This is a genomic window from Castellaniella sp., assembly GCF_047971665.1.
In the GTDB taxonomy this organism is placed as follows: domain Bacteria; phylum Pseudomonadota; class Gammaproteobacteria; order Burkholderiales; family Burkholderiaceae_B; genus Castellaniella.
Map to the genome: position 1 here is coordinate 1 of NZ_JBKEAA010000007.1, position 57,232 is coordinate 57,232.

52 protein-coding genes and 1 pseudogene (1 of these 53 cut by a window edge) are annotated in these 57,232 nt (G+C 65.2%); 18 read left to right on the top strand and 35 right to left on the bottom strand.

Features of this window, described 5'->3' with window-relative positions:
• Nucleotides 1-325 precede the first annotated feature (325 nt).
• Nucleotides 326-1,804 carry a ribonuclease G gene (gene rng / locus ACK5JE_RS01525; protein WP_416799954.1) on the top strand — a complete coding sequence of 493 codons (1,479 nt, stop codon included), beginning with the start codon at nt 326-328 and terminating at the stop codon, nt 1,802-1,804.
• Nucleotides 1,805-1,820: 16 nt separating this feature from the next.
• Nucleotides 1,821-3,140, top strand: a complete 1,320-nt coding sequence (locus tag ACK5JE_RS01530) for a D-serine ammonia-lyase (protein WP_416800011.1) — start codon at nt 1,821-1,823, stop codon at nt 3,138-3,140.
• A gap of 74 nt (nt 3,141-3,214) precedes the next feature.
• Here the strand turns inward: ACK5JE_RS01530 and ACK5JE_RS01535 are convergent, their stop codons facing one another.
• Together ACK5JE_RS01535 and msbA are read right to left on the bottom strand one after the other, a co-directional pair.
• Nucleotides 3,215-3,649 (bottom strand): hypothetical protein, encoded by a 435-nt coding sequence (locus tag ACK5JE_RS01535; protein ID WP_416799955.1) that lies wholly within the window; start codon nt 3,647-3,649, stop codon nt 3,215-3,217.
• Entirely contained in the window at nt 3,646-5,556 is a 1,911-nt protein-coding gene (msbA, locus tag ACK5JE_RS01540) for a lipid A export permease/ATP-binding protein MsbA (protein ID WP_416799956.1), read from the bottom strand. Before msbA ends, ACK5JE_RS01535 begins: the two co-directional genes overlap by 4 nt.
• A 140-nt stretch (nt 5,557-5,696) precedes the next feature.
• Between msbA and ACK5JE_RS01545 the strand changes: the two genes are divergently transcribed.
• Together ACK5JE_RS01545 and ACK5JE_RS01550 are read left to right on the top strand one after the other, a co-directional pair.
• The gene (locus ACK5JE_RS01545) at nt 5,697-6,608 is read left to right on the top strand and encodes a glycosyltransferase family 9 protein (protein WP_416800012.1); all 912 of its coding nucleotides are present in this window, start codon (nt 5,697-5,699) and stop codon (nt 6,606-6,608) included.
• Complete coding sequence (locus ACK5JE_RS01550) at nt 6,605-7,369, top strand: YdcF family protein (RefSeq protein WP_416799957.1); 765 nt, start codon at nt 6,605-6,607, stop codon at nt 7,367-7,369. Before ACK5JE_RS01545 ends, ACK5JE_RS01550 begins: the two co-directional genes overlap by 4 nt.
• Here ACK5JE_RS01550 and ACK5JE_RS01555 read toward each other — a convergent pair.
• The 8 genes and pseudogenes from ACK5JE_RS01555 to hrpA form a co-directional block, all read right to left on the bottom strand.
• The gene (locus ACK5JE_RS01555; RefSeq protein ID WP_416800013.1) at nt 7,345-8,532 is read right to left on the bottom strand and encodes a glycosyltransferase family 4 protein; all 1,188 of its coding nucleotides are present in this window, start codon (nt 8,530-8,532) and stop codon (nt 7,345-7,347) included. The two genes, ACK5JE_RS01550 and ACK5JE_RS01555, sit on opposite strands and share 25 nt — an antisense overlap.
• Nucleotides 8,533-8,729: 197 nt before the next feature.
• Nucleotides 8,730-9,446 (bottom strand): annotated as a pseudogene (locus tag ACK5JE_RS01560) (polysaccharide deacetylase family protein); the annotation flags it as partial.
• Between the two features lie 24 nt (nt 9,447-9,470).
• The gene (locus ACK5JE_RS01565) at nt 9,471-10,577 is read right to left on the bottom strand and encodes a glycosyltransferase (RefSeq protein WP_416799958.1); all 1,107 of its coding nucleotides are present in this window, start codon (nt 10,575-10,577) and stop codon (nt 9,471-9,473) included.
• 1 nt (nt 10,578) lies between these two features.
• Nucleotides 10,579-11,337, bottom strand: a complete 759-nt coding sequence (locus tag ACK5JE_RS01570) for a glycosyltransferase family 2 protein (protein ID WP_416799959.1) — start codon at nt 11,335-11,337, stop codon at nt 10,579-10,581.
• Complete coding sequence (locus tag ACK5JE_RS01575) at nt 11,334-12,179, bottom strand: polysaccharide deacetylase family protein (RefSeq protein WP_416799960.1); 846 nt, start codon at nt 12,177-12,179, stop codon at nt 11,334-11,336. Before ACK5JE_RS01575 ends, ACK5JE_RS01570 begins: the two co-directional genes overlap by 4 nt.
• On the bottom strand, nt 12,176-13,273 hold the full coding sequence (locus tag ACK5JE_RS01580; RefSeq protein WP_416799961.1) for a glycosyltransferase family 4 protein: 1,098 nt from the start codon (nt 13,271-13,273) through the stop codon (nt 12,176-12,178). Before ACK5JE_RS01580 ends, ACK5JE_RS01575 begins: the two co-directional genes overlap by 4 nt.
• Nucleotides 13,270-16,749, bottom strand: coding sequence for a DNA polymerase III subunit alpha (gene dnaE, locus ACK5JE_RS01585; protein WP_416799962.1), 3,480 nt, complete (start codon nt 16,747-16,749; stop codon nt 13,270-13,272). Before dnaE ends, ACK5JE_RS01580 begins: the two co-directional genes overlap by 4 nt.
• Before the next feature lie 12 nt (nt 16,750-16,761).
• The gene (gene hrpA / locus ACK5JE_RS01590) at nt 16,762-20,571 is read right to left on the bottom strand and encodes an ATP-dependent RNA helicase HrpA (RefSeq protein ID WP_416799963.1); all 3,810 of its coding nucleotides are present in this window, start codon (nt 20,569-20,571) and stop codon (nt 16,762-16,764) included.
• 183 nt (nt 20,572-20,754) lie between these two features.
• On the opposite strand from hrpA, the gene argA reads away from it, so the two are divergent.
• From argA to ACK5JE_RS01605, 3 genes are all read left to right on the top strand, one after another.
• The gene (argA, locus tag ACK5JE_RS01595) at nt 20,755-22,110 is read left to right on the top strand and encodes an amino-acid N-acetyltransferase (protein WP_416799964.1); all 1,356 of its coding nucleotides are present in this window, start codon (nt 20,755-20,757) and stop codon (nt 22,108-22,110) included.
• Nucleotides 22,107-22,265, top strand: coding sequence for an NAD-dependent epimerase/dehydratase family protein (locus ACK5JE_RS01600; RefSeq protein WP_416799965.1), 159 nt, complete (start codon nt 22,107-22,109; stop codon nt 22,263-22,265). Before argA ends, ACK5JE_RS01600 begins: the two co-directional genes overlap by 4 nt.
• 147 nt (nt 22,266-22,412) lie before the next feature.
• On the top strand, nt 22,413-22,685 hold the full coding sequence (locus tag ACK5JE_RS01605) for an oxidative damage protection protein (RefSeq protein WP_416799966.1): 273 nt from the start codon (nt 22,413-22,415) through the stop codon (nt 22,683-22,685).
• 6 nt (nt 22,686-22,691) lie between these two features.
• Here the strand turns inward: ACK5JE_RS01605 and phoU are convergent, their stop codons facing one another.
• Together phoU and rpiA are read right to left on the bottom strand one after the other, a co-directional pair.
• Nucleotides 22,692-23,432 carry a phosphate signaling complex protein PhoU gene (phoU, locus tag ACK5JE_RS01610; RefSeq protein WP_416799967.1) on the bottom strand — a complete coding sequence of 247 codons (741 nt, stop codon included), beginning with the start codon at nt 23,430-23,432 and terminating at the stop codon, nt 22,692-22,694.
• A 172-nt stretch (nt 23,433-23,604) separates the two neighbouring features.
• Entirely contained in the window at nt 23,605-24,285 is a 681-nt protein-coding gene (rpiA, locus tag ACK5JE_RS01615) for a ribose-5-phosphate isomerase RpiA (RefSeq protein WP_416799968.1), read from the bottom strand.
• 231 nt (nt 24,286-24,516) lie between these two features.
• Here rpiA and ACK5JE_RS01620 point away from each other — a divergent pair, with 231 nt between their 5' ends.
• Complete coding sequence (locus ACK5JE_RS01620) at nt 24,517-25,314, top strand: EcsC family protein (RefSeq protein WP_416799969.1); 798 nt, start codon at nt 24,517-24,519, stop codon at nt 25,312-25,314.
• Between the two features lie 125 nt (nt 25,315-25,439).
• Nucleotides 25,440-26,915, top strand: a complete 1,476-nt coding sequence (locus ACK5JE_RS01625) for an inorganic phosphate transporter (protein ID WP_416799970.1) — start codon at nt 25,440-25,442, stop codon at nt 26,913-26,915.
• 40 nt (nt 26,916-26,955) lie between these two features.
• Here the strand turns inward: ACK5JE_RS01625 and ACK5JE_RS01630 are convergent, their stop codons facing one another.
• From ACK5JE_RS01630 to alr, 9 genes are all read right to left on the bottom strand, one after another.
• On the bottom strand, nt 26,956-27,768 hold the full coding sequence (locus ACK5JE_RS01630; protein WP_416800014.1) for an ABC transporter permease subunit: 813 nt from the start codon (nt 27,766-27,768) through the stop codon (nt 26,956-26,958).
• Nucleotides 27,768-28,673 (bottom strand): ABC transporter permease subunit, encoded by a 906-nt coding sequence (locus tag ACK5JE_RS01635; protein ID WP_416799971.1) that lies wholly within the window; start codon nt 28,671-28,673, stop codon nt 27,768-27,770. Before ACK5JE_RS01635 ends, ACK5JE_RS01630 begins: the two co-directional genes overlap by 1 nt.
• Before the next feature lie 48 nt (nt 28,674-28,721).
• A complete protein-coding gene (locus ACK5JE_RS01640) occupies nt 28,722-29,828 on the bottom strand; it encodes an ABC transporter ATP-binding protein (protein WP_416799972.1) in 1,107 nt (368 codons plus the stop codon).
• 20 nt (nt 29,829-29,848) lie between these two features.
• Nucleotides 29,849-30,946 carry a polyamine ABC transporter substrate-binding protein gene (locus tag ACK5JE_RS01645; protein ID WP_416799973.1) on the bottom strand — a complete coding sequence of 366 codons (1,098 nt, stop codon included), beginning with the start codon at nt 30,944-30,946 and terminating at the stop codon, nt 29,849-29,851.
• A 14-nt stretch (nt 30,947-30,960) separates the two neighbouring features.
• The gene (locus ACK5JE_RS01650; RefSeq protein WP_416799974.1) at nt 30,961-31,656 is read right to left on the bottom strand and encodes a 3-deoxy-D-manno-octulosonic acid kinase; all 696 of its coding nucleotides are present in this window, start codon (nt 31,654-31,656) and stop codon (nt 30,961-30,963) included.
• Nucleotides 31,657-31,783: 127 nt separating this feature from the next.
• Nucleotides 31,784-32,560: a sulfite exporter TauE/SafE family protein gene (locus ACK5JE_RS01655; protein ID WP_416799975.1), complete on the bottom strand. Its 777-nt coding sequence runs from the start codon at nt 32,558-32,560 to the stop codon at nt 31,784-31,786.
• 10 nt (nt 32,561-32,570) lie between these two features.
• Nucleotides 32,571-33,929 (bottom strand): DNA repair protein RadA, encoded by a 1,359-nt coding sequence (radA, locus tag ACK5JE_RS01660; RefSeq protein ID WP_416799976.1) that lies wholly within the window; start codon nt 33,927-33,929, stop codon nt 32,571-32,573.
• Nucleotides 33,929-34,645, bottom strand: coding sequence for an SDR family oxidoreductase (locus ACK5JE_RS01665; protein WP_416799977.1), 717 nt, complete (start codon nt 34,643-34,645; stop codon nt 33,929-33,931). The genes radA and ACK5JE_RS01665 overlap by 1 nt, the downstream gene beginning before the upstream one ends.
• A gap of 20 nt (nt 34,646-34,665) precedes the next feature.
• Entirely contained in the window at nt 34,666-35,781 is a 1,116-nt protein-coding gene (gene alr / locus ACK5JE_RS01670) for an alanine racemase (protein WP_416799978.1), read from the bottom strand.
• Nucleotides 35,782-35,956: 175 nt separating this feature from the next.
• Here alr and hpnC point away from each other — a divergent pair, with 175 nt between their 5' ends.
• The 3 genes from hpnC to hpnE are packed head-to-tail and all read left to right on the top strand — an operon-like array spanning nt 35,957 to nt 39,078.
• Nucleotides 35,957-36,844 carry a squalene synthase HpnC gene (gene hpnC, locus ACK5JE_RS01675; RefSeq protein WP_416799979.1) on the top strand — a complete coding sequence of 296 codons (888 nt, stop codon included), beginning with the start codon at nt 35,957-35,959 and terminating at the stop codon, nt 36,842-36,844.
• The gene (gene hpnD, locus ACK5JE_RS01680; protein WP_416799980.1) at nt 36,834-37,697 is read left to right on the top strand and encodes a presqualene diphosphate synthase HpnD; all 864 of its coding nucleotides are present in this window, start codon (nt 36,834-36,836) and stop codon (nt 37,695-37,697) included. Before hpnC ends, hpnD begins: the two co-directional genes overlap by 11 nt.
• Complete coding sequence (gene hpnE / locus ACK5JE_RS01685; protein ID WP_416799981.1) at nt 37,639-39,078, top strand: hydroxysqualene dehydroxylase HpnE; 1,440 nt, start codon at nt 37,639-37,641, stop codon at nt 39,076-39,078. The genes hpnD and hpnE overlap by 59 nt, the downstream gene beginning before the upstream one ends.
• 28 nt (nt 39,079-39,106) lie before the next feature.
• Here hpnE and rocF read toward each other — a convergent pair whose 3' ends face one another.
• Nucleotides 39,107-40,030: an arginase gene (gene rocF, locus ACK5JE_RS01690; protein ID WP_416799982.1), complete on the bottom strand. Its 924-nt coding sequence runs from the start codon at nt 40,028-40,030 to the stop codon at nt 39,107-39,109.
• 91 nt (nt 40,031-40,121) lie between these two features.
• Entirely contained in the window at nt 40,122-41,207 is a 1,086-nt protein-coding gene (locus ACK5JE_RS01695; protein WP_416799983.1) for an ornithine cyclodeaminase, read from the bottom strand.
• A 219-nt stretch (nt 41,208-41,426) separates the two neighbouring features.
• On the opposite strand from ACK5JE_RS01695, the gene ACK5JE_RS01700 reads away from it, so the two are divergent.
• Nucleotides 41,427-41,852, top strand: a complete 426-nt coding sequence (locus ACK5JE_RS01700) for an Lrp/AsnC family transcriptional regulator (RefSeq protein ID WP_416799984.1) — start codon at nt 41,427-41,429, stop codon at nt 41,850-41,852.
• Between the two features lie 89 nt (nt 41,853-41,941).
• Here the strand turns inward: ACK5JE_RS01700 and thrC are convergent, their stop codons facing one another.
• From thrC to alaC, 3 genes are read right to left on the bottom strand one after another with little or no spacing between them, the layout of a single operon-like run.
• Entirely contained in the window at nt 41,942-43,345 is a 1,404-nt protein-coding gene (gene thrC, locus ACK5JE_RS01705; RefSeq protein WP_416799985.1) for a threonine synthase, read from the bottom strand.
• A complete protein-coding gene (locus ACK5JE_RS01710; protein WP_416799986.1) occupies nt 43,342-44,646 on the bottom strand; it encodes a homoserine dehydrogenase in 1,305 nt (434 codons plus the stop codon). The genes thrC and ACK5JE_RS01710 overlap by 4 nt, the downstream gene beginning before the upstream one ends.
• Complete coding sequence (gene alaC, locus ACK5JE_RS01715; protein WP_416799987.1) at nt 44,643-45,830, bottom strand: alanine transaminase; 1,188 nt, start codon at nt 45,828-45,830, stop codon at nt 44,643-44,645. The genes ACK5JE_RS01710 and alaC overlap by 4 nt, the downstream gene beginning before the upstream one ends.
• 201 nt (nt 45,831-46,031) lie before the next feature.
• Between alaC and ACK5JE_RS01720 the strand changes: the two genes are divergently transcribed.
• The 4 genes from ACK5JE_RS01720 to pdxA are packed head-to-tail and all read left to right on the top strand — an operon-like array spanning nt 46,032 to nt 49,769.
• A complete protein-coding gene (locus ACK5JE_RS01720; RefSeq protein ID WP_416799988.1) occupies nt 46,032-46,484 on the top strand; it encodes an Mth938-like domain-containing protein in 453 nt (150 codons plus the stop codon).
• A complete protein-coding gene (locus ACK5JE_RS01725; RefSeq protein WP_416799989.1) occupies nt 46,481-46,951 on the top strand; it encodes a peroxiredoxin in 471 nt (156 codons plus the stop codon). The genes ACK5JE_RS01720 and ACK5JE_RS01725 overlap by 4 nt, the downstream gene beginning before the upstream one ends.
• A 21-nt stretch (nt 46,952-46,972) precedes the next feature.
• On the top strand, nt 46,973-48,757 hold the full coding sequence (locus ACK5JE_RS01730; protein ID WP_416799990.1) for a PhoH family protein: 1,785 nt from the start codon (nt 46,973-46,975) through the stop codon (nt 48,755-48,757).
• Nucleotides 48,738-49,769 carry a 4-hydroxythreonine-4-phosphate dehydrogenase PdxA gene (gene pdxA, locus ACK5JE_RS01735; RefSeq protein ID WP_416799991.1) on the top strand — a complete coding sequence of 344 codons (1,032 nt, stop codon included), beginning with the start codon at nt 48,738-48,740 and terminating at the stop codon, nt 49,767-49,769. Before ACK5JE_RS01730 ends, pdxA begins: the two co-directional genes overlap by 20 nt.
• 1 nt (nt 49,770) lies before the next feature.
• Here the strand turns inward: pdxA and ACK5JE_RS01740 are convergent, their stop codons facing one another.
• The 9 genes from ACK5JE_RS01740 to xseB all read right to left on the bottom strand — a co-directional run bounded on the left by ACK5JE_RS01740 (nt 49,771) and on the right by xseB (nt 56,964).
• Nucleotides 49,771-51,144: a replicative DNA helicase gene (locus ACK5JE_RS01740; protein WP_416799992.1), complete on the bottom strand. Its 1,374-nt coding sequence runs from the start codon at nt 51,142-51,144 to the stop codon at nt 49,771-49,773.
• A gap of 189 nt (nt 51,145-51,333) precedes the next feature.
• A complete protein-coding gene (gene rplI / locus ACK5JE_RS01745) occupies nt 51,334-51,789 on the bottom strand; it encodes a 50S ribosomal protein L9 (RefSeq protein ID WP_416799993.1) in 456 nt (151 codons plus the stop codon).
• Between the two features lie 16 nt (nt 51,790-51,805).
• On the bottom strand, nt 51,806-52,078 hold the full coding sequence (rpsR, locus tag ACK5JE_RS01750) for a 30S ribosomal protein S18 (protein ID WP_066456389.1): 273 nt from the start codon (nt 52,076-52,078) through the stop codon (nt 51,806-51,808).
• Between the two features lie 71 nt (nt 52,079-52,149).
• Complete coding sequence (gene priB, locus ACK5JE_RS01755) at nt 52,150-52,443, bottom strand: primosomal replication protein N (RefSeq protein WP_416799994.1); 294 nt, start codon at nt 52,441-52,443, stop codon at nt 52,150-52,152.
• A 19-nt stretch (nt 52,444-52,462) separates the two neighbouring features.
• Complete coding sequence (gene rpsF, locus ACK5JE_RS01760; RefSeq protein WP_416799995.1) at nt 52,463-52,831, bottom strand: 30S ribosomal protein S6; 369 nt, start codon at nt 52,829-52,831, stop codon at nt 52,463-52,465.
• Between the two features lie 262 nt (nt 52,832-53,093).
• Complete coding sequence (folE2, locus tag ACK5JE_RS01765; protein ID WP_416799996.1) at nt 53,094-53,906, bottom strand: GTP cyclohydrolase FolE2; 813 nt, start codon at nt 53,904-53,906, stop codon at nt 53,094-53,096.
• Nucleotides 53,903-55,762 carry a 1-deoxy-D-xylulose-5-phosphate synthase gene (dxs, locus tag ACK5JE_RS01770; RefSeq protein WP_416799997.1) on the bottom strand — a complete coding sequence of 620 codons (1,860 nt, stop codon included), beginning with the start codon at nt 55,760-55,762 and terminating at the stop codon, nt 53,903-53,905. Before dxs ends, folE2 begins: the two co-directional genes overlap by 4 nt.
• Before the next feature lie 12 nt (nt 55,763-55,774).
• Complete coding sequence (locus tag ACK5JE_RS01775; RefSeq protein WP_416799998.1) at nt 55,775-56,689, bottom strand: polyprenyl synthetase family protein; 915 nt, start codon at nt 56,687-56,689, stop codon at nt 55,775-55,777.
• Nucleotides 56,686-56,964: an exodeoxyribonuclease VII small subunit gene (xseB, locus tag ACK5JE_RS01780; RefSeq protein ID WP_416799999.1), complete on the bottom strand. Its 279-nt coding sequence runs from the start codon at nt 56,962-56,964 to the stop codon at nt 56,686-56,688. Before xseB ends, ACK5JE_RS01775 begins: the two co-directional genes overlap by 4 nt.
• A gap of 176 nt (nt 56,965-57,140) precedes the next feature.
• On the opposite strand from xseB, the gene ACK5JE_RS01785 reads away from it, so the two are divergent.
• Nucleotides 57,141-57,232, top strand: partial view of an aromatic ring-hydroxylating oxygenase subunit alpha gene (locus tag ACK5JE_RS01785; protein ID WP_416800000.1) — the beginning only. The gene runs 1,075 nt beyond the window's last position; only the first 92 of its 1,167 coding nucleotides appear in the window; the start codon lies at nt 57,141-57,143; the stop codon falls past the right edge of the window.

Sequence of the window (57,232 nt, forward strand, 5' to 3'; positions counted from 1 at the left end):
AAAACACATTCACGTTTCAATGTCAAACCCCACAGGCCCCGGCTCATCACCGGGCTTCGCTGCCGACTGCGACTTTCGGATCGGGCGCAATGCCTGCAAATCCTGGGTCCCGGCCTGGCACCGTGTCCTCCCCGATCTGTCGGTAAAACCGTAAAGATCCAGGGTTAACCCGGGTGCCTGGCGGCGAAGAAGCGAGACTATAGCACGCCTTTTTGAAACCAGGCAAATAACCGCATCAAAACATCAAAAAAACAGGGGTTCCGGAGCCGGATGCGTGCAAGGTGATAAATTGATGGGCAATCGGTCTCCATAAGAAAAATATCCCATGCCCAGCAGCGAAGACATTCTCATCAACATCACTCCGTTCGAAACCCGTGTGGCATTGACCGCCCAGGGGGTCGTACAGGAACTGCACATCGAACGCAGCATTCAGCGCGGCCACGTCGGCAATCTGTGCCTGGGCCGCGTCGCCCGGGTGCTGCCGGGGATGCAGAGCGCTTTCGTCGATATCGGTCAGGAGCGGGCCGCCTTCATTCATGTGGCCGACCTGCGGCAGAATCGTCATGCGCGCATCGGCAACGGCGATCATGCCTCGCAGACGCCGATCGAGAAACTGCTGTTCGAAGGCCAGCACTTGCTGGTCCAGGTCATCAAGGATCCGCTCGGCACCAAGGGCGCGCGGCTTTCCACCCACATCAGCATTGCCGGACGGATGCTGGTCTATTTGCCACATGAGCCTCATATCGGCATTTCTCAACGCATCGGCAACGAAGCGGAACGCCATGCATTGCGCGAACGACTGGTGGCGCTGAAACCCGCGGATGAATCGGGCGGATTCATCGTGCGCACCCAGGCCGAAGACGCCAGCGACGAGGAACTGGCGGCCGACATCACCTATCTGCGCACACTCTGGGCCAACATTCAGACGCGCGTCCGCCAGGTCCCGGCACCCTCCCCCGTCTACGTCGAGCCGACCTTGGCACAACGCGTCCTGCGGGACATGGCGACGCCTTGCACGGCATCCATCATGGTCGATTCCCGCACAGTGACCCAGGAGCTGGTGGAGTGGGCGCAACGCTATACGCCGTCGGTAGCGGACCGCATCCATCATTACAGCGGCAACCGGCCGCTGTTCGACACCGCCAACGTCGATGAGGAAATCGCGCGCGCGCTGTCGCGCCGCGTGGACCTGAAGTCAGGCGGGTATCTGATCATCGACCAGACCGAGGCCTTGACGACCGTCGACGTCAATACCGGCGGTTTCGTGGGCGGGCGCAATTTCGACGACACGATCTTCAAGACCAACCTGGAGGCGGCCGTCGCCATCGCCCGCCAACTGCGGCTGCGCAATCTGGGCGGGATCATCGTGCTGGACCTCATCGACATGGACGATCCCGGGCATCAGGCATCCGTGCTGGCCGAGCTGAACAAAGCGCTGTCGCGCGACCGCACCCGCACGACGGTCAGCGGCTTCAGTCAGCTGGGATTGGTGGAGATGACCCGCAAGCGCACCCGGGATTCGCTGGCCCATCAGTTGTGCGAGCCCTGCCCCACGTGCGAATCGCGCGGCACTGTGCGCACACCGCGCACGCTGTGCTATGAGATCCTGAGAGAGATCCTGCGCGAGGCGCGCCAGTTCGACCCCAAGGAGTTCCGGATCGTCGCCGCGCAACCCGTGATCGATCTGTTCCTGGAAGAAGAAAGCCAGCACCTGGCCATGCTGGGCGATTTCATCGGCAAACCGATCTCGCTGGAGGTCGAGGCCGGCTACAGCCAGGAACACTACGATATCGTGCTGCTTTGACGACCGGAAAACCATGATGGGACTGCAAGAGAACCTCAACCTCGATACCCTGCAGGGCTTGCGCGGCAAGCAGCCGCTGCTCTGGCTGTCGCCCGGCCACGACCCGGCCGATGACGGACGGGATCTGCCCTACGATCCTGGCATCGCGCAAGACCGGTTCCGCCGCTGCGCGGATTTGCTCGCGCACCTGTTTCCCGAACTGAAGGCTTCGGGCGGCCTGCTGTCCTCGCCACTCACCCCCATCCCGCGGCTACAACACCAATCTCTGGCCAAGGACGAGCCCGATCGTCTGACGGCAGGCGCCTGGTTCCTGAAACGGGATGACATCCTGCCTGTCGCCGGTTCAGTCAAGGCGCGCGGAGGATTCCATGAAACGCTGGCGCTGGCCGAACGCCTCGCGCTGAAGGCCGGACGACTGCAAGCGCACGAAGACCGCGCGCGACTGGCCGAACCCTCGATGCGCCAGTTTCTGGGCGAGCATACGCTGTCTGTCGGCAGCACCGGGAACCTGGGTCTGGCCATCGGCCTGATCGGGGCGGGTCTTGGATTTCATGCGGTCGTCCATATGTCCTCGGATGCCAAGGCCTGGAAAAAGGATCGCTTGCGCAACCGCGGCATCACGGTCGCCGAGCACGCGGGCGACTATGCCGCCGCCGTCGCCTCGGGCCGTTCCGCGGCGCTCGATGATCCCCGGATCCATTTTGTCGACGACGAGCGTTCCGAGGCGCTGTTTCTGGGCTATGCCGCAGCCGCGCAGGAACTGCGCGATCAGCTCCACGACGCCCGCCGCCCGGTGGATGCCGCACATCCCCTGTTCGTCTACCTGCCATGCGGTGTAGGCGGCGCGCCCGGCGGTATCGCCTATGGCCTGAAGCGCCTGTTCGGCCCGCATGTGCATTGTTTTTTCGCCGAACCCACCGCCTCACCCTGCATGCTGGTGCAAGTGGCCGCGGGCACCGAAACGCCGGTGTCCGTCCACGATATCGGCCTGGACAATCGAACGGAGGCCGATGGCCTGGCCGTCGGCCTGGCCTCGCCGCTGGTCGCTCCTCTCATGGCGCGACTGCTGGCCGGCGTATTCACGGTGGATGACGACACCCTGTTTTGCGACGCGCTGGCCCTGGAACAAACCGAGGGCATCTTTATCGAACCCTCGGCCGCTGCCGGCCTGCGCGGCCCCCGCTGGCTGCTCGGCACGCCGCGTGGCCGCAGCTACCTGCAACGTCATGGCCTGGCCCCGGTGGTCGCTGACGCCACGCACGTGATCTGGAGCACCGGCGGCGCCCTGGTGCCGGAGAGCATCCGGGCTCAGTTCAGGACGCGGGGCGAACAATGACAGTCCGCCCGGTCGATTCAGGCCGGGCGGAGCATCTCTCGGCCGGGCGGCATCCCTCAGCCCGACGCCGCCTCTCAGTCACCGACGTCCAGCTTGTTTTCCCAGCTCGTGTTTGCCGTGCAGGCGTCGGGTTTCATCATGGCCGTCAGCATCTGATGCACCCGGTCCATCTGTCCGGCATAGTAGCTGTAGGCGCTGACATTGATGGTGCGGTTATGCAGCAGCGTCAGGCTGAGCACCACGCTGCGATCCCATCCGGCCTCGGGGGTCGGACGATAGACGACGCGCCCGAAGGCCGATTCCCCAGGCACCATCTCGAAGGTATAGGTCTCATGGCAGACCTTCTCGTGCTGAAACAGGTTGCGCTGCACCCCTGCAAGGTCGATCGGCAGACGGCGGCGCTCGGTCACCTGATAGCGATCGGTCTCCAATTGATTGAGGGTCAGGCCTTCCGGCGTGGCGCAGCCCGCCAGAACAGCCAGAGAAGCCAGTGCGAAGATGGTTTTCATGAGGGTCTCCCGGAAGAAGCCTCGCCGCCATGATCGGCGGTACGTTCGGTGCCGGACGCTTGAGGCGCCGGGGATGAAAGCGTCTGTGTCGTGGCGGCCGCCGCCGGCGCTTCGGACGCAGGCGCCAGATCGTCTCTGAATTGCAGACGGTACAGGCTGGCGTACAGGCCGCCGGACGCAAGCAATTCAGCATGACTGCCCTGCTCGACAATGCGGCCGTGATCCAGAACGACGATGCGGTCGGCTTTTTGCACAGTGCTGAGCCGATGCGCAATCACCAGCGTCGTGCGGCCCGCCATCAGGCGTTCCAATGAAATCTGAACCTGGCGTTCGGATTCATTGTCCAGGGCGGAAGTGGCCTCATCGAGAATCAGGATCGGCGCGTTCTTGATGAGCGCCCGGGCAATGGCCAGGCGCTGGCGCTGGCCACCGGACAACGCATTGGCGTTATTGCCGACCCGGGTCTGCAGTCCCTCGGGCAGGCTGTCGACGAATTCCAGCAGGCTGGCCGCATCCAGGGCGGCACGGATGCGTGCTTCGGGCACCTCGTCCTGAATGCCGTAGGCCACATTCTCAGCGATCGTGCCATCGAACAACACCACGTCCTGGCTGACCAGCGACAGTTGCGAACGCAAGGCGCCGAGCCGGAATTCACGCACATCGGTCCCATCGATCCGGATCTCTCCCCCCGTGGGACTGACGAAACGTGGCAACATGTTCACCAGCGTGGTCTTGCCACTGCCAGAGCGGCCCACGAGCGCCACAGTCTGGCCGGCCTGGACGGTCAGTGCCACCTGTTCCAGCGTGTCCCGGGTCGCGTCGGCAAAACGGTGCGAAACCGACTGGAACGCGACCTCGCCGCGCAGGCGGTCGGGCACCTCACGCGTCCCTGTATCGGACTCGACCGGCTCATCGATCAGCGCAAAGACGCTTTCGGCGGAAATCAGCATGCGCTGAGCCGCCCCGGCGATATTGGTCAGCCGTTTCAAGGGGTCGAATATCTGGCCCAGCGCTGCCATGAAGGCGGCGAAGCTGCCCACCGTCAAACCCTGGTGATTGGCTTGATACAGCGCGACGGCCACGACAATGGCCACGGACAGGGCGACGAAGAACTGTGAGATCGGCGACATGGCCGAATCCGCACTGGCCGCGCGCATGGCGAAACGGCGCAAGCGGGAGTTGACATAGGCAAAACGGTCACGCTCGCGCGTATAGCCATCGAACAGCTTGATGACCCGCTGGCCGTCGATGCTTTCGGAAACCACATGCGTCAGCTCCGCGTTCATGTTGATCGTGTCGCGATTGATGCGCCGCAGCCGACGGACAAAATAGCGTCCCGTCACAACGGACAACGGCAGCATCACCAGCACGATCAGCGTCAGTTGCCAGGACATGTACAGCAGCACCGCCAGCAAGGCCACGACCGTCAGGGATTCGCGCACGATCACGCGGATGACGTCGGTGGACAGGCCGCTCACATTGCCGGCATCGATAGTGAAACGGTTGAGCAGGCGGCCGCGATCCCGGGCCCGGAAAGTTTCGTCGGACATGCCCAGCAAACGGTCGAACATGTCGCGGCGCAGGGCCAGCAGCATGTTGTTGGCGACCCAGGTCATCAGATAGGTGCCACCGAAAGTGCACAGACCGCGCAGCAGCATCAGGCCGACGACCGCCAGGGGGATGGACCAGATGTAGTCCGGCTGCGAGCCCGTGAAACCCTCGTCCAGGAGCGGCTTCATGATGACCGCCAGCAGCGGCTGGGTTGCCGAGGCGACACTGAGCAAGACCAGCGCCAGCAGGCCGACCTTCCAGTCACGCCCCAGACGGGCGTAGATCTGCCGCCAAAGATCCAGTCGCACGGGGCGGCTGTCCGCGGGATGGTCGGTGGAGGTCTTCACCCGGCACACTCTCTTATATACTTTGGAAAACACGCATTTTAGCCCGTTCGTGCCTCCGGGCCGCAGCGGGTGCAGGAGCCGCCGCGTTGACACCTTCTCCCAGTCCCGCTCTGTATGTCCGCCTGCCCAACTGGGTCGGCGACGTCTGCATGAGCCTGCCCAGCCTGGAAGCCCTGCTGGCCACGGGCCTGCCCGTCGTGGCTTGCGCCCGGCCCTGGGCGCGGGATCTGCTGTCGGCCTATCCTCTGGCCGGCTTCGTCCCGATGAAGGGCGCCTGGCGCGCCGATCGCGCGGCCGTGCGCAATGCACGGCGCCTGGCGTCGCACAGACGATCCCTGGGCCTGCTGCTGCCCGACTCCCTGTCCAGCGCCCTGGTGTTCCGCTTTGCGGGGATCCCTTGCGCCGGCTACCGCGACGATGGCCGCAGCCTGATCCTGCGCTGGCCCTGCGCCAAACCGTCCGGGCCGCTGCATGCGGTGCAATCCTGGTATCACCTGACCCGCCACGCGCTGACGCAATGGCGTCTGCCCGCCCCCCCCTCCCAGCCGGCCGATGAATTGCGCTGGCAGGCCGCCGCCGCCCATGAGGACGAAGCCGCACGCGCTCTGGCCCAGGCGGGCCTGGTCAGTGGCGATTTCGTGCTGATTGCGCCCACGGCGACAGGACTGCACAAGGGGCGAGTCAAAGTCTGGCCAGGCTTCGACAGTCTGACCCGTTCCCTGCAGGCGCGTGGTCTGACGGTGGCGATGTCCCCGCCCGAGGCCGAGCGCCAGGCCGCACGCGACAATGCGCCCACCGCGCTGCTGCTGCCGCCCCTGGGCCTGGGCGCCTTTGCCGCCTTGACCCGCCGCGCGGCGCTGGTGATCTGCAACGATTCGGGCGTCTCGCACCTGGGCGCCGCTGCCGGCACGCGCCAGATCACCCTGTTCGGTGTCACCGACCCCTCCCGCACCGGCCCCTGGTCCAACCAGTCCGTGCGCATGGGCCGCATGGATGCCTGGCCCGCCGCCCCCGATGTTCTGTCCACTGCGCTCGATCTCCTGGCGCCCCCCGCTGTATGACGCTGACTGTTTTTTTCGGCAACCTGCTGATTCCCCTGAACCTGTCGATCACCCTGCTGGTGCTGGCCCTGCTCCTGTTCATGCTGCGCGGGCGCAAGACAGCCGCGATCCTGGTGATCGGTGCCCTGTCCTGGGCGTTGTTCTGGTCTCTGCCAGCGACCTCTTTGTGGGCGGGCGGCTTGCTGGAACAACGCTTCCCCTACAAACCGGCGGCCATGATCCCGACGGCCCAGGCCATCGTGGTCCTGGGCGGCAATTCCGCCAATGGGCGGCTCAACTGGTTCGAGCCCTACGACCGCGACAGGGCCATCGTACGGACCGACAGGGCGGCGCAGCTGTATGCCGCAGGCCGGGCGCCTCTGGTCGTCGTCTCCGGCGCGGCCCTGGATGGCGGCCAGAGCGAAGCCGCCATGATGGCCGCCGCCCTGGAGCGCGACGGCGTGCCCGCGCAGGTCATCCTGAAAGAAACCCAGAGCGACACCACGCGGGAGAATGCGGTCTACACTGCCCGGCTGCTGCGCGATCAGGGCATCGAACGTTTCCTGTTGGTGACCTCGGCCCTGCACATGCCCCGCTCCATGGCCAGCTTCCAGAATCAGGGGCTGAACCCGGTCGCGGCACCCTCTCCCCCGCAGATCGTGGTGCCGGACGATCCGAATTTTTCATTCTGGCTGCCGGACATGCGGACGCTGAACGCCAGCCGGTCGATCATCAAGGAATACCTGGGGCTGCTGGTCTACTGGGCACGAGGCTGGGCCTGAACGGGCCCGAGGGCCCGTTCCCGCCGGATGTCCGCGTACAGCGCCAGATACTGGCGAGCGACTTCCGGCCAGGCATGACGCGCCAGCACAGCCTGCGCGCCGCTGCGCAGCCGGTCGCGCAACGCCGGGTCCGAACGCAATCGCGCGATGGCCTGCGCCAACTCATCGGCCCGCTCGGGATGACTGAGCACCAGCGCCTCGGCATCCGGCTCGACATACTGAGCAAAACCGCACCAGGGCGCGGGACTGAGGATGACCGGCAAGCCGAAGGACATGGCCTCCAGGGGCGCCATGCCGAAGCTGTCATTCAGGGTGGGATGCACATACAGATCGGCAGCCTGGTAGTAGGGATCGACCTGTGAGGTTTCCGCCACCAGATGGGTGCGGCGGCGCACGGAATCAGGCGCGCGGGCAACGCACTCGCGCGAGGCCGCATTGGCGCCGACCACCAGCAACAGCACATCGTCCGACAGCCCGGCCAGCGCCTGAAGCACCGTCGGCAGTCCCTTGCGCATCGGATTGCGCGCCACCAGCAGACACAGCGTGCCCTCGGCCGGCACCCCCAGTTCGGCCCGCGTCCGGCGGCGCTGTTCGGCCGTGACAGGATCAGCCTGCGCCACACCGGGCGCGATCACCGGCGCGGTCAGACCGGGCCCATAAGCCTGGATCAGTTGGTGCGCGATCAGTTGCGACACGGCGACGACCCGGTGCCCCGGTCGCTGCGCTACGCGTCGCGCCTCGAGGCCCAGATAGGTCCGGACCCGGGGACTGAACCGGGACAAGCCTCGCCGCAGGCTGGACATGGGCTGCACTCGCCAGCGGTAGCGCACCGGGGTGACATGCATGACTTCGACGTCGCCGCACCAGCCATTCATATGGGAATGGACGATGTCATACCCGGCGCGGGTGGCTTGCGCCGCGCGCCGGGCGAACAGCCAGACCCGGATCCAGCTGGGCCAGCGCCGGCTGATGGTGATCGGTCGGAAAGGAAGCTGCAAATCGCAGGCCGGATCATATTCCCGGGCAAAGACCGTGACCTGATGCCCGGCGGCGGACAATTCCCGCATCAGCGCCAGCCCATAGGCCTCGGCCCCGCCATAACGGTTGCCGAAGCGATCGACGACAAAGGCAATGGCGAGACGCTCAAGCGGCCGAGGCCTCACGTCATCCGCGCGCGCCTCGCCGGAGGAGGCCGCATCGGCGGACGCGGGATCCGCGTCCGCCGATGCCTGACGAGCGGCGCTCAAGCCGCCTCCGGCGGCAGCGCGCCGGCATGCGCCTGGACATCCTGGCTCCGATGCACCTCAGCGCGGCCGGTATCGGCCATCGCCGCCCCGGAAAGACGGCGCTCGGCGCGGCAACGTTTGCCATCCTCCAGATGCGTCAGACATTTTTGCAAGAACCGTAGCAGATGTGTCGAGCGCATGACCGCCACGCGCGGCAGCGCGTAGGGATCGTCATCCAGACGCGCCAGACCGCGCGCGGTGGTGGTAGCGGTGTCATAGCCCGCCTCGCGCACGAGGGCCGCCAGCGCGGGCGTGAACTTGCCGTAGGGATAGCAAAAGGCGCGCACCGGAACGCCCGCGATCTGTTCCAGCGCATCGCGCGAATCACGGATCTCATTGACCGCCAGCTCTGGTGAAATCCGCGGCAGAACGGGATGATTCAGCGTATGGGAGCCGATTTCGTGACCCGCGGCCGCCCAGGCACGCATCCCGCTGACATCCATGAGCGGCGAAGGCGGTACCCCCTCGTCCGCGTCCCAGACGTTGGTGCCGCCCAACTGCCGGACCACGAAATAATTGGTGGCCTCGAAACCGCAGGCCTCGAGCACCGGGACCGCATGTTCCAGCACATTGGCATAGCCGTCATCGAAGGTGATGCCAATGACCTTGCCGGATTTCTCGCCGCGCAGATAGGGGCCCAGCCGAGCCATCGAGAGCCCCCGGTAGCCCAGCCGCCGCAGCCACAGCATCTGACGCCGGAAATCCCGGGGATGCACGGTCAGGCCGCGATAGGGCGTACCGCGCGGGCCGGGCTCTCCAATCTGGTGGTACATGAGGATAGGGATCATCAGCGGATTATATCGAGCCGACCGGACCTATTCACAGACCTTCCGGTAGAACGCCAGGGTCTGTCCCGTAAAGACAGGCATGGAGAAACACGTCTGCGCACGCGCACGGGCGGAGGCGGACATGCCCGAAGGCACGGGGTTTGCCAGCCGCTCGCGCAGCCAGGCCTCGGCGGCGTCCACATCGCCAGCCGGGACGACCCAGCCGTCCTGGTCCTGGCGAACCAGCTCGGGAAGCCCGCCCGCGTCCGACACCAGGGTCGGCAATCCCATCGCCAGAGATTCGCAGGCGGCATAGGACCCGGCCTCCTGGAACGACACGACGAAACCGATGTCACTGGCCGCCAGAATCCGGCGAGGGTCGGCCACCAGCCCCGGAAACACGACCCAGGGAGTCATGCCCAGCGCTTCGACCTCCTGGCGCAAGGCGCCCCGGGGCGGATCGCCCGCCACCAGAAGGCGGAATCCGTCACGATCCGCCTGCGGCAACCGGGCCAGCGCCTGCACGAGGGTCATCCATCCCTTGGCCCGGTCCGTACCGCCCACACTGCCGAGCACCTGCGTCCGCGCCGCGATCGCGCCCAGCCACGTCGCCCGTTCCTGGCCTGACTCCTGCGTCGTGGCCGGACTGAAACGATCCGTGTCCACCCCCAGCCGGATGGTGCACAGCGGATGCCCCCGGTATGAAGAATCCCGCAGCAGGTTGCTCACGTAATCGCACACGCCGATCACGCCATCGGTGCCCAGCCGCGCGCGCAGCCAATGACCGAAACTTCGCACCGGCATGGTGTTGTGCTTGGTCCAGATGATGCGCGGCGGATGGGGCAGCCCCACACGGGCCAGCATCGCCTGACGATGATCGGCCGAGCCATTGACATGAACCAGATCGAAGCCGCCTTCGCGCAACAGACGGCGCAAGCGCGCGACCTCGGCCAGCATCGGCCCCGGACGCGTACTGAAGGACGTATCCACGCAACGCACCCCGGGAATCTGACCGGCCTGAGCGAACAGGCGGCTGGTCCCCGGCGTGGCCACCGTCACCTCGTGCTCACCCTGAAAGGCGCGGGCCAGATTGACGATATAGGTCGCATGACCACCGCCGTTGCGAGGATGCGGGTTGGTGCAGAGGATTTTCATGTCATCGGGAACGCCATGGTCCATGGCCAAGACAATATAGTTTGACGTAGCGATAGAAGCTTCCCGTCCCCGCCATGCCGGCCAGGACCAGGCCCTGCCAGCCATCCAGGAACCCGCGCCGGAGGACATAGTGACGCACAAAAGTCCAGACGCCGTGCCCGAACGGCCCCAGCACTGTGGTTCGCCGCCCCCGCTCGAAGGCGCTGCGCGCGGCCTCGGTGGAATAGCGGTTGATCTTGTCGATGAAGACCTCCAGGCTGGCATAGGGATAATGCAGGAAGTGGCCCGGCAACGTCTGCGTGCGTCCGCGGACTTCGACATGCTCATGCACGGCCGCGTCGGTGAACCGCCCCTCCTCACGCATGAACAGGCGCACCACATGATCCGGCCACCAGCCGCTGTGCCGTATCCAGCGGCCACAGAAATTCGACAGCCGGGCAATGCGATACGCCTGGGCATCGGGGGCCCGGACGGCCTGCTGGATCGCCAGCGCCAGCTCGGGGGTCACGCGTTCGTCGGCATCGATGGACAACACCCAGTCGCTCGTGGCCAGCGCCAGCGCGCGGTTCTTCTGGGGGCCGAAACCAGGCCAGTCCGGCGAGATCTCGACCCGCGCGCCCCGCGCGCGTGCAATCTCGCAGGTCGCGTCCGTGCTGCCCGAATCCAGCACGATGATTTCGTCGGCGAACGCCACGGAATCGAGGCACTCGCCGATGTGACCGGCCTCGTTCCTGGTGATGATGATGACGGACAGCCTCATCCCGCGTAGCGCTGGCCGCGCTTCCATCGTTTCCAGGCATTGAAGGCTGGCCCGAGCAGCGGATGCGCCGCCACGCGGATGCGCCGCCCGACCGAGGCGCCGGTCGTATCGCGCACGGCAAAGCGGAAGATCGAGGCCAGGTCGGCGCCAGGCTGATTGCGTCCAAAGGCCCGCGTTGTGTACAGATGCCGGAAACCGGCGGTCTGTGCAATACGGACATAGTCGGCATCAAAATATCCCTGCGGCCAGCACAGGTGATCGGAGACCTCGCCCAGATGCCGCGCCAGGCAGGCTCGTGACTGCGCCAGCTCGTCGGTCATGCGGGCGTTCTTGTCCCCCACCTGCTTGTCCCAGCGGGTATGGGTATGCGTATGGCTGTGGAATTCGCACACGCCCTCGGCCCGCATTCGCTCGATTTCGGTCCAGCGCAAGGCGATATCGGCCTCCTCCCCCTGGGCGACTCTGCGCATGCATTCCGCGTGATCGGGGGTTTCCGGCAGGCTCGCCCCGCCCTCACCCGTGCAGGCCCGCGCGGGCCCGTCGCCGATCCAGGACGTGACCAGGAAGATCACGGCGTGCAGACCATATTCGCGCAACAGCGGCCAGGCGTAGACGTAATTGTCCAGATAGCCATCATCGAAGGTGATCAGCACGGAGCGGGCGGGCGCGGGCGCGCCGGCCAGATGCGCGGCGAATTCGTCGCAGGTCAGTGCGCGATAGCCGTGGTCTCTGAGCCAGGCCAGTTGCTCGCGGAAATGCGCCGGCGTCACATTGATGGCACCCCCCGCAGGGGTGACATGGTGATACATCAGGACGGGAACCGTGCGTGTGCCCAGACTCATGAGGCGCGCTCCTGCAACCATTGTCGATAGCATTGCTCTGTTTGATGCACCAGCCCCTCCAGGGTAAACCGTTCGCCTTCCCGCACGGCCCGCATGCCCGCTCGGCCCATGGCGCGGCGACGCGAAGGATCATCGATCAGGGTCGTCAGCGCGGCCGTCAACGCGGTCGCATCGTGCAGGGGCACGAGCAGGCCGGTTTCGCCATTGTGCAGCATCTCCGACACCCCGCCGACATCCGTGCCGATCACCGGCAGTCCAGCCGCCGCAGCCTCGACGAAAACCGTGCCTGAGGCCTCTTGTTCCGTGGCCAGGGCGAACACGTCGAAACCGGCCAGCACATTGGGAATATCCGCGCGACGGCCAGTGAACAGGATTTTGTCCTGCAGATTCAGCGTCCGCACATAGGCCTGCAGGTTTTCCAGAGTCGGAGAACCGTCGCCCACCAACACCAGAAAAACATCCGGGCGCCGCAACAGACCGGCCATGGCGTCGATCAGCGCACGGTGCCCTTTTTTTTCACGCATCACGGAGACACAGCCGACCACGGCCGCCTCATCGGGCAGCCCCAGTTCGGCACGCAGCGTGGAATGCTCGACCGGCTCGGGCAGCGGGATGGGGGAATAGACCGTGGCCACGCGTTTCGGGTCGGCGCCGCGCTCAAGCAGCAGATGCCGGACATGATCACTGACGGTCGTCACGCAATGCGGCACCCCTGTATAGGACAGCAGTGAACCGGGCTTGACCGCGAGATGCCGGGTGCGCACGATCAGCGGGGTCCCCGCCAGCCGCGCCGCCACCCCCGCAAGCATGGTGTCGCGGCGGCTGTGCGTATTGAGCACATCGAACCGGCCCGCTTTCAGGATGCGGCGCAGCCGGACCACGCCACAGGCATAATTGCGAGGGCCGTCCATCAGCATCGTGTGCACCGTGAAGCCCTCGTCGGCCAGGCGCCGCGCCAATTGCGCATGCGGCTGACAGACCGCCTCCAGGTGATGCCCATGCGCCCGCATGGCGCGCATTTCCTTGAAGATGCGGTTTTCCTGGCCGCCAAAGCCGGTTGCCGCCTCGGAATGCAGGATACGCAGCGGCTTCATCCGTAATTGATCTCCACGTCGTCGTAGGACAGCCATTGCCGCGCATCTGCGATCAGCGTCTCGTCCATGCGCACGCGCCAATCCTCCCCCAGCCGCAGCAGGCAGGAAAAGCGCGCGTCGCGCAGGCTCAATTCCACCGGCACACCGGACTCGGCCGAGCACCAGGGCGCCAGCAGATCCTGCAGGCGGCCGGCATCCAGGCCGCCGGGCACGGACAGGCGCAGACTGCGGGCGCGGCTTTCGCGCAAGCGCTGCAGGTCATAGAGATCATCGGCCGACACCCGCAGGCCACCGGAATACTCATCATGACTGATGCGCCCCTGGATCACCAGGGGGCGGTCTTCCTTGAGACTCTGGCGGTGCTGCTCGTAGAGCTCATTGAAGATCGCCACCTCGATCTGGGCGCTGCCGTCATCCAGCAAGGCATACAGCATCTTGCCGCGCCGGGTCATGCGCACGCGCACTTCTGCCAGCACTCCCGCCAGCCATTGTGAACTGCGCGACGGCGCCAGCCGCGCCAGCGGTGTGGGCGCGACCCGGCGGATCTCATCACGCCAGGCGTCGAACAGATGGCCGCTGAAGTAAAAGCCCAGCGCGGTTTTTTCCTCGGTCAGATGGGTTTCCAGATCCCAGGGGGTGACGCGCGCCACCTCCTGGGCCACGAGTTCATCCGTATTGTCATCGAACAGTGAGACCTGATTGGCGTTGCGCTCGGCCTGTTCGGCGGCCTCGATGGCGCTGCCCAGGGCCTCCACCAGCGCTGCGCGATTGGTTTCCAGGGTATCGAAAGCGCCGGCGCGGATCAGCGCCTCGATGGTGCGGCGATTGACGGCATGACGGTCGACCCGGGCGCAGAAATCGAACAGGCCTGTGAACGGACCGCCCGCCTCACGGGCGGCAATGATGGCCTCGACGGCAGACTGCCCGGTGCCCTTGACACCGCCCAGGCCGTAGCGAATGGTGCGGGGCGGACGGCCCTGCGCGGTATGCTCGTCGGCCACAGGCGCGAACCGGTAGCCGGACGCATTGACATCGGGCGGCAGGACGGCCACGCCGTTTTCGAGGGCGTCGCGCCAGAAAATCTGGATCTTGTCCGTGTCGTCCATGTCCGACAGCAAGGTGGCCGCCAGAAATTCGGCCGGATGATAAACCTTGAGCCAGGCCGTCTGATAGGAAATCAGCGCATAGGCGGCTGAATGGCTCTTGTTGAAACCATAGCCCGCGAATTTTTCCATCAGATCGAACAGATGGGTGGCAAGATCCGGGTCGTAGCCCTTTTTGGCCGCACCTTCCTGGAAGATCACCCGGTGCTTGGCCATTTCCTCGGGCTTTTTCTTGCCCATGGCACGGCGCAGCAGGTCGGCGCCGCCCAGGGAATAGCCGCCAATGATCTGAGAAATCAGCATCACCTGTTCTTGATAGACGATGACGCCGTAGGTGCTCTTGAGCACGGGCTCCAGATCGGGATGAAAATAATCGACCTCGGCGCGACCATGCTTGCGATTGACGAAATCGACCACCATGCCGGATTCCAGCGGCCCGGGACGGAACAGCGCCAGCAGCGCGACCACATCCTCGAAGGTATTGGGCTGCATGCTTTTCAGCAGTTCCTTCATGCCGCGCGATTCAAGCTGAAACACCGCCGTGGTGTTGGCGGCCGAGAGCAGATCGTAGGTCGCCTTGTCGTCCAGAGGCAACGCCATCAGATCGAAGTCGCGCTTGTCCGGATTGAATTCGCGCACATAGCGCACGGCCCAGTCCAGGATGGTCAGGTTGCGCAGGCCCAGAAAGTCGAATTTGACCAGACCGGCGGCCTCGACGTCGTCCTTGTCGAACTGGGACACGACGCTCGATTCGCTGCCCGGCTGGCAATACAGCGGGCAAAAATCGGTCAGCTTGCCCGGCGCGATCAGCACCCCGCCCGCGTGCATGCCGATGTTGCGCGTCAGGCCCTCCAGGGGTCGGGCCAGATCGATGAGAGCGCGGATTTCCTCGTCGGTATCGTAGAGTTCCTTGAAAGCAGGTTCGTGTTCCAGCGTGCGATCCAGCGACCAGGGGTCGGCCGGATTGAAGGGAATCATCTTCGACAGCCGATCGCAGAGGCTGTAGGGCATCTCCAGGACCCGGCCCACGTCGCGCACCACGGCCTTGGCGCCCAGAGTGCCGAAGGTCGCGATCTGGCTGACGGCAGCACGGCCGTATTTTTCCTTGACGTATTCGATCACCCGTTCGCGATTGTCCTGGCAGAAATCCACGTCGAAATCGGGCATGGACACGCGTTCTGGATTCAGGAATCGCTCGAACAGCAGGTCATAGCGCAGCGGATCCAGATCGGTGATCCCCAGGCTGAAAGCCACCAGTGAGCCGGCGCCCGAGCCCCGGCCCGGCCCCACCGGCACGCCATGGCTCTTGCCCCAGTTGATGAAGTCCTGCACGATCAGGAAATAGCCAGGAAAACCCATGCCGATGATGGTCCGGCATTCCAGGTCCAGACGCGCCTGGTAGGTGGGCATCAGGCGGGCGCGCTCGTCGGCGTCCGGGTACAGCTGGACCATGCGGCGGACCAGGCCCTCATTGGCCAATTGCACCAGATAGTCGTCCAGCGACACCCCGTCGGGCGTCGGAAACAGCGGCAGCTGAGGTTGATCCAGGATCAGGGTCAGCGTGCAGCGCCGGGCGATCTGTACCGCATTGGCCAGGGCCGAGGGCACGTCCGCAAAACGGTGCGCCATGTCGGCGCTGTCGGGCATGTATTGCTCGGCGGTGAAATGCCTGACGCGGCGAGGATTGCCCAGCAGTTCGCCTTCGGCGATGCAGACGCGGGCCTCGTGGGCGCGGAAATCAGACGGCGCGATGAACTGGATCGGATGCGTGGCCACCACCGGCAGACCGCAGTCGGACGCCAGGCGCAGCGCCGACTGGACATACGCCTCGTCTCCCTCGAACCCGGCGCGTTGCAACTCGATGAAATAGGCATCCGGGAAATCGGCGGCCCACTCGCGGGCAACCCGCCGGGCCTCTTCCTCGCGACCGGCCTCCAGCGCCTGTCCCACATCGCCGGCACGGGCGCCCGACAGGACGATCAGGCCACGCTTGCCCGACAGCCACTCACGACGGATTTCCGCCCGGCCCCGGTGGCTGTTCTCCGTCCAGGCGCGCGCCAGCAATTCGCACAGATCCAGATAGGCGACATGGGAGGAAGCCAGCAACAGGATGCGAAAGGGCTTGTCCTCGTCGGCGGGATTGTGCAGCCAGACATCGCAACCGGCGATGGGCTTGACCCCCGCCTTGCGGGCCGTCTTGTAGAACTTGATCCAGCCGAACAGGTTGGACAGGTCGCTGATCGCCATGGCCGGCTGGCCGGATTCACTCGCCCGCTTGATCAAATCAGGGATGCGCGCGATGCCGTCCACCACAGAAAACTCGGAGTGGCAGCGCAGATGGACGAACAGAGGAGTATCGGGGGACAGGGTCATAGCCGGATTGTACTAGCGCGGCATGGCGGCCCAGGCTTTTTCCAGGCGCTTGACCGAGACCGGAAAAGGCGTGCGCAGCGCCTGGGCGTAGAGCGCCACACGCAGTTCTTCCAGTTGCCAGCGAAAGGCATCGAGCCGGGCATCGGGCGCGCCCTTGAGCGCCGCCCTCGCCCGCTGCCAGGGCGTGGTCAGCCGGACAATATCGGCCATCAGGGCGGCATCGCGCGCAGGGTCGGCGCGCAGTTTTTCGATCCGCATCTGCGCCGCCTTCAGGTAGCGGGGCAAGTGCCCGAGTTGATCCGGCGGCGTGTCGCGGACGAAAGCGGCGCCTACCAGCGCATCGAGCTGCTGGCGGATGTCCTGCTGGGCCTGCGGCCAGGGGCGCGCCTGTGGCAGCTTTTTGACCAGGGCGGCGCGCTCGGCCAGGATGACCCCGGCCAGACGCGCCCGTTCCTGGGCCAGCAGGCCCAAACGCGCGCGGCCCTTGGTGCAACGTTGCTCGAAGGCAGCAGCCTCGCCGGGCCAGGGTTCCATCAGGCAGGCCTGATCCAGCGCCGCATCGATCAGTTGATCGCGCAGTTCCTGCTGAGTGCCCAGGTCCATGTACAGCAGGCCCATCCGGGTCAGATCCGGCAGGTTTTTTTCCAGGTAGCGGACCTGTTCGCGCAATGCCAGCCGGAACAGGCGGCGCAGCCCGACGGCGTGCACGCGCCGGGCCTCCTGGGGGTCATCGAACACATCCAGGTCGCAGGCTTCACCGCGATCGCGCAGGGCCGGGTAGCCGATCAGCGACTGCCCGCCGCGCTGGATTTCCAGCAATTCCGGCAGCTCCCCGAACGTCCAGGCGGTCAGCCCCTCGTGATCCAGGACTCGGGATGCCTGCTGATCACGGGCCGCCAGCTGCTGGAAGGAGGCCTGGGCCTGACGACCGTGCTCGGCGCGCAACTGGTCCAGGTTGCGTCCCCCGGACAACATGCGGCCGTGCTCATCGACGACCTTGAAATTCATGAACAGGTGGGGCGGCAGGGTTTCCAGCTTGAAGTCGGTCACCTGAACCCGCACCCGGCATTGCGCCCAGACATCCTCCGCCAGCGCATCCAGCAACCCCATGCCGGGATCGGCGGAGCGATCGAACCAGCGTTCATGGAACCCGGCCGCATAATCGGGCAGCGGCACACAGTGGCGGCGCAATTTTTGCGGCAACGATTTGAGCAGCAGCAGCGCCTTTTCCTTGAGCATGCCCGGCACCAGCCACTCGCAGCGCGCGGCATCGATCTGGTTGAGCGCGAAAAGCGGCACAGTCAGCGTCATGCCATCGCGTGGCGAACCTGGCTCGAAATGATAGTCCACGGCCAGTTCGGTGCCCGCCCAGTCCAGCCGTCGGGGAAACACCTCGGTGGTGACCCCCGCCGCGTCATGGCGCATGAGTTCGTCGCGACTGAGCTTCAGCGACGCGGCGGCCTCGGGCGCCAGCCCCTTAAACCAGGCCTCCAGCGTGGCCGTCTGGCACACATCCTCGGGAATCTGCCGATCATAGAATGCATGGATCAGGGCATCGTCCACCAGGATGTCCGGACGGCGGCTCTGGTGCTCCAGCCGCTCGATGGATGTGATCAACCGCCGGTTGTGCGCGATGAAAGGCAGTTTGCTGTCAATGTCGCCCGGCACCAGCGCATCACGGATGAAGATTTCCCGCGCGGCCTTGGAATCGATACGGCCATAATGCACGCGACGGCCGGAGTACACCGGCAGACCGTGCACGGTGCCACGCTCGTTGGCCACGACCTGACCGGCCTTTTTTTCCCAGCGGGGGTCGGACCAGGCGCGCTTGAGCAGATGCGCCCCCGCCCGCTCGACCCAGGTCGGTTCGACCTGCGCCACACAGCGGGCATACAGCCGGGTGGTCTCCACCAGTTCGGCCGCCAGCACCCAGCGCCCGGCCTTCTTCTGCAACGGCGAGCCCGGATGAATGGCAAAGCGGATGTCGTGCGCCCCCTGGTACAGGCCGCCATCCTCGGATTTCATGCCGATGTTGCCCAGCAACCCCGCGAGCAGCGCCATGTGGACCTGCTCGCGCGTCGCCGGGGTCGGATTCAGCCGCCAGCCCTGTTCGCGCGCCAGGGTCAGCAACTGCGTGTGCGTGTCGTGCCATTCGCGCAGACGCACGGGCGAGAGGAATCTGGCGCGGATCTGATCCACCAGCTTGCGTTGAGAGGCCTTGTGCGCGACCTGCTCGCCATACCACTGCCAGAGTTTCAGCCAGGCGAGGAATTCGGACTGCTTGTCGTTGAACCGGGCATGCGCATTGTCCGCGGCCTCGCGCGCCTGCATGGGGCGGTCGCGCGGGTCCTGGACGGACAGCGCCGAGGCAATGACGAGGATTTCTGTCAGGCACTGTTGTTCGTGCGCGGCGAAGATCATGCGCGCAATGCGCGGATCGACCGGCAGCCGCGCCAGCGCCCGGCCCACCGGGGTCAGGCGGTTGCGCTCATCGAGCGCGCCGAGCTCCTGCAACAGATGGTAGCCATCGGCCACGGCGCGGCCCGTGGGGGGCTCGACGAAAGGAAAGGCCTCGATGTCGTCCAGCCTCAGCGATTTCATCCGCAGGATGACCGCCGCCAGAGACGAACGCAGGATTTCCGGATCGGTAAAGGCGGGCCGCTGCTTGAAATCCGCCTCGGCATACAGCCGGACGCACACCCCCGGCCCCAGGCGGCCGCAGCGGCCGGCGCGCTGGTTGGCCGAGGCCTGGCTGATGGGCTCGATGCGCAGCTGCTCGACCTTGCTGCGCCAGGAATAACGCTTGATGCGCGCCAGACCGCTGTCCACGACATAGCGGATGCCCGGCACCGTGAGTGAGGTCTCGGCCACGTTGGTGGCCAGCACGATGCGTCGGGCGTTGCCGCGAGGATGGAAGATCTGTTCCTGCTCCGCGCGCGACAGGCGCGCATAGAGCGGCAGCACCAGGGCACCGACCGGATGCCGCTTGCGCAAGGCCTCGGCGCATTCACGGATTTCGCGCTCGCCGGGCAAAAAAACCAGCACATCGCCCGGACCGTGACGGGCGCACTCGTCCACACCATCCACCACGGCATCGACCAGATCGCGTTCCTCGTCGCCCTGCCTGGGTTTGCGCCCGGCGGGCCCCGCTTCGTCCGCGTCCTGTTGCACGGGACGGTAACGCAATTCCACCGGGAACAGGCGGCCCGAGACCTGGATGACCGGCGCGGGCCGGCCCGGCGCGCCGAAATGCCGGGCAAACCGGTCGGCGTCGATGGTGGCCGAAGTGATGATCAGCTTCAGATCCTGGCGGCGCGCCAGCAGGCGCTTGAGAAACCCCAGCAGGAAATCGATGTTCAGGCTGCGCTCGTGCGCCTCGTCGATGATCAGGGTGTCGTAGCGGCGCAGCAACGGATCACGCTGGGTTTCGGCCAGCAGGATGCCGTCGGTCATCAATTTGATGGCCGTGGTCGGACCGGCACGCTCGGAAAAGCGGATCTGGTAGCCGACCCAGTCACCGATTTCCGTGCGCAATTCCTCGGCGACCCGCTGGGCAACCGAGGTCGCGGCCAGTCGCCGGGGCTGGGTATGGCCGATCATCCCACGACGGCCCCGCCCCAGTTCCAGGCAGATCTTGGGCAACTGGGTCGTCTTGCCCGACCCGGTCTCGCCGCAGACGATGACGACGGGATGGTCGGCAATGGCGCGCGCAATATTCTGACGGCAGGCGCTGACGGGCAGGTCTTCCGGATATTGGATGGGCGGCAGGGGACGATCACCGGCGCCGGAGGCGGGGCGGGACGAAACGGATCGGGCGGGCATCCGGCGGGCCGGCTGCGATGGATTTTCTGGCAAAACGTCGGATTCCACAGGGGAGATGAGTCGCACTGTCCGCCCGACACCACAGAATACTGTCGGGAAAAGGACAATCGCTCATTATAATTTCGCTATTGCAAGAAACCGCCCACCGATCACGCCCTCCAGGATCCCGAGCCGCCATCTGCCATGAGTTCCGCCGAAATCGACACCTATTCCGCCCAGAACGCTCCAGAATTCGCTGCGGCCCAGTTCGTACGATGGTTTCGCGAGGTTGCGCCCTATGTGCATGATTTCCGGGGCAAGACGTTCGTCGTGGCCTTTGGCGGCGAATTGATCGAGGACGGCGGCCTGGAGGATCTGGTTGCCGACCTGTCACTGCTGTCGGCCCTGGGGGTCAAGCTGGTCCTGGTGCATGGATCGCGCCCTCAGGTCAACGAACAGCTGCACCTGAAAGGCCACACCACCCAGTTCGGCCGCGGCACGGAGCCCACCAGCCCGGAGGCTCTGGAATGCGCCAAGGAGGCCGCTGGCGAAATCCGCCTGGACATCGAGGCCGCCTTCAGCCAGGGGCTGCCCAATACGCCCATGTCGCATGCCAAGATTCGCGTGATCTCGGGCAATTTCGTCACCGCGCGCCCGGTCGGAGTGATCGATGGCGTGGACTATCGGCGCGCCGGCACGGTGCGCAAGCTCGATATCGACGCAATGCGCAACGTCATCAGCCAGGGAGCCATCGTGCTGCTCTCGCCGCTGGGCTTTTCTCCCACCGGTGAAGCCTTCAACCTGGCCATGGAGGACCTGGCCACCAACGCCGCCGTGGCCTTGCGCGCCGAAAAGCTGATTTTCCTGACCAAGAACCGCACCGTCACCGAGACCGACGGCTCCGTGGACACGGAGCTGGCCCGCAAGGATGCCGACGACCTGCTCGCCCAGGACGTGCTGGACGAGGACACTTCCGCCTTCCTGCGCCATGCCTCCCTGGCGGTCAAGCGCGGCGTGGCGCGCGCGCATCTGGTGCCCTACACCATGGACGGCAGCATCCTGCTGGAGATCTTCACCCACGACGGGATCGGGACCATGGTGGTCGAGGACACGCTCGATGATCTGAGGCCCGCCGGGGCCGATGACGTGGGCGCCATCGTCCAGTTGATCGAACCCCTCGAGACCGACGGTACCCTGGTGCCGCGTGGGCGCGCGGTGATCGAGCGCGACGTCGAGAAATTCACCGTGCTGGAACACGACGGCGTGATCTACGGCTGCGTGGCCCTGATCCCCTATCTGGAAGACAGCATGGCCGAAATGGCCTGCCTGATCGTACATCCCGAATGGCAGGGCACGGGCGATGGTGAAAAACTGCTGCGCCATGCCGAAACCAGCGCCCGCGCCCAGGGCGCCCGGCGCCTGTTCGTCCTGACCACGCGGACTTCGCACTGGTTCCTGAAGCGCGGCTTCGTTCAGGGCGGCATCTCCGACCTGCCCCACGAAAAACGCGCCCACTACAACCATTCCCGCAACAGCCTGGTCTTCATCAAGCGGTTATGAGGATCCTGGTCACGGGAGGCGCCGGCTTCATCGGCTCGGCTCTGATCCGGTGCCTCATCGGTGACACGGCCATCTTCGTGCAGACCCACCGAGTCCACCAAGCCGCGCGTGCGGCTTGCAAGCCGCTTGGATCTGACCGCCCGACGAGCCCATAAATCCTGCGTCAACGGCTGGCCCGCATACACCGCGCGGCTTGCAAGCCGCTTGGATTCGTCCGGCATGGAACAGTCCATTGGGACTGTTCCATGTCCGGACTCATCTACAATACCGGCTTTCCTTTAGCGATTGCACGAGGGGTCGACATGGCACGCATGATTCAATGTCACAAACTCAAACGCGAGGCCCAGGGCCTGGACTATCCTCCCTACCCTGGCGAGCTGGGTGTGCGCATCTGGCGTGAGATTTCCCGGGACGCCTGGGCCAAATGGCTGGACATCCAGACGCGGCTGGTCAACGAAAACCACCTGAGCCTGGCAGAGCCAGAAACCCGCAAATTCCTGGCCGAACGCATGCAGGCATTCCTGTTCGACGACCAGGATGTCGAGGCCCAGGGCTACGTGCCGCCCTCGGCCTGAGCCCGATCAGTCACGCGGCGCCTCGGAGGCTTCGCGGCGCGGCTCCAGCGGCTCGCCTCGTGCCAGTCGCTCTGTATTGGAGACCCCCGTGTGGCGCACATCGTCACCGCGCACCATGTAGATGACCCGCTCGGCCATGTTCTTTGCATGGTCGCCGATACGCTCGAGCGCGCGGGCGATGAAGATCAGATCGATGGATCGTGAGATCGTGCGCGGATCCTCGATCATGTAGGTGATGATGTGGCGCAGCGAGGCCTTCCATTCCTTGTCCACGTCCTTGTCGTTGCGCACGACCTGAGCAGCGGCGACGGGATCCTCCCGGGCGAAGGCATCCAGCGCCGCGCGGATCATGCCGGCCACCGCGTCGGCCATGTGCCGCAATTCGACCACCGGTTCGTAGGACGTATCAGCCTCATGGAGACGGCGGGCGACCTTGGCGATCTTTTCGGCCTCGTCGCCGCAACGCTCCATGTCGGTCAGCATCTTGGACACCGACAGCAGCAGGCGCAGATCCCCCGCCGTGGGCTGATTGCGGGCGATCAGCTGGCTGATGCGCCCATCGATGTCGATCTCGAGCTGATTGACCTGCCGCTCGTGCTCGCGAACCCGGTCCACCAGTTGCAGCTCGCCCCTGGACAGGGCGCGGATGCCATCCAGCACCATGGACTCGACCAGCCCGCCCATCTGCAGAAACATGGAGCGGGTCATTTCGAGTTCGCTGTGAAATTGCTTGTTGGTGTGTTCCAATCCGGGACCTCTGTGTGCCTGCGCGCAGGCGCGTTCAACGATCGCAAAGCGTACCATCACGCCTGCTGCTTGGGAAGGAACCTCAGCATAGCAGCGCGATGTGACAGAAACATGACGGTCGCCGCCGCGTCAGGGCGCTTCCGTCCCGATGCGGCCGGCCGCATCGACCGGATCAGTCGCGCAGCTCCAGCCGCGCCACGCCGGTCCGCCCCGCCACCAGCGCCACCTGGGCTCCAGAAATCGCAAACAGGCCGCAGCAGACCACGCCCGGGATATTGTTGAGCACCGCCTCGAATTCCGCCGGATCGCCATAGCGCAGGCCGGAGACATCCAGAATCTGATGACCGTTGTCCGTGGTGAAGCCCTCGCGCAGGCGTGGCTGCCCGCCCAATTGGCGGACCTCTCGGGCGACGGCCTCGCGCGCCAAGGGAATGACCTCGATCGGCAGCGGAAAGCCGCCCAGCTGCTCAACCAGCTTGGTTTCATCCACGATGCAGACAAAGCGATCAGCCACGGAAGCCACGATTTTCTCGCGCGTCAGCGCGCCGCCGCCGCCCTTGATCATATTCAATTGATGGTCGATCTCATCGGCGCCATCCACGTACAGGGCCAGCGAGCTCACCTCGTTCAGGTCCAGCACCGGAATGCCTGCCGCTGCCAGGCGGCGCGTGCTGCGCTCCGAGCTCGATACCGCCGCGCGAAAGGCCTGGCGATGCGGGGCGAGCAGATCGATGAAGCGATCCACGGTCGATCCTGTCCCCACACCCAGGATGCTGTCGGGTTGCAGCTGGGGCAGCACATCGTCGAGGGCGGCTCGGGCCGCCTGTTGCTTGAGTTCGTCCTGTGTGAGCATGGGCATCTATATCCAGTGAAGTCGGCAAGGCCGTATTGTAATGTTCCCCTTTCGGGCGCTGTCACGTCCCTCTTCCGGGAGCGGCCACGAGGTCTTTCTGCCGGGCCGCATCAGAACGGACCGCCGGAGCAACAAGACGCGCGCACCGCGCCCGCACGTTCGAGCGCGCGCGTTCCGTTCGATAATAGCCCCGTGTTCATGCAAATCCCAAGATGCCCGATGAATGCCCCCATGCTCACCGCTGCCGACCACGAAGCACTGCGACAAGCCCATGCCCTGTTGGAAAATCCTGGGCTGGCCGCGCGCCTCACCAACCTGGTCGGCTCACCCGTCGAAAGATTCCTGGGCAAGCTGCCCGAAAGCTGGAATGCCCAGCTCGGCCAGGTCACCCGGCTTGCCCTGAGCAAGGCCGCCGACGCCGCGCTGTTCACCCTGAACGACAAGCCCGCAGACCAGAGCTCGAACTGGTGGCACAAGATCGGTGCAGCCGCCTCTGGAGGCGTGGGCGGATTCTTCGGTCTGGCCGGGCTGGCGGTGGAACTGCCGATCTCCACCACGATCATGATGCGTTCGATCGCCGACATTGCCCGCAGCGAAGGCGAGTCGCTCGCCGATCCCGATACCCGGCTGGCCTGCCTGGAAGTCTTCGCCCTGGGCGGCAAACATGCCTCGGACGACGGCGCGGAAAGCGGCTATTACGTTGTGCGCGCGGCGCTGGCGCGCGCCATCAGCCAGGCCGCCGAATATGCAGCGGGCAACATTGCCGTTGAAAAAGCAGCGCCTCCCGCCCTGATGCGCCTGATCACCCTGGTGGCCGAACGCTTCGGCATCCAGATCACGGAAAAAGCCGCCGCCCAGGCCGTCCCCGCCATCGGCGCAGCTGGCGGCGCCCTGATCAACACCCTGTTCATCGATCACTTTCAGGACATGGCCCGGGGACATTTCATTGTCCGCCGCCTGGACCGGTGCTATGGCGAGGCAACGGTGCGCCAGGTCTACGAAAATCTGAGCAAGGAAAGAGACTCCTGATTTAAAAAGAAAAAATCGGTTTCTTCCGCTGTTCCGGCTGCCCACCGGCGTGGATCGCGCAAGAGAATCCAAATTTTTTGCCACAAATTTGCAATAATTCAGCGTCTCCCGAACACTCCAATATCATGTTCGATCTATTTTCCGGTCTGACCCTGACGGTCGGACTCAGCCTGGTGCTGGCGCTGGCTCTCGTCCTGGTCTTTGAATTCATCAACGGCTTTCACGACACGGCCAATGCCGTCGCCACGGTCATCTATACCAAGTCCATGCCACCGCACCTGGCGGTGCTTCTTTCAGGCATCTGCAACTTCCTGGGGGTGGTGCTCGGCGGCGTGGGAGTGGCCTACGCCATCGTTCACCTGCTGCCGGTGGACCTGCTGCTCAACCTGGAAAGCGGGCGCGGTCTGGCCATGGTGTTCTCTATGCTGATCGCCGCCATCGCCTGGAACCTCGGCACCTGGTATTTCGGCATTCCCGCCTCCAGCTCGCATGCGCTGATCGGCGCCATCCTGGGGGTCGGTCTGGCCAACGCCCTGCTGACCGATCTGCCCGTCAGCGTCGGCGTCAACTGGGGCAAGGCCCTCGACATCGGCCTGGCGCTGATCATCTCGCCCATCGCCGGTTTCATCGGCGCAGGATTGCTGCTGCTGGGCTTCAAGAAGCTGTTCACCGGCTCGAAGATGCACAAGACGCCCGAACAGCGCCGCGCCATCGACAACAAAAAACACCCCCCTTTCTGGAACCGGCTGATCCTGGTCCTGTCAGCCATGAGCGTCAGCTTCGTCCATGGTTCCAATGATGGCCAGAAAGGGATCGGCCTGATCATGCTGGTGCTCATCGGCATCGTCCCCGCCAAATTCGTGCTCGACCCGGCCAGCACGCCCTACCAGATCCAGCGCACCTACGACGCCGCCGCTCACCTGAGCGACTTCTATCAGCGCAACGCCGCCGCGCTGGGAGATTATCTGTCGCTCGAAGGCCCGCCTCGTGCCCTCCCGCCCCAGGAATTCCACTGCGATCCGCAGCACACGCTGAACACCATCCAGGCGGTTCGCGGCCATCTGTCCGGCCTGAATTCCTATGACGATCTGCCGCCCGAAACACGCGGACGTGTGCGCCGCTACCTGCTCTGCCTGGACGACACTGCCCGCAAAGTGGCCAGTCTGGGGGAACTGCCCGCCGGTCAGCAGGCCGACCTGCGGCGCCTGCGGGCCGATCTGAGCACGACGACAGAATACGCGCCGCTCTGGGTGATCGTCGCTGTCGCGATGGCGCTGGGCGTGGGCACCATGGTGGGCTGGCGCCGCGTGGTGCTGACTGTAGGCGAGAAAATCGGCCGACAGGGCATGACCTATGCTCAGGGCATGGCTGCCCAGATCACCGCCGTCGGAGCCATCGGCGTGGCCAATGTGTTCAGTCTGCCGGTCTCGACGACGCAGGTGCTGTCGTCCGGCGTGGCCGGCACCATGGTGGCCAACCGCAGCGGCCTGCAGAACAACACGATACGCACCATCGTGCTTGCCTGGCTGCTGACATTCCCCGCCTGCATGCTGCTGTCGGCCGGGTTGTTCAGCCTGTCGCTATGGCTGCTGGGCGCCTGAGCGAGGCCCTCCGGTCTCACGGCGCGCCCTTCGCCGCCGCCTACCCCGCCGCCTGCCGTTTCCCCGCCTGAATCTGCAGGCGGTTGACCGCCACCACGACCACGCCCACGGCCACCATGAACAGAGTGGCCAGCGCGTTGATTTCCGGTTTCAGTCCCAGGCGCACACGGGAAAAGACCTCCAGCGGCAGGGTCGTATAACCGGGGCCAGACAGGAAAGAAGCCACCACCACATCATCGAGCGACAGCGTGAACGACAGCAGCCACGCGGCCAGCAAGGCCGGCGTGATCAGCGGCAAAGTGATCTGGAAAAACACCTGCAGCGGCGGGGCGCCCAGATCCAGGGCCGCCTCCTCCAGCGAGCGGTCCAGATCCCGGACGCGCGACTGGATGATCACGGCAACGTAGGCGGTACACAGCGTCACATGTCCCACCCAGATGGTGAACAGGCCATTGCCGTCGGGCCAGCCGAACAGCTTGGACATTTCCACGAACATCAGCAGCAACGAGATGCCCAGCACCACCTCGGGCATCACCAGCGGCGCGCTGAGCATGCCGATGTACAGGCCAAAGCCCCGGAACCGCCCCATGCGCGCCAGCACGTAGCCGGCCCAGGTGCCGATGGCCACGGCGGCAGTGGCCGTCAGTGTCGCGATGAGCAGCGACAGCTTTGCCGCAGACAGCAGCGCCTGGTCCTGAAACAGTTCCGCGTACCAGCGCAGCGAAAAGCCCGACCACGAATTCATCAGCGAGGAATCGTTGAAGGAAAACACCATCAGGCAGGCGATGGGCATGTATAGAAAGCCGTAGCCGGTCACCAGCGCCAGAAACCGGAATCCATTGCCGCCGCGCATCATGGCCGCCCCCCGAGCTGACGCGCCTGGTTGTACTGGAAGATGGACAGGGGCACCAGTAACAGCAGAACCATCACGCAAGTCACGGCCGCGGCCATGGGCCAGTCCGCGTTGTTGAAGAATTCGTTCCACATCACGCGGCCCATCATCAGCGTGTTCGCACCTCCCAGCATCTCGGGAATGACGTATTCGCCCACCGAAGGAATGAACACCAGCATGGCGCCCGCCACAACACCGGGCATCGACAGCGGCAGGGTGATCCTCAGAAAGGCGCGCCAGGGCCGCGCGCCCAGGTCATACGCGGCCTCCAGCAGACGGTAGTCCAGCTTGACCAGATTGGCGTACAACGGCAGGATGAAGAACGGCAGGTAGGCATAGACCAGGCCGATATAGACGGCCAGATCGGTGCGGTAGATCTCGAGCGGCGCATCGATCAGCCCGAGACTCATCAACACGGTATTGAGCAACCCGTCCGCACGCAAGATGCCGACCCAGGCGTAGACACGCAACAGCAGCGAGGTCCAGAACGGCAGGATCACGCCCAGCAACAGCAGATTGCGGATTTCCGGCCGTGAACGGGCGATGTAATAGGCCATGGGGTAGCCGATCAGCGCGCAGCAAAGGGTCGTGATCAGGGCCATCTTCACCGAGTTCAGATACACGGCCGCATACAGGCTGTCGGTGAACAACAGCACATAGCCGCGCAGGTGCAGGGTCAGCGACAGCGCCTGATCCTGCAGGGTAGCGATCGGCGTATAGGGCGGAATGCCGAACTGCAGGTCGGAAAAACTGATCTTCAGCACCAGCAGGAACGGGACCAGCAGGAACAGGGCCAGCCAGATGAAAGGCACGCCGATGGCGAACTGTCGGGCGCTGGGTCGATGATCGGGAAGCTTCAAATGCATCGGCGGCTCCGGATGCGAAGAATCGATGAAGGCGATGGCTGGCGACCGTCAGGACGCCAGCACCGTCCCGGCGTCATGAGACCAGGTCACGTAGACTTCCTCGTCCACACCGGGCGCGTCGGACTGGCTCCAGTCGAGGCTGGGCACGCTGGCCTCGATGGACTGTCCGGCATCCAGGCGGATCTGGTAGCGGGCGTAGCTGCCCATCCAGGCGACGTGCGAGACCATGCCGTGCCCCCAGTTGGATTCGATTTCGGGCGCCTGACGGCCGACGCGGATCTGCTCGGGCCGGATGGAGATGTGGACCTCCATGCCCAGCGGCTCGCTGATCCCGTGACTGACATACAGCGGGCGCGACAGCGCATCGGTCTCGATCAGCACGTGATCGGGCTCGTCCACCACGATGGTGCCGGTGAACAGATTGGTGGAACCGATGAAACCGGCGACAAACCGGGAACTGGGGAAGGTGTAGACATCATGCGGCGTGCCGCACTGGATGATCTGGCCTTCGGTCATGACCGCCAGACGGCTGGCCATGGTCATGGCCTCTTCCTGGTCATGCGTGACCATGATGCAGGTGACGCCGACCTGCCCCAGAATTTTCACCAGCTCGATCTGGGTGGCCTGACGGATCTGCTTGTCCAGCGCCGACATGGGCTCATCGAGCAACAACAGCTTGGGCCGTTTGACCAGGCTGCGCGCCAGGGCCACACGCTGCTGCTGACCACCGGACAGTTGATGGGGCCTGCGGCGCGCGTAACCCGCCATCTGCACCAGGTCCAGCGCCTCGAACACGCGCTCATGAATCTCATGGCGCGGCACGCCTTCCTGCTTCAGGCCGAAGGCCACATTGGCCTCGACCGTCATGTGCGGGAACAGCGCATAGGACTGGAACATCATGTTGACCGGCCGCCGGTGCGGCGGCAGGGCCGTGATGTCCTCATCGTCCAGGATGATGCGCCCGGACGTGGGCTCCTCGAACCCCGCCAACATGCGCAGCAAGGTCGACTTGCCGCATCCCGAACTGCCCAGCAGGGCGAAAATCTCGTGCCGCCGGACCGACAGGGACACGGATTTGACCGCCACCGTGTCGCCAAAGATCTTGACGACGTCCTCCATGCGCACGAAGTCGTCGGCCTCTCCCTGACGAGGCATGCCGCGCTCCTGCCCCATCGTCAGCGGCCGGTCTTGAGCTGCGCCCACATTTTCGTCTGCAAGCGCAAAATGTTCAGCGGCTGCGGCTTGATGACGAACAGCGTGCGGGAGACCTCGGGCAAAGGATAGATCATGGGGTTGTTCGCGACTTCGTCAACCACGTACTTGCGCGCCTCTTTGTTGGCGTTGGGGTAATACATGGTGTTGGTGATGGCCGCATGGACCTGGGGCGTTTCGATGTAGTTGATGAAGGTGTGCGCCTCATCCACGTGCTCGGCGCTCTTGGGGATGGCCATGGTGTCGAACCACACCGGCGCGCCGCCATCGGGAATGTAATAGTCGATGCTGTAGGATTTCTTGGCCTCGCGCGCCCGCGATGAGGCGATCATCACATCGCCCGAAAAGCCATAGACCATGCACAGGCCGCCCGAGGCCAGCTCATCGATATAGCCCGAGGAGCTGAACTGGCGCACATAGGGCCGGATGGTCTTGAGCAGGGCCAGCGCGGCCTCGTAGTCCTTGGGATCGCTGCTGTTTGGATCCTTGCCCAGATAGTGCAACACGGCCGGAAAGACCTGGGCGGCCTCATCCAGAATGGAAATGCCGCAGGATTGCAGCTTGGCCGCGTTCTCGGGTTTGAACAGCATGTCCCAGGAATTCAGGGGCGCATCCTCGCCCATGGCCTCGCGCACCCTGGTGACGTTGTAGCCCAGACCGTTGGTGCCATAGCCCCAGGGAATCAGGTACTGATTGCCGGGATCGACCGAGGCGACCAGCGCCATCAGGTCCGGATCCAGATATTTCCAGTTGGGGATCTTGGAGCGGTCCAGTTTCTGGAACAGGCCGCCCTGGATCTGGCGCGCGGCATAGTGGGTAGACGGCACGACCACGTCGTAGCCGGACTTGCCCGTCAGCAGCTTGGCCTGCAGCGTGTCATTGGTATCGTAGACGTCGTAGCGGATCTTGATGCCGGTGGTTTTCTCAAAACCGGACAACGTATCAGGGGCCGTGTATTCAGCCCAGTTATAGACATTGACGACGCGATCCTGTGCGTTTGCCGAGGCCGCGGCAATCAGCGCGGCGGCGGCCAACAAGGTGTGTACTGTGCCGATTTTCATGACATGGATCCCTATCATGGAGGTAAACAACGGGATAATGCATCCCACCACTGCGCTCCCCGCGCGCCGGCTACCTTAACCAAAGACCGGCGCAGACGCAACCGGTTTTTTCTTGCGTCCGCCGGGGAGACCGGCCCCAGGCGCGCCCGGTCGAAATCGATCAGCCAGACATGGTCGTCTGCATCGAACAGAATGTTGTAGGCGTTCAGGTCCGCGTGCCAGACGCCGGCCGCGTGTATCGCCATGATGGCCTGTGCGACGGCGGCGGGCTCGGCCCGGTCCAGGCGGCCCGCCAGCGCCTGGGCGCCATCGATCCGTGAAATCAGGATGGCATTGCGGTAAAAAAAGGCGTCCTGACGCCAATAGGCCACCCCCAGCGGGTCGGGTACTCGCAGTCCGGCCTGGCGCAGATGCGCCAGCACCCGGACTTCCGCATAAGCGCGCACCCGGGACTCGCCCAGCCACAGATAGGATTCTCGCCCCAGCCGGGCGCGCAGGCCGCCACGCCGGTAATGACGCAACACGGCGGGGCCATGGCGGCCGTCGACGAACCAGGCAGCCTGCCGGCCGCCCTCGCCCACCGGGACGGCATCGGGCCGCCGCGCGTCGAACCAGTCCTCACGCGCCAGATCATCAAGAGGCGCAGGCACGCAGAAGGCGCCGCCAGGAAAACGGTGCGAGGACCATCCCGGCGGAATGCAATTGATCATTCATGTCTCCTCGGATTCGATCGGCATGGAACAGCACCACATGAAGCATCTCTCCACCTCGTGCCTTGCAAGGCACTCGGATTCGATCGGCATGGAACAGTCCGCAGGGACTGTTCCATGTCCGATCTCATCCCCGTATCAGCAACAGGCCCATGATCACCAGCAGCATGCAGGCGAAGATGAGTTTCAGACGCGCCTCGGGCAATGCATAGGCCAGGCGGACCCCATAGGGCACACACAGCAGGCTGCCGGCAGCCAGGGGAATGCCTACCAGTCCGTGCGCCTGACCGTGCAAGGCATAGGTGATCAGCGCCACGCAGGTTCCCGGTACGACCATGGCCAGCGCCACTGCCTGCGCCGAGGTCTGGCGCAGATGAAAGAACGAGGTCAGGAAAGGCACCGCCAGAACGGCACCGCCCACCCCGAAGATCCCGCCGGCAAAACCGGCACAGACACCGACGCCGACATACCAGAGCTTGGGTACCTGGCCGACCTCGCGGTAGAACGTGGTTGGCCGGGGTTTGGCCCGGCGCCCCAGACTCTCGCGAAAATAGAACAATGCGATCAGGAACACGAACCCGGCATAAATGCGGCGCAACAACCAGGGATCCAGGCCCAGCGCGACCTGGGCGCCGATCCAGGTGAACAGGATCGAGCTGCAGGCGCCGGCCGCGGCCGCGCGCCAGTCGATAGACGCGTGCTGATGGTATTTGCGCAACGTGAGCAGAATGGCCGGCAGCACCATGATCAGCGCCGTCCCCTGCGCAGCCTGCTGCTCGTAGCCCAGAATCAAACCCAGCAGGGGAATCGCGAACAGTCCGCCACCGATGCCCAGCACGCCGCCGGAGAATCCGATCAGGCCGCCCACCGCGAGACAGGCGGGAATCAACCAGAGACTGTCCATCACGGAGACCTCAGGACAGGACGCCAAGCACGTCTTCGACGCGGTCGACGGCGTGAATGCGCAAGCCTTCGATGGGCTGGCGCGGCACATTGGCGCGCGGCACCACCGCCTGCACGAAGCCCAGCTTGGCGGCTTCGCGCAGACGTTCCTGACCGCGCGGCGCCGGGCGGATCTCGCCGGCCAGGCCAATTTCGCCAAAAGCCAGCAAGCCAGCCGGCAAGGGCCGATCGCGCATGGAGGACAGGATCGCCAGGGCCACCGCCAGATCGGCGGCCGGCTCCATGATGCGCACGCCCCCCACGGCATTGACGAAGACGTCCTGGTCATAGGTGGCGATCCCGGCATGCCGGTGCAGCACGGCCAGCAGCATCGCCAGGCGGCTGCTTTCCAGCCCCACGGACAGGCGGCGCGGATTGGGCACATGTGCCGTGTCAACCAGCGCCTGGATTTCCACCAGCAAGGGACGGGTGCCTTCCTGAGTCGCCATGACGCAAGCGCCCGCGACCTCGCGCGCGTGTCCCGCCAGGAACAGCGCGGACGGATTGCTCACCCCACGCAGCCCCCGGTCGGTCATGGCGAATACACCCAGTTCATTGACTGCGCCAAAGCGGTTCTTGATGGCCCGCACCAGGCGGAACGAAGAATGCGTGTCCCCCTCGAAATACAACACGGTATCGACGATATGCTCAAGCACCCGCGGACCGGCCAGTGCACCGTCCTTGGTGACATGGCCGATCAGGATCAGGGTGACGCCGGTCTGCTTGGCGATGCGTGTCAGCCGGGCCGCGCACTCGCGCACCTGCGATACTGAGCCGGGCGCCGCAGTCAATTCACCGGAATACAACGTCTGGATCGAATCGATGACCGCCACGCCGGGCTGGCGCTCGACCAGCGCCTGGGTGATCTGTTCCAGGCGGATTTCGGCCAGCAAGTCCACGCTGTCGCCGGACACGCCCAGGCGTTGGGCGCGCAGGGCAACCTGCTCGGCGGATTCCTCCCCCGTGACATAGAGGACGGGACCACGTTCTGACAGGCTGGTCAGCGCTTGCAGCAACAGGGTCGACTTGCCGATGCCCGGATCACCCCCGATCAGCACCACCGCGCCGGCCACCAGACCGCCCCCCAGAACCCGGTCGAATTCCTCGATCCCGGTCGGATTGCGGACCTGCTCGCGGGCCTCGATGTCCGCCAGACGACGCACCGGGGTGGACGCGGCCAGCGGAGCAAAACGATGGCCGGAGGCGGCCGCCGGAGACTCGCGTGTTTCCTGGAGCGTGTTCCAGGCGCCGCAATGCGGGCAGCGGCCTTCCCATTTGACGGAAGTACCGCCGCAGTCTGAACAGAGGAACAGTGTCCGGGCCCTGGCCATCAGCGGCCCGCCAGGCTGCCGCCCCCGTCCACGCCGATTTCCTGGCCGGTAATGAAGGCCGCCCCGTCGCCCAGCAGAAACACCACGGCGGCGGCAATCTCATCGGCCTGAGCCAGACGGCCCATGGGAACCGAGGCCAGCACCGCTTTCTCGGCGTCGCTGCCGACGGGGCATTGTGAGCGAAACAGGCCGGTCTCGACCGGACCGGGCGAAACCGCGTTGACCGTGACGCCGTAGGGCGCCAATTCCAGAGCCCAGGTGCGCGTGCATCCCAGCAGCGCGCTCTTGGCCGCCGAAAAACTGGTGTGTCCTGCCAGGCCATGAGCCACACGGCCGCACAGGTTGACGATCCGTCCGGATTTGCGGGCCTTCATACCCGGCGCGAACGCTTGCACCGTCTGGACGGCCACGCGCACGCTCAGATCGAACGTCTGATAGAGCGAGGCCAGGTCGACCTCGCCCAGAGGCTCGGAAATGGTCGGACCGACACAATTCACCACCGCATCGACTGGATATTTTTCGCGGATCACGCGCAGCAGTTCCTCGGTTTCTCCGGCATAGGCCAGATCGCAGGCATACAGGTAGCCGGGAAAATCGATATCGGCCACGTTCCGGGCCAGACCGACGACATGGCAGCCCTGGTCGGCAAGCCGCTGGCTGACGGCCCAGCCAATGCCCTTGGTCGCACCGGTGACGAGCACACAACTGTTCTTCATGGACAATTCCCCTGACCAGTTCACAGGACGCGACGCGGAACCCGGGGGGTCACGGCGGTCAGCAATTCATAGCCGATGGTACCGCAGGCGGCAGCAACCTCATCCACTGAAGGCCCACCCTGCCCCCACAACACGACCGGCGCGCCCACGGCGGCGTCGGCCACTGGCGCCAGATCCACGGCCAGCATGTCCATGGACACCCGGCCGACCAGGCGGGTGCGCACCCCGCCCACCGTGACCGGCGTCCCGGTGGGTGCGTGGCGCGGATAGCCGTCGGCGTAGCCGCACGCCACGATGCCGACCTGCATGTCCCTGGGAGCGCAGAAGGTGTGGCCATACCCCACCGACTCGCCTGCAGGCACCCGGTGGGCGCCGATCAGGCGGGCCGACAGGGTCATGGCCGGGCGCAGGCCGAACGTATCGGCCGGCCGGTCGGCAAAAGGCGAGGCGCCATACAGGCAGATCCCGGGCCGCACCCATTGCGGATCGCCGGCGATCCCCGCCGCCAGACCGGGGGTCAAGGTGGCCGCGGAATTGCACAGGCTGACCGGACCGGACAGGCCGCCAATCGTCCTCAGGAAACAATCGATCTGGGCCTGAGTGACGGAAGGATCGTCGTCGGCGCGGGCAAAGTGCGTCATGGCGCCGACCCGTCCCAACACCCCTCGAGTCTGCAAGGCCAGCGCGCGGTCATGCGCCGCGCGAAACTCATGCGGCGCAAAGCCCAGCCGATGCATGCCGGTATTCAACTTGACGAAAGCGTCGATCGGACGGGCGGCGGGGCTGGACTCGAGCATGGCCAGTTGCTCGGCGCAATGCAGCACGGTCCCGATCCGATGATGCGCCAGCGTCTCGAGATCGTCCGGCTCGAAAAACCCCTCAAGAAGCAGCAGCGGACCGGCCCAGCCCAGTTCGCGGCAACGCACGGCCTCTTCCAGGTCCAGCATCGCCAGGCCATCGGCCTGACCGAACCCCGCCAAGGCGGCTTCGATGCCATGGCCATAGCCGCGCGCCTTGATGACCGCCCAGATGAAAGGCATGGCGCGGAGCGCATCCTGGCGCAGACGGTCGGCCACTGTCCTGAGGTTGTGGCTCAAGGCCTGGGTGTCGATCGTCGCCAGGATCGGACGCGGCATGAAATCTCCCGAAAGGCAGAAAAACAAAGCGGCAGCCGCGGAACCGGCCGGCGCGCATGAGCACTCGAACAGCAGCCTGCCGGGCCATGGTCGCCTCAGGATGGACAAACAGGGCCGGACAGGCTGGCAGACGGTCACGCTCTGAATCAGAAGCTTCTAAGTATACTGCCTCATCATGGCTGTCGATCACTATGAAAATTTTCCCGTCGCGTCCCTGCTGCTGCCCTCCCGGCTGCGTCCGGCGGTCCGCGATCTGTATGCTTTTGCGCGTGGCGCGGACGACATCGCCGACGAAGGCGACGCCTCTGCTGCGGCGCGCCTGGAACGGCTGGAGGCCTGGCGCGCCGCCGTCCGCGACCTCGGGGCCGGGCGGCCGGCCCAGGTCTCGCTGACCGATACCGACCGGGCGATCTTCGCCCGGCTGGGCGATACGCTCGTGCGCCATCAGATGCCCATCCAGCCTCTGCTGGATCTGCTGTCGGCCTTCATCCAGGATCTGAGCGTCACCCGCTACGCCGACGAACCCGCCTTGCTGGACTACTGTCGCCGCTCGGCAAATCCGGTCGGCCGCCTGATGCTGCATCTGTTCGGCCAGACCCGTCCAGTGGATCTGGCCCAATCCGACGCCATCTGCACCGGGTTGCAGCGCGTGAATTTCTGTCAGGACGTGTCCCTGGACCAGGCCAAGGGCCGTTGCTATATCCCCCTGGACTGTCTGGCACGTCATGGCCTGGAGCCGGACGACATGAAGGCCCTGTGTGCCGATCCGCCCACACCGCCTTCCGACGCCTGGCGGGCCGTGGTACGCGAACAGGCCGGCCAGGCCCGCCGCGCCCTGCTGACCGGCAGCCCGCTCGCCTGGCGCCTGCCCGGACGCGCCGGCCTGGAACTGCGCCTGGTGGTGCATGGCGGCCTGCGGATCCTGGAAAAGCTGGCGGCGGAGGGTAACGACCCTTGGACCAACCGGCCCATCCTGGGCCGCGCCGACGCCTTCCTGCTATGCTGGCGCGCATTCTGTACGCCGTGCCCCGACGCCGCATCGCCCAACCATCATGACACCTGACGAATACTGCCAGCAGAAAGCCGCGCGCAGCGGATCGAGCTTCTACTACGCCTTTCTGTTCCTGCCCCCGGAGCGGCGCCGCGCCATCACGGCGCTGTACGCCTTCTGCCGCGAGGTGGACGATATCGTGGACGAGGTCAGCGAGGCCTCCGTCGCCAGGATGAAGCTGGCGTGGTGGCGAGGCCAGATCGATCTGATGTTCAACGGGATCCCCGATCATCCGGTCGCGATCGCCCTGGCGGGGCATGTCCGCACCTTCGGGCTGCACCCGGCGCCTTTCTATGCCGTGATAGAAGGCATGGAAATGGATCTGGACCAGTTCCGCTACGCCGATTGGCCCGCCCTGAAGGAATACTGCTGGCGCGCGGCCAGTGTCGTGGGCGAACTGTCCGCCCGCATTTTCGGCTACACCGACCCTCGCACACTGGAATATGCTGAAACACTGGGTCTGGCCTTTCAGATGACGAACATCATCCGCGATGTGGGCGACGATGCCCGACGTGGGCGCATCTACCTGCCGGCCGACGACATGGCGCGTCACGGCGTGACGGTCGACGACATCCTCGACGGACACCACAGCGAAAATTTCCTGGCACTGATGCGGCAACAGACCGAGCGCGCACGCCAACTGTACCGGGACGCCATGCGCGCTCTGCCGGAGGCCGACCGCCGCGCGCAACGGCCCGGCCTGCTGATGGCCGCCATCTATGCGGCCTTGCTCGACGAGATCGAGCGCGATGGCTGGCGCGTCCTGGATCAGCGCATCGCGCTGACCCCGATCCGCAAATTCTGGCTTGCCTGGAAAACCTGGGTCGGGGGCGGTCGCAGGCTGGTCCGCCGCCTGGCGCAATGATCCCCCCGGACGGCGCCACGAGCACCCGCGCGCGCAGGCATGCGGCGCCACGCAGATTCAGGGCGACGCCATGAACGGCATCGCCATCATTGGCGCCGGCTGGGCGGGACTGGCGGCCGCCACACGACTGCATCGGGCGGGACGCGCGGTCCGGGTCTATGAGGCCGCTGCCGCGCCAGGAGGCCGGGCGCGGCCGATCGATCATCCCGGATTGGGACTGACCATCGACAACGGCCAGCACATTCTGCTGGGCGCCTACACCAGCACACTGTCGCTCATGCGGGACCTGGCCGTGGAGCCCGCTCAAGGCCTGTTGGCCCGCAGCCTTACCCTGCGATCCGCCGACACCCGCCTGAGCCTGAAACTCTGGCCCTTGCCCCCGCCCCTGCACGCGCTGGGCGTATTCCTTGGCAGCCGGGGACTGGGCGGCTGGCAAGGTCGCCGCCATTTGATGCGCGTCTTTTCCGCACTGACGCCGGAACGCATCGATCCTGCGGCCACCGTCTCGGACTGGCTGGCCGGTCTGGGCTGTCCGGCCAGCCTGATGATACGTTTGTGGCAGCCGCTGTGCCTGGCGGCCATGAATACACCAGCGCGCACGGCACAGGCCCGCCTGTTTGCCCGGGTCCTGGCCGACAGTCTGGGGGCCGGCCCCGCCGCCAGCCGCCTCCTGATCCCGCGCGACAGCCTGCACACGCTCTGGCCGGAGCGGATCTGCGCACTGCTGGGCGATGATATGAGGCGCCAGCGGATACGCGCCATTGCGCCCGCCTCCTCGGGCGGCTGGCTCGTGGACGGCATACCGCATGAAGGCCTCATCCTGGCTGTCCCGGCCGCCGAGGCCCGGCGCCTGCTGGGCGCATTGCCGGGCGCAGATGATTTTCTGCAGGGCTGGGCGGACCCGACGCATTCCGCCATCGGCACGTTGACCCTGCGGCTGGCCCGGCCCTGGGGGACACGCCATCCCATGATGCTGCTGGACGACGACCCGACGCACGACGCCTGGGGGCAATGGCTGTTCGACCGCAGCGCCAGCGCCGACCAGGAGACTGGCCGCCACCTGGTTCATGTCGTGATCGGCGAGGCGGACCGCTATGCGGGCCGGAATCCCGCGCGCATCGTGCGCGGGATCATCGATCAGATCCGCGCCCAGGCGGCTGACGGATCGCACCCGCCCCTGCCAGAGATCGAGGCACATGCCCTGGTGACAGAAAAAAGAGCGACCTTCGACGCGGTTCCCGCCCTGCGACGCCCCGGTGCGATCACTCCCTGGCCGGGCCTGCTGCTGGCCGGCGACTGGACCGACACCGGCTATCCGGCCGTGCTCGAAGGCGCGGTGCGCAGCGGGCTGCGGGCGGCCGACGGCATCCTGACCGCCTGACCCGCACCACAGCGACGCCTCGGACCGGTCATCCCCGGGGGCGACGGACCAGCGTGCTCTTGCCGAACAGGCTTTCGACCAGTTCGACGGCAACCTTGGCCGTCCCGTTGCGCACGTCCAGGGCCGGGTTCAGCTCGACGATATCGACCGAACCCACCTGCCCCGTATCGGCCAGCATCTCCATGCACAGCTGGGCCTCGCGCCAGGTCGGCCCGCCCCGGACAGTCGTCCCGACGCCCGGCGCATAGCCCGGATCCAGAAAATCCACATCGAAGCTCACATGAACATGGGCATCCGCAGGCAGTCCGTCCAGCGCAGCCTCCATCACCGCGCGCATGCCGCGTTCATCGATCGTGCGCATGTCATATACATCCAGTCGCTGCTCATGGACGAACTCCCGCTCGCCCGCATCGACACTGCGGATACCGATCATGCAGAATTCATCAGGCCGCAGGGCCGGCCCCGGTTCACTCAGATCCACCAGCGCAGGAGGACCAAATCCGCACAGACAGGCCACCGGCATGCCATGCAGGTTGCCGCTGGGCGTCAGCCGAGCGGTATTGAAATCGGTATGCGCATCGAGCCAGAACACGCGCAGCGGTTTGCCCACGCGCCGGCAATGCCGCGCCACCGCGCCCACCGACCCGACGCCCAGACAATGGTCGCCACCCAGCATCATCGGCAGGCGGCCCGCCTGCAACTGAGCCGTCACGGCCTCGAAGACCTGAGCATTCCAGGCCACGACCTGCGCCAGATGACGGTAGCCCTGGTCCGGCGGCTGCCAGGGGTTGCCCGGACCGGCCAGATCCCCCGTGTCCAGAACCTGACAGCCCTGACGCACCAGGGCGGCTGCCAGCCCGGCCACCCGCAAGGCCTGCGGTCCCATCGATGCGCCGCGCGTGCCTGCGCCGATATCGGTGGGCGCTCCCACCAGGGCGATTTCGACCCCCATGATCAGATCCTTTGCCTGTCGGCGTCCGTGAATGAAAAAGGCGTCCGCACGGACTCGCCACGAACGGCAAGGCTTGCGCGTTCGGGCGCGATCAAGAGACCAGCGCGGTCAGGTCCCGGACCTGACCCTGCATCCAGCCATACAAGTCGCGCGGATCCGCCTGCCCCGGCGTCACGTCCACCCAGGTCCCCACCTGATGTGCCCGCGCCTGGGCTTGAAGAAAGCGTAGCGCGGAATAGTCCTCCAGCGCGAATCCGACCGAATCGAACAGCGTCACTTGATCCGCCCGCGCGCGCCCCGGCGCATCACTCGCCAGGACGCGCCACAACTCGGTCACGGGAAAATCCGCCGGCATCTGCTGGATCTCGCCCTCTTTGCGGGTCTGGGGCGGAAACTCGACGAAGACATCGGCCCGGAGCAAAATCGCCGGGTCCAGCTCGGTCTTGCCGGGGCAGTCACCCCCCACGGCATTCAGGTGCATGCCGGGCTCGACCAGATCAGCGTCCAGAGCCCGCGCCCGGCCCTGGAAGGCGGTCACGGTCGTGACGATGTCCGCGCCCCGCACGGCCTGAGCCGCCGAGTCGCAGATCCGCACGGACAACGCAGGCCCGTCGATCTCAGCCGAGGCCAGATTGCGCGCCAGCCGCTCGGAGGCGCTGCGATCCACATCGTAGAGGCGCAGATCGCGTATGCCCAGCAGTCCGGCAAAGGCCAGTGCCTGAAAGTCGCTTTGCGCTCCGTTGCCGATCAACGCCATCGACTGGCTGCCACGCCGCGCCAGCGCCTGGGCGGCCAGGGCCGACATCGCCGCCGTGCGCAACGCCGTGGTCAGGGTCAATTCGCCCAGCAGGCGGATCATACCGGTATCGCAATCCAGCAGCGCTCCCATGGCCATCACCGTGGGCAGACCGTGGCGTCCATTGCCAGGATGACCATTGACGCACTTGAAACTGTAATGCGTCCCATCGGTGATCGGCATGAGCTCGATCGTGCCCTGTTCGGAATACGCCGCGATGCGGGCTTCCTTGTCGAATTCAGGCCAGCGCAGATAATCGGCCCGCAGGGTATCGACCAGTCCTCGCAGGCAGGCGGGCAGGCCCAGCAGGCCGATCAGCCGGGCCACATCATGGGTATCCAGGAACAGCGTGCGGGGATACGCCGGAGCATGGGTTTGCATGGTGGGTCTCCTTGGGATGTGATGAGCTGCATTCAGTGTGGCCCAAGGCATCGGCAATGTATATCGTCAATTTTGCTGTCATTTCGTCAATAAACTGGCAAGATGACATAGATAATTGAACAGAATGAATCATTCAATTCATCGTTGCCCTGATTCTCATGCAACCAGGCCCGGGCGCATGACCTTGCGCCGCCAGGCCGCAAAACGGAGGACATGCGCATGGATTCCACCGACCTGGCCCTCATTGGCCTGTTGCGCAAGAACGCCCGCGCCAGTGTGGCCACGCTGGCGCGACGCCTGGGCGTGGCGCGCGGCACCATCACCCAGCGCATGCGCCGGCTGGAGGACGCCGGCCTGATCGTGGGCTACACGGTGCGCCTGCGTCCGGACGCGGAACCACAGACCATCCGGGCCTGGATGGGGATTGCTGTCGAAGGCAACGAGGCCCGCACAGTGATCGCCAGCCTGCTGGGAGAACCAGGCGTGGCCACCCTGCACGACACCAACGGCCGCTGGGACCTGCTGGCCGAGCTCCGGGCAGCCGACCTGCAGGAACTGTCCCAGGTGCTGGAGCGCATCCGCCTGATCCGGGGCATCAGCCAGTCGGAGACCAGCATCCACCTGCAGACCTACAGGATCGCCTGAGCCGTCCTGACATCTTCAGGATGGCGCAAACACAGGCGCCCTTTGAATCTCGCGGCGGGCAGACCACCCAGCCCGCCGCCAGAAAGGCCTTAGCGCAGCGCGTGACGATGCACGTAATCCGCGATCTGGCGGACATCACAATCCATCAGCTCGACACGCTGGGGCCGCCGGTCGAGATCCTGCAATCCGGGCGGCACCTCCGGCGTCTCGCCGGTGGCTTCGAGGATGGTTTCCGCAAACTTGGCAGGCAGGGCCGTTTCCAGCACCAGCATGGGAACGCCGTCCTCAAGATGTTCCAGCGCGACCTTCACCCCGTCAGCCGTGTGCGGGTCGATCAGCACGCCGGCATCGCGGCGGATGTCGCCGATGGTGCGCAGGCGATCGGCATGTGTGCTGGCACCCGCCTGGAAGCCATAGCGTTCCGTGAACTCGGGGCGCAGGGCGGACAGGTCGAACTGACCGGTGGTGCGCAGTTCTTCCATGAGCGCCCGGACCCGGGCCGGATCGCGGTCGATCAGATCGAACACGAAACGCTCGAAATTCGAGGCGCGCGAGATGTCCATGGACGGACTGGACGTGGCATGTGTCTGGCTGGCCGCGCGCGGCCGGTAGATACCGGTGCGGAAGAATTCTTCGAGCACATTGTTTTCGTTGGTGGCCAGCACCAGACGGCGGATCGGCACCCCCATCCGGCGCGCGATGTGTCCCGCCAGGATATTGCCAAAATTCCCCGAGGGCACCGTAAAGGACACCTGCTGACCGGGCCCGCGCGCGGCACGCAGCCAGCCCCAGACGTAGTACACCACCTGGGCGGCAATGCGCGCCCAGTTGATGGAATTGACGGCGCCGAGATGATGGGCGCTCTTGAATTCCAGATCGCCGGCCAGAGTCTTGACAATGTCCTGGCATTCGTCGAATACCCCGCGCACCGCGATGTTGTGGATGTTGTCATCCTGCAATGAATACATCTGGGCGCGCTGAAAGGCGCTCATGCGGCCATGGGGCGACAGCATGAACACCGACACGCCGCGCTTGCCGCACAGTGCGTATTCGGCGGCAGAGCCGGTATCGCCCGAGGTGGCGCCCAGAATATTGAGCGTCTGACCGCGCTGCGCCAGAACATATTCGAACACCTGCCCCAGGAACTGCATGGCCATGTCCTTGAAGGCCAGCGTCGGCCCTTCGGACAGTCCCAGCAGCGACAAGCCCGGGCGCAGCGGCTTGACCGGCGCGATACACGGAAAGACATCGGGCGCATAGGCGGCGCGCGTCATGCGGGACAAGGCGGCGGCATCGATGTCGTCGATGAACAGACCCAGCACGCGGGCAGCCAGATCGGCATAATCCAGTTCGCGCCAGGATTCCAGCGTATCCGCGCCCAGCGCAGGCAGGGTTTCAGGCAGGGTCAGACCGCCATCGGGCGCCAGACCTTCGAGCAGGATGTCGCAAAAGGGCTGGGGGGCCATGCCGCCCCGGGTGGACAGATACTTCAATTGATGTTCTCCACACGCAGGCGGGTCACGTCCGAGCGCACGAACGGCAGGTCCTGGATGGCGCGCAAGGCTTGTTCCACATTCCCCTCGCGCGCTTCGTGGGTCAGGAAGATGATGTCGGCCTGATGTTCGCCATGCGGCTGCTGGAACATCGACCCCACGGAAATGGCGGCATCCGACAGCATGCGCGCCAGGTCGGCCAGGACGCCGGGCCGGTCATCGACCCGCAGGCGCAGATAGAAACTGGTGCGGACGTCCGCCATGGGCAGCACGGGAATGTCGGCCATGGCGTCCGGCTGGAAGGCCAGATGCGGTACCCGGTGCTCCGGGTCGGCTGTCTGCAGGCGGGTGACATCCACCAGATCGGCCACCACGGCCGAGGCCGTGGGCAGCGCGCCTGCGCCCTGGCCATAATACAGCGAAGGCCCGACCGCATCGCCGCGCACCAGCACGGCGTTCATGGCGCCCTCGACGTTGGCCAGCAGGCAATGGTCGGGCACCAGCGCGGGATGGACCCGCAACTCGATCCCTTCCGGACGTCGGCGGGTGATGCCCAGCAGCTTGATGCGATAGCCCAGGCGTTCGGCATGGACGATGTCCTCGGAGGCCAGGCGGGAAATCCCCTCGATGTGAACCTTGTCGAACTGCACCGGGATGCCGAAGGCCAGGGAGGCCATCAGCGTGAGTTTGTGGGCCGCGTCCACACCCTCGATGTCAAAGGTCGGATCGGCCTCGGCATAGCCCAGGCGCTGCGCCTCGGCGAGCACGGTGTCGAACGGCAGGCCACGCTGGCGCATTTCCGACAGGATGAAGTTGGTCGTGCCATTGATGATGCCGGCCAGCCATTGGATGCGGTTGGCCGTGAGGCCTTCGCGAATCGCCTTGATGATGGGAATGCCGCCGGCCACCGCCGCCTCGAAGGCGACCATCACGCCGTGCGCCTGGGCGGCGGCGAAGATCTCGTTGCCATGCACGGCCAGCAGGGCCTTGTTGGCCGTGACCACGTGCTTGCCCTGGGCAATGGCCTCGAGGATGCAGTCGCGGGCCACCGTCTCACCACCCATCAGCTCGACGATGATGTCAATGTCGGGATCACGGGCCAGGGCCATGCCGTCGGTGATCACCGTCACATCGGCGCCCACCAGCGCCCGCGCCTTGGCTACATCACGCACGGCCACGGCGGCGACCTCGATATTCCGCCCGGCGCGCCGAGCGATTTCACCGCCATTCTGGGCCAGAACCGCCCAGACCCCGCCGCCGACGACGCCCAGACCCAGCAAACCTATGCGTATTGGTTTCATTTCAGCAGTCCGTCCTTGCGGAACATGTCCTTGATGCCGCGCACCGCCTGCCGGGTGCGTTGTTCATTCTCGATCAGGGCAAAACGCACATAGTCATCGCCATAGTCGCCAAAGCCGATGCCGGGCGACACGGCGACCTTGGCATCGGCCAGCAGCCGCTTGGAAAACTCGAGCGACTTCTGGGCGAGATAGGGCTCGGGAATACGCGCCCAGATATACATGGAGGCCTTGGGCACATCCACCATCCAGCCGGCCTCATGCAGGCCGCGCGCCAGCACATCGCGCCGGCTGCGGTATTGTTCGACAACCTCGGACACACAGTCCTGAGGGCCTTCGAGGGCTGCGATGGCGGCCACCTGAAGCGGCGTGAAGGTGCCGTAATCGTGATAGCTCTTGATGCGCGCCAGGGCGTTGACCAGTTCGCGGTTGCCCACCATGAAGCCGATGCGCCAGCCGGCCATGTTGTAGCTCTTGCTCATGGTGAAGAATTCCACCGCCACGTCGCGCGCGCCGGGCACCTGCATGATGGACGGCGCCACATAGCCGTCGAAGGTGATGTCGGCATAGGCCAGATCGTGCACCACCAGGATGCCGTGCTCGCGCGCCAGGGCCACGATGCGCTCAAAGAAGGACAGCTCCACGCACTGTGCCGTGGGATTGCTGGGGAAGCCCAGGATCATCATCTTGGGCTTGGGGATGGACTCGCGCACCGCGCGCTCGATCTCCTCGAAGAAATCCAGGCCCGGAGTCATCGGTACCGAGCGGATGTTGGCGCCGGCGATCACCGCGCCGTAGATATGGATCGGATAGCTGGGATTGGGCACCAGCACCGTATCGCCCCGATCCAGCGTGGCCAGCATCAGGTGCGCCAGGCCTTCCTTGGAGCCGATGGAGACGATGGCCTCGGAATCCGGATCGATGTCCACCCCATAGCGGCGCTCGTACCAGGCCGAGATCGCCCGGCGCAAGCGGGGAATGCCCTTGGAGACCGAATAGCCATGGGTATCCGGGCGGCGGGCGACCTCCACCAGTTTATCGACGATATGCTGCGGCGTGGGGCCGTCCGGATTGCCCATCGACATGTCGATGATGTCCTCGCCGCGCCGGCGGGCGGCCATCTTGAGTTCCCCTGTGATGTTGAATACATAGGGGGGCAGGCGCTCGATGCGCGGAAAACTCGTCATGAGGGTCCTCGGCTGGTAGGCAGGAGTCGTGCGGATGGATGCGGTGCAGCAAATCCGATAATCTATCGCATGCGTCCGCGACTCGCAAATGCATGCCCCGGAAAAGGGGCCGCCTGTGGACACCCGGCTGCGCCTCTGCTCCCAGGCGCAAAGCGCCATGGCACGATTGCGCTATCATCACGGGAACACCGGAGCCTGCCTGTGCTATTGCAAAAAGATCTGAATCCTGCACTCAACACCGTCACCGCCTATGGCGAGGGCTTCCTGGAAATCAATCAGGTCCGCTACGACAGCACCATCTGCTTCAGTCCCGAAGGCCCCGTGCGCCATCTCGAACTGCGCGCGGCCGCCGACATCGACGCCGCCCTTCTTCAGGGCCTGATCGGCCTGGAACCGGCTGCCCGCGACCCCCTGGCCTTTCTCGATGACGAGGTCAGCGTCCCGGAACGCCCCGCCGATGCACCGGAAGTCCTGCTCATCGGCACTGGCCGACGTCAGATCTTCCTGCGGCCAGAAGTGCTGCGTCCCTTGCTGACGCTGGGTATCGGCGTCGAAATCATGACCACCCAGGCCGCCGCCCGGACCTATAACATCCTCATGTCCGAGGAACGGCACGTCCTGGCCCTGTTGCTACCCGGAGATGCCTCATCATGACCTCTGTTGCTGTCGGCCATCCGCTGCCGCTGATCACTGCCGAGACCACCCACGGCCCCTTTGACTCGGCCACGCACGCGGGCAAGCCCTTCGTTCTGTATTTCTACCCCAAGGACAACACGCCGGGCTGTACCACGGAGGCCCAGGATTTCCGCGATCTTTACGCGCAGTTCCAGGCCCTGGACTGCGCGGTGTTCGGCATTTCCCGCGATACATTGAAATCCCATCAGAATTTCACGGCAAAGCAATCCTTGCCCTTCCCCCTGATTTCCGACCCCGACGAGATCCTGTGCGCGCTCTTTGGCGTCATGAAACAAAAAAACATGTACGGCAAACAAGTGCGCGGCATCGAGCGCAGCACCTTCCTGATCGACCGTCAGGGCATCCTGGTTCAGGAATGGCGCGGCGTCCGCGTTCCTGGCCATGCCGACGAAGTCCTGCAGGCCGTTCGAAACCTGGCCGCTTGACGCGACCTCTCTGGAGCCTTCATGCCCCTTCCGAAACCGCCGACCCGCCCGGGCGATACCGTCAACGCCGGTCGCCCGGCGTCTTTCGAGGCCAGCCAGGCGACCGCGATCCCCGGTCCGGCGTTTGACACGACCGAGCCATCCCCTGCCGCACGGGGTGCAAAGAGCCGCCCGGTCGCCGCCATCCTGACCAAATCCGCTGACCGCGAGCGGCCTGCCACGCCTGTGGCGGCGGCGCCCACGGCCGCCCCTGCGCGCGCGCCCGCAGCCAAGAAACCAGCGGCGGCACCCGCCAGGCCCACGGCACCTGCGGTCGCCAAAGCCCCCCCGAAGCCAACGCCCGCGACGCCCCCCCGATCCGCCAGCGCGCGTGCCCGTCCCAAGCGCCTGCCCATGGCGCAGCGCAAGCTGTTCGTGCTGGACACCAACGTGCTGCTGCACGATTCCTCGTCCCTGTTCCGCTTTGCCGAACATGACGTCTTCCTGCCCATGATCGTGCTCGAAGAGCTCGATCACCAGAAAAAAGGCATGTCGGAAGTCGCGCGCAATGCCCGCCAGGTGAGCCGCTACCTGGACCAGCTGATCGGCGCGGCCGATCTGTCCAAAGGGGTGCCGCTGGATGCGCTGGGCAACACAGACGCCCTGGGCTCGCTGTATTTCCAGACCCGCCCCACGGACACGCGCCTGCCGTTGGAATTGCCCATGGGCAAGGCCGACAATGTAATCCTGGGCATCGTCCATGGACTGCGGCTCGAAAACCCGAAGCGCGAGGTCGTGCTGGTGTCCAAGGACATCAACATGCGTCTCAAGGCGCGGGCGCTGAACCTGCCGGCCGAGGACTACCTGAACGATCACGTCCTGGACGATTCGGACCTGCTCTACGACGGCGTCATGCCGCTGCCGGAGGATTTCTGGAACAAGCACGGCAAGGACATCGAATCCTGGCAACAGAACGGCCTGACCTGGTATCGCGTGCGCGGACCGCTGTGCAGCCAGTTCATCGTCAATGAATTCGTCTACTACGAAGGTGAAATGCCGCTGTACGCCCAGGTGCGAGAGGTCACGGGCAAGAGCGCCGTCCTGTCGACCCTGCGCGACTTCAGTCACGTCAAGAACAGCGTCTGGGGCGTCACCACGCGCAACCGCGAACAGAATTTCGCCATGAACCTGTTGATGAACCCGGACATCGATTTCGTGTCGCTGCTGGGTCAAGCGGGCACCGGCAAGACCCTGCTGGCGCTGGCCAGCGGGCTGGCCCAGACGTTCGAGACCAAGCGCTACACGGAAATCATCATCACCCGCGCCACCGTGCCGGTCGGCGACGACATCGGTTTCCTGCCCGGCACCGAGGAAGAAAAAATGCTGCCCTGGATGGGCGCGCTGGAGGACAACCTCGAGGTCCTGCACCAGGGGGCCGCGGGCTCGCTCGGCATCGCCGGCAACGGCAATGGCAACGGCCAGGACTGGAACAAGACGCCCGCCATGGATCTGATCCGTTCCCGCATCAAGGTCAAATCCATGAATTTCATGCGGGGCCGCACCTTCCTGAACAAGTACCTGATCATCGACGAGGCCCAGAACCTGACGCCCAAGCAGATGAAGACCCTGGTCACCCGCGCCGGCCCCGGCACCAAGATCGTCTGTCTGGGCAACATCACCCAGATCGACACGCCCTACCTGACCGAGGGCAGTTCAGGGCTGGTCTATGTGGTGGATCGTTTCAAGGGCTGGCCGCACGCCGGCCACATCACCCTGCAGCGCGGCGAACGGTCCCGGCTGGCCGACTATGCCAGCGACGCCCTCTGATCCCGCTCTTCTGGCGGCGCCCGCCAGTGCGCCTCTGGCCTTCACGCTGGGGGATGCCGCCGGCGTCGGTCCGGAACTGATCGTCCGGCTCTTTGCCGAGGGCCTGCCCCACCCGGCCGTCGTCTATGGCGATCGCGGCGCCCTGCTGCGCGCCAGCCAGGCGCTCGGGCTCAGCGACCGTCTGCGGATTCTGCCGCTGGACACCCCCGGCGCGGGCACGACCGACGGAGAGATCGGGGTCCTGAACCGCGGGGAGGCGCTGCCACCCGACCTGCCCTGGGGGCGGGAAGACGCACGCGCCGGACGCGGTGCCTACGCATACCTGTGCCATGCCATCGACGACGCCCGGGCCGGTTATGTGCGGGCGCTGGTGACAGCCCCCCTGCACAAGGGCGCGCTGCACGCCGGCGGCATTGATTTTCCGGGCCACACCGAGATTCTGGCGCAACGCACCGGCACGACAGACTACGCGATGATGCTGGCCAACGATGAGTTGCGGGTGCTGCTGGTCACCATTCATCTCGCGCTGGCCAAGGTGCCGGCGGCGCTCGACCAGGCAGCCGAGCTGCGTGCCATCCGCCTGGCACAGCGGGCCTGTCGTCAGGCCGGGATCGACCGGCCGCGCATTGCCGTCGCGGGACTGAACCCACATGCGGGTGAAGGCGGCGCGTTCGGCGACGAGGAAGCCCGCCACATCGCGCCCGCCATCGCCCAGGCGCGCCTTGAAGGCCTGGACGTGACCGGTCCCTGGCCGGGCGACACCGTCTTCATGCGTGCCCGGCAGGGAGAATTCGACATCGTGGTCGCGCAATACCATGACCAGGGCCTGATCCCGGTCAAATACCTGGGGCTGGACGAAGGCGTGAATGTGACCGTGGGCCTGCCCTTCGTGCGCACCAGCGTGGACCATGGCACCGCCTTCGACATCGCCGGGCGCGGCATCGCCGATCCCGCCTCGCTGCGGGCGGCCATGCGCATGGCGCTCAGGATGACGGCGGGCCGGAAGGACTGAGTCAGAACCCCGGCGCAGCCGAGAAATTCAGGAATCGGGTGCTGGCCCCCTGGAAGGTCAGGCGGACCGTGCCGATGGGGCCGTTACGCTGCTTGCCGATGATGATCTCGGCCGTGCCCTTGTCCGGAGAATCGGGGTTGTAGACCTCGTCCCGGTAGATGAAGATGATCACGTCGGCATCCTGCTCGATGGCCCCGGACTCCCGCAGATCGCTCATGACGGGCCGCTTGTTGGGGCGCTGTTCCAGACTGCGATTGAGCTGCGACAGGGCGATCACCGGACAGTTCAGCTCCTTGGCCAGGCCTTTCAGGGATCGGCTGATCTCCGAGATCTCGGTGGCGCGGTTCTCGCCCGAACCGCTGGAGGACATGAGCTGCAGATAGTCGATGATGATCAGACCCAGCTGCCCGCACTGGCGTGACAGGCGCCGCGCCCGCGCGCGCACTTCCATCGAGGTCAACGCGGGCGTCTCGTCGATGTAGATCTGGGCTTCCTCGACTTTTTGCACGGCATGCGTCAGACGCGGCCAGTCATCCTGGTTCAGTTTGCCGGTGCGCATGCGGTGCTGGTCCAGCATGCCGACCGAACCGATCATGCGCATGGCCAGTTGCACAGCGCCCATTTCCATCGAGAACACGGCTACCGGCAACCCCTGCTCGATGGCGACATGCTCACCGATGTTCATGGAAAAGGAGGTCTTGCCCATGGACGGCCGTCCGGCCACGATCACCAGATCGCCCGCCTGCAGACCGGAGGTCATGCGGTCCAGATCATTGAACCCGGTCGGCACCCCCGTGACGTCGGAATCGCCTTCGCGATGGTAGAGTTCATCGATGCGCTCGACGACCTGGGCCAGCAGCGGCCGGATTTCCTGAAACCCGGCCATCCCGCGCGCGCCTTCCTGGGCGATCTGGAAAACGCGGGACTCGGCCTCGTCGAGGATCTGCCGGGCCTCCTTGCCCTGGGGATTGAACGCCGTCGAAGAAATCTCGTCGGCGATCGAGACCAGTTTGCGCAGCATGGACCGCTCGCGCACGATCTCCGCATAGCGGCGGATGTTCGCCGCCGAAGGCGTGTTGTGCGCCAGTGCGTTCAGGTAAGGCAGGCCGCCACACTCATCGGCCTTGCCGGCCGTGGTCAGGGACTCGTGGACGGTCACGACGTCGGCGGGACGCGCCAGTCCGACCAGCCGGGTGATGTGCTGCCAGATCAGGCGATGGTCGAATCGGTAGAAGTCGTCCTCGACGAGAACGTCGGCCACCCGGTCGAAGGAGGCGTTATCCAGCAGCAGGCCGCCCAGCACGGACTGCTCGGCCTCGATCGAGTGCGGCGGCACACGCAGATAATCCAGTTGCGCGTCGGCTTCGATTTCCAAACCTGATCCTTCTTCAATTGAGCAAAGACCCTGCGCGACGCCAGCCGAAGCCTGTCCGTCGCCCCTGCCGGAGCCACTTTCGCCCTGGAGCTGCCGGCGACAAAAGAAAAAGGCCGGCGATGCGCCGGCCTTTTTCAGCAGTGCCGCGTCATTCCTACTGTGAGAAATGTAGCACGGCGATGCAGTGCATCAGGCCATTTCGCCTTGCACGGTGACCGAAATATCGGCCACCACGTCGGCGTGCAGCGCAACCTGCAGCGGGAACTCGCCCACGGTCTTGATGGCACCGTCCGGCATGCGGACCTGCGCCTTGTGCACATCGGCAAACCCGGCGGCCTGCAAAGCAGCCGCCACATCCATGTTGGTGACCGAACCGAACAGACGGCCATCGACACCGGCCTTCTGGTTGATGGTCAGGACATAGCCCGACAGCTTTTCGCCGACGGCCTGGGCCGCGGCCAGCTTTTCGGCCTGGTGCTTTTCGAGCTCGGCGCGGCGGGCCTCGAATTCCTTGAGGGCGGTTTCTGTCGCGCGACGGGCGATTTTCTGGGGAATCAGGTAGTTGCGGGCATAGCCGTCGCGAACGCGGACCACATCGCCCAGATTACCGAGATTGACGACTTTTTCAAGCAGAATGACTTGCATGACGGGAGACCTCGGATCAGTTGTGGTTGTCGGTGTACGGCAACAGGGCCAGGAAACGCGCGCGCTTGATGGCAGTATCCAGCTGACGCTGGTAGTGCGCCTTGGTACCGGTCAGACGGGCCGGAATGATCTTGCCGTTTTCCTGGATGAAATCGCGCAGGGTGTCCAGATCCTTGTAATCGATCTCTTCGACCTTGGCGACGGTAAAGCGGCAGAACTTGCGGCGCTTGAACAGCGGATTCTGTTGCCCGAACTTGCGCTTTTCCTTGGATTTTTTGAAATAAGCCATGATGGTTGCCTTTCTCTGTGGCCGGTATGCCCGGCATGTTCATTGGCCGGGCCACACCCGGCATGTTCATTTCAGTGTGCCTGCGCGATCCGCTGGATGTGTAACACCAGCCGGTCCGAACCTTGACGGAGGGGTGCCAAGAATCCGATTGCCTGGACCCGTCCGCCGATCGGCGTTCCGGCCAGTTCCCGGGCCACATCCCCCAGTGCCACGGCCTGCAGTTCCATGCAGACCTTGCGGGGAGCGCCAGCCTCGATCACCTCGGATTCGTGTGCCATCCGGAGCCGCAGCACCGGTGTTCCCGCCGGTGTGTGACGCAACGGCTCGGCCTCGACCACGCACGCTGCGATTTCGACCCGGTTCACGGAATACGCAAGCCCCTGATCAGGAATTCGTGGACTCGGTGGCGGTCGCCTTGCGGGCTTCCTCGCGCTCGACCGACTTCATCATGATGGAAGGTTCGGTGTGAGCATGCTTGGTCTTGACGAACAGGTGGCGCAGGATCGCGTCGTTGTACCGGAACGAGTGTTCCATCTCGTCCAGCGCGGCCTGGCCGCACTCGATGTTAAAGCACACATAGTGGGCCTTGACGAGTTTCTGGATGGGATAGGCCAGCTGGCGGCGGCCCCAATCCTCGACACGATGGATCTGGCCGCCATTGCTGGTGACCATGGACTGATAGCGTTCGATCATGGCGGGCACCTGCTCGCTTTGATCGGGATGCACAATGAACACTACTTCGTAGTGGCGCATAGAAGACTCCTTATGGATATCTGCGGTGTTGACAGACAGCCCGCCGGCACGATGTGCCCCTCCATCCGGAGAGCCACGGACAAGCCAAAAGAACGGCTTGCCACAAGCACGGTCGAGCAAGTAACCAAGCATTCTAGCATAGCCGCCCCTGAAACAGGAAAACTGTCATGGCCGGCCTGCGCCTGCGCCTGCGGTCGGGGCCGGCCCCGAACCGAGCCAAGCGCGGGCGCGCCATCCCGGGACGGGTTGACGCGCCGGCGTTCTAATGGCTGCGCACCACCGCGTAGGCGGAATGATTGTGGATGGACTCGAAATTCTCTGCCGTGACCTGATAGGAGGCGACCCCCGGCAAATGCTGCAACATCACGGCCACGTCGCGCACCAGGTCTTCGACGAATTTCGGGTTCTCATAAGCGCGTTCGGTGACGAATTTCTCGTCGGCGCGCTTGAGCAGCCCCCACAATTCGCACGAGGCCTGCGACTCCACGCCCCGGATCAGGGCATCCAGGTCCACGGCCTGGACCGCGTCGTATTCCAGGTCCACGGAGACGTGCGAGCGCTGATTGTGCGCGCCGTACTCGGAAATCGCCTTCGAGCAAGGACACAGGCTGGTCACCGGGACCTGGACGAACAGGGAAAACCGCGGCGCCGTCCCCCGGCGCGCACGGACGGACCAGCGGACCTGATAGTCCATCAGGCTGCGCACGCCGGACACGGGCGCAGGTTTTTCGATGAAATAAGGAAAACGGGCGGTCACATCACCGACGTCGGCCTGCAACAGGTCCAGCATGGACTGCGCCATGGCGCACAGCGCCGCGGGCGTCATCGGCTCGGTACGGCGCGACTCCAGCAGAGAAATGAAACGCGACATGTGCGTGCCTTTTTCGTCGGCGGGCAACGCCACGGTCATTTCCCAGTCGGCCACGGTCGCCTGAGACTGACCCGCACCAGTCACCACCAGCAGCGGGTGGCGCACGCCACGTACGCCGACCCGCTGGATGGCAATCCGGCGCGTATCCGGTCCGCTTTGCACGTCCGGCATCGTCATGGCAACCGGATCCAGCAAGGTGTTCATGAAGCATTCCTTTTCAAACGCTGGCGTATCGACGCCTCGATGCCCCCGGCATCCAGGCCGAGGCCTGCGAGGACGACCTTCTGGTCGCCATGGTCGATGAATTCATCCGGCAAGCCAAGTTGCAGGATCGGACGGACGATCGCCTCCCGGCTCAGCCACTCCGCGACAGCGCTGCCCGCGCCGCCCATGACAGCCCCCTCCTCGAGGGTGACGAACAGGTCATGCGACTCGGCCAGATGCCGCAACAGCGCCTCGTCGAGCGGCTTGACGAAGCGCATGTCCACCAGTGTAGCGCCCAGCGCCCGGGCTGCGCGCTCGGCCTCGGGCAACAAGGTGCCGAACACCAGCAGCGCCACCTCCCTGCCCTCGCGACGCACCACGGCGCGGCCGATTTCGACTGGATCGAGGCTGTCCCCCGGCTCGGCACCGCAACCGGCGCCGCGCGGGTAACGGATCGAGGCCGGCCCCTCGTGGAGGAAACAGGTGTTGAGCAGCAACCGGGCTTCGTGCTCATCCGAGGGCGTGGCGATCACCAGGTTCGGAATGCAGCGCAAATAGGCAATATCGTAGTTCCCGGCATGGGTGGCCCCATCGGCGCCCACGATGCCGGCCCGATCCAGCGCGAAGGTCACGTCCAGATCCTGCAACGCCACATCATGAATCAGCTGGTCGTAGCCGCGCTGCAAGAAGGTGGAATAGATGGCCACCACGGGCTTGCAGCCCTCGCAGGCCAGTCCGGCGGCAAAGGTCACCGCATGCTGCTCGGCGATGCCGACGTCGAAATAGCGCTGTGGAAAACGGCGCTCGAACTCGACCAGGCCGCTGCCTTCGCGCATGGCCGGGGTGATGCCGACCAACCGCGTGTCGGCCTCAGCCATGTCGCAAAGCCAGGTACCGAAGACCTGGGTGAAGGTCCGGCGCGCGGGAGCGGCGGATTTCTGAATGCCGACCGAGGGATCGAATTTTCCCGGGCCATGGTACAGAACCGGGTCGGCCTCGGCCAGCTTGTAACCCTGGCCCTTGCGCGTCACGACATGCAGAAACTGCAGGCCGCCGAGCCGGCGCAGGTTTTCCAGCGTGGGAATCAGGACGTCCAGGTCGTGGCCATCGATCGGCCCCATGTAGTTGAAACCCAGCTCTTCGAACAGCGTGGCCGGCGACAGCATGCCCTTGGCATGGCCCTCGAGCTTGCGCGCCAGCGCCAGCACCGGCGGCACGTGCTGCAGCACGGCCCGCCCCATATGCTTGGCGTGGGCGTAGAACTGGCCCGACAGCAGGCGGGCAAAATAATAGTTGAGCGCCCCCACCGGCGGCGAAATCGACATGTCGTTGTCGTTGAGCACGACCAGCAGGTTCACGTCTGGCGTCACGCCGGCATTGTTCAAGGCCTCGAACGCCATGCCGGCCGTCATGGCGCCATCGCCGATCACGGCGATATGCTGGCGCTCGACACCGGCGTTGCGCGAAGCCACCGCCATGCCGAGCGCGGCGGAAATCGAGGTCGAGGAATGCGCTGTCCCGAAAGCGTCATAGGGCGATTCGGCGCGTTTCGGAAAACCGGAGATTCCGCCCTGCTGGCGCAAGCCGGCCATGGCTTCGCGGCGCCCGGTCAGGATCTTGTGCGGATAGGATTGATGGCCGACATCCCAGACCAGCCGGTCATCGGGCGTATTGAACGCATAGTGGAGCGCCAGGGTCAGCTCGACCGTCCCCAGGTTGGAGGACAGGTGCCCGCCAGTGCGCGACACGGAGTCCAGCACGAACGCCCGCAACTCGGCGGCCAGATCCTTGAGATGCTGACGATCCAGCCGGCGCAGGTCCGCAGGCGATTGGATGTCTTCCAGTTGTCTAGTCATGATGCCTTGAATCTAATGGGACCGGCCGATGATGTAGTCGGCCAGTTCACGCAAGCGGCTGGCCGACGGCCCCAGCGGCAACAGCGCGGCATATGCCTGTTCGCGCAGGCTGGCGAGCAGTTCGCGCGAGCCTTCCAGCCCCATGATGGATACGTAGGTCGGTTTGCCCTGAGCGACGTCCTTGCCGGCGGTCTTGCCCAGCGTGGCCGAATCGGCGGTCACGTCCAGGATGTCATCCACGACCTGAAAAGCCAGGCCCATGGCCGAAGCATAGGATTCCAGACCAGCACGGGCCGTGCTGCTGGCGCCGGCAACCACACCGCCCAGCAATACGCTGGCCTCGAGCAGAGCGCCGGTTTTCATGCGGTGCATGTGCTGCAACGCCTCGACCGGCAATTCGAGGCCGACACTGGCGCAATCGATGGCCTGGCCGCCCACCATGCCATCGCTGCCCGCCGCCCTGGCCAGCAGCTGGACCGCCTGGACGATCAGCGCCGGCGCAATGGGCATCTGCGCCAGGCAGTCGAACGCCAGGGGCTGCAAGGCGTCTCCAGCCAGCATCGCCAGCGCCTCGTCGTCGAAATGACGATGCACCGTGGGCCGGCCACGCCGCAGATCGTCATCATCCATGCAGGGCAGATCGTCATGAATCAGCGAATAGGCGTGGATCAGTTCCACGGCGGCGGCGGCCGCATCCAGCGCCAGCCCCTGGGCCGCGGCAGTCCCGGAAACGCGGTTGACCTCGCCGGCCGCATAGACCAGCGCCGCCCGCACCCGCTTGCCCGGCCCGAGAACGGCGTATCGCATCGCCTCGTGCAGGCGGGCCGGATCGTCCTGAACGGACGGCAGCAATTCGTCGAGCACGGTCGCGCTGTGCGCCACCCGGTCACGCAGCCAGGTCTCGAAATCCTCCGTCGCAAGGGTCATGTCACATCCCGCGAACCGGCTTCGCCGAAAGGCTGGAGCAACTGCCCCTGGAGAACCTGAACCTGCTGCTCGGCGGCTTCCAGACGTTGCTGGCAGACCTGCGCAAGCGCCACGCCCCGCTGATACAGCGCAATCGATTCGTCCAGGCCCAGGTCGCCCTCGTTCATCCGGCCTGCCAGACGCTCGAGCTCGGCCAGCGCCGTCTCGAAGTCCCGAGGCAATGGATCATCGGACCGGAGCGCACTGTCCGGCAACGGAGTTTGATCGTTGATCATGGGTTTCATCTGAGCATTCCAGACTGAATTGTACGGGAACCCCGAGGGTCCATGAAACCATCCCGCCCCTGCGCATTTCGAGGTAAGGTACAATTTTTTCCCCTGTCCCGGACCGGGCTTCGCGCCGGGGCGGCCAGACGGCGCGCCGGACGGTTTCATTCTTGCGGGGGGAACCAATGACCAACCCTTATATCCCTTCCGGCACGGATCTGGCCAGCCAGCTCCCCGTCCACCATTATTTTGATCCGGACATCCTGGCGCGTGAACG

Excerpts from the sequence above, each read along its gene's own strand:
- rng (WP_416799954.1), top strand. The coding sequence starts at position 326 with ATGCCCAGCAGCGAAGACATTCTCATCAACATCACTCCGTTCGAAACC.
- ACK5JE_RS01530 (WP_416800011.1), top strand. The coding sequence starts at position 1,821 with ATGGGACTGCAAGAGAACCTCAACCTCGATACCCTGCAGGGCTTGCGC.
- ACK5JE_RS01535 (WP_416799955.1), bottom strand. The coding sequence starts at position 3,649 with ATGAAAACCATCTTCGCACTGGCTTCTCTGGCTGTTCTGGCGGGCTGC.
- ACK5JE_RS01545 (WP_416800012.1), top strand. The coding sequence starts at position 5,697 with ATGAGCCTGCCCAGCCTGGAAGCCCTGCTGGCCACGGGCCTGCCCGTC.
- ACK5JE_RS01550 (WP_416799957.1), top strand. The coding sequence starts at position 6,605 with ATGACGCTGACTGTTTTTTTCGGCAACCTGCTGATTCCCCTGAACCTG.
- ACK5JE_RS01565 (WP_416799958.1), bottom strand. The coding sequence starts at position 10,577 with ATGAAAATCCTCTGCACCAACCCGCATCCTCGCAACGGCGGTGGTCAT.
- ACK5JE_RS01570 (WP_416799959.1), bottom strand. The coding sequence starts at position 11,337 with ATGAGGCTGTCCGTCATCATCATCACCAGGAACGAGGCCGGTCACATC.
- ACK5JE_RS01575 (WP_416799960.1), bottom strand. The coding sequence starts at position 12,179 with ATGAGTCTGGGCACACGCACGGTTCCCGTCCTGATGTATCACCATGTC.
- ACK5JE_RS01580 (WP_416799961.1), bottom strand. The coding sequence starts at position 13,273 with ATGAAGCCGCTGCGTATCCTGCATTCCGAGGCGGCAACCGGCTTTGGC.
- dnaE (WP_416799962.1), bottom strand. The coding sequence starts at position 16,749 with ATGACCCTGTCCCCCGATACTCCTCTGTTCGTCCATCTGCGCTGCCAC.
- hrpA (WP_416799963.1), bottom strand. The coding sequence starts at position 20,571 with ATGCCCGCCCGATCCGTTTCGTCCCGCCCCGCCTCCGGCGCCGGTGAT.
- argA (WP_416799964.1), top strand. The coding sequence starts at position 20,755 with ATGAGTTCCGCCGAAATCGACACCTATTCCGCCCAGAACGCTCCAGAA.
- ACK5JE_RS01600 (WP_416799965.1), top strand. The coding sequence starts at position 22,107 with ATGAGGATCCTGGTCACGGGAGGCGCCGGCTTCATCGGCTCGGCTCTG.
- ACK5JE_RS01605 (WP_416799966.1), top strand. The coding sequence starts at position 22,413 with ATGGCACGCATGATTCAATGTCACAAACTCAAACGCGAGGCCCAGGGC.
- rpiA (WP_416799968.1), bottom strand. The coding sequence starts at position 24,285 with ATGCTCACACAGGACGAACTCAAGCAACAGGCGGCCCGAGCCGCCCTC.
- ACK5JE_RS01620 (WP_416799969.1), top strand. The coding sequence starts at position 24,517 with ATGCTCACCGCTGCCGACCACGAAGCACTGCGACAAGCCCATGCCCTG.
- ACK5JE_RS01625 (WP_416799970.1), top strand. The coding sequence starts at position 25,440 with ATGTTCGATCTATTTTCCGGTCTGACCCTGACGGTCGGACTCAGCCTG.
- ACK5JE_RS01630 (WP_416800014.1), bottom strand. The coding sequence starts at position 27,768 with ATGCGCGGCGGCAATGGATTCCGGTTTCTGGCGCTGGTGACCGGCTAC.
- ACK5JE_RS01635 (WP_416799971.1), bottom strand. The coding sequence starts at position 28,673 with ATGCATTTGAAGCTTCCCGATCATCGACCCAGCGCCCGACAGTTCGCC.
- ACK5JE_RS01640 (WP_416799972.1), bottom strand. The coding sequence starts at position 29,828 with ATGCCTCGTCAGGGAGAGGCCGACGACTTCGTGCGCATGGAGGACGTC.
- ACK5JE_RS01645 (WP_416799973.1), bottom strand. The coding sequence starts at position 30,946 with ATGAAAATCGGCACAGTACACACCTTGTTGGCCGCCGCCGCGCTGATT.
- ACK5JE_RS01650 (WP_416799974.1), bottom strand. The coding sequence starts at position 31,656 with ATGATCAATTGCATTCCGCCGGGATGGTCCTCGCACCGTTTTCCTGGC.
- ACK5JE_RS01655 (WP_416799975.1), bottom strand. The coding sequence starts at position 32,560 with ATGGACAGTCTCTGGTTGATTCCCGCCTGTCTCGCGGTGGGCGGCCTG.
- radA (WP_416799976.1), bottom strand. The coding sequence starts at position 33,929 with ATGGCCAGGGCCCGGACACTGTTCCTCTGTTCAGACTGCGGCGGTACT.
- ACK5JE_RS01665 (WP_416799977.1), bottom strand. The coding sequence starts at position 34,645 with ATGAAGAACAGTTGTGTGCTCGTCACCGGTGCGACCAAGGGCATTGGC.
- alr (WP_416799978.1), bottom strand. The coding sequence starts at position 35,781 with ATGCCGCGTCCGATCCTGGCGACGATCGACACCCAGGCCTTGAGCCAC.
- hpnC (WP_416799979.1), top strand. The coding sequence starts at position 35,957 with ATGGCTGTCGATCACTATGAAAATTTTCCCGTCGCGTCCCTGCTGCTG.
- hpnD (WP_416799980.1), top strand. The coding sequence starts at position 36,834 with ATGACACCTGACGAATACTGCCAGCAGAAAGCCGCGCGCAGCGGATCG.
- rocF (WP_416799982.1), bottom strand. The coding sequence starts at position 40,030 with ATGGGGGTCGAAATCGCCCTGGTGGGAGCGCCCACCGATATCGGCGCA.
- ACK5JE_RS01695 (WP_416799983.1), bottom strand. The coding sequence starts at position 41,207 with ATGCAAACCCATGCTCCGGCGTATCCCCGCACGCTGTTCCTGGATACC.
- ACK5JE_RS01700 (WP_416799984.1), top strand. The coding sequence starts at position 41,427 with ATGGATTCCACCGACCTGGCCCTCATTGGCCTGTTGCGCAAGAACGCC.
- ACK5JE_RS01710 (WP_416799986.1), bottom strand. The coding sequence starts at position 44,646 with ATGAAACCAATACGCATAGGTTTGCTGGGTCTGGGCGTCGTCGGCGGC.
- alaC (WP_416799987.1), bottom strand. The coding sequence starts at position 45,830 with ATGACGAGTTTTCCGCGCATCGAGCGCCTGCCCCCCTATGTATTCAAC.
- ACK5JE_RS01725 (WP_416799989.1), top strand. The coding sequence starts at position 46,481 with ATGACCTCTGTTGCTGTCGGCCATCCGCTGCCGCTGATCACTGCCGAG.
- ACK5JE_RS01730 (WP_416799990.1), top strand. The coding sequence starts at position 46,973 with ATGCCCCTTCCGAAACCGCCGACCCGCCCGGGCGATACCGTCAACGCC.
- pdxA (WP_416799991.1), top strand. The coding sequence starts at position 48,738 with ATGCCAGCGACGCCCTCTGATCCCGCTCTTCTGGCGGCGCCCGCCAGT.
- rplI (WP_416799993.1), bottom strand. The coding sequence starts at position 51,789 with ATGCAAGTCATTCTGCTTGAAAAAGTCGTCAATCTCGGTAATCTGGGC.
- rpsR (WP_066456389.1), bottom strand. The coding sequence starts at position 52,078 with ATGGCTTATTTCAAAAAATCCAAGGAAAAGCGCAAGTTCGGGCAACAG.
- rpsF (WP_416799995.1), bottom strand. The coding sequence starts at position 52,831 with ATGCGCCACTACGAAGTAGTGTTCATTGTGCATCCCGATCAAAGCGAG.
- folE2 (WP_416799996.1), bottom strand. The coding sequence starts at position 53,906 with ATGAACACCTTGCTGGATCCGGTTGCCATGACGATGCCGGACGTGCAA.
- dxs (WP_416799997.1), bottom strand. The coding sequence starts at position 55,762 with ATGACTAGACAACTGGAAGACATCCAATCGCCTGCGGACCTGCGCCGG.
- ACK5JE_RS01775 (WP_416799998.1), bottom strand. The coding sequence starts at position 56,689 with ATGACCCTTGCGACGGAGGATTTCGAGACCTGGCTGCGTGACCGGGTG.
- xseB (WP_416799999.1), bottom strand. The coding sequence starts at position 56,964 with ATGATCAACGATCAAACTCCGTTGCCGGACAGTGCGCTCCGGTCCGAT.